Source organism: Acidovorax sp. CCYZU-2555, assembly GCF_018413525.1.
GTDB lineage: Bacteria > Pseudomonadota > Gammaproteobacteria > Burkholderiales > Burkholderiaceae_C > Comamonas.
In genome coordinates this window covers 1-52,726 of record NZ_JAHCDD010000038.1, presented here as the reverse complement: position 1 = coordinate 52,726, position 52,726 = coordinate 1, and the positions used below count along the sequence as shown (strand labels likewise).

At 65.7% G+C, this 52,726-nt stretch carries 53 protein-coding genes; 23 read left to right on the top strand and 30 right to left on the bottom strand.

What is annotated here, in order from left to right; translation table 11 throughout:
* The 3 genes from KHY18_RS27440 to KHY18_RS14620 form a co-directional block, all read left to right on the top strand.
* A partial coding sequence (locus KHY18_RS27440; RefSeq protein ID WP_213301131.1) for an AraC family transcriptional regulator occupies positions 1-85 on the top strand: 85 nt, incomplete at its 5' end.
* A 118-nt stretch (positions 86-203) separates the two neighbouring features.
* Positions 204-1,325, top strand: a complete 1,122-nt coding sequence (locus KHY18_RS14625) for a cupin domain-containing protein (protein WP_213301122.1) — start codon at positions 204-206, stop codon at positions 1,323-1,325.
* A 301-nt stretch (positions 1,326-1,626) separates the two neighbouring features.
* Entirely contained in the window at positions 1,627-1,920 is a 294-nt protein-coding gene (locus KHY18_RS14620) for a hypothetical protein (RefSeq protein ID WP_213301120.1), read from the top strand.
* Between the two features lie 166 nt (positions 1,921-2,086).
* On the opposite strand, the gene bamC is transcribed toward KHY18_RS14620, so the two are convergent.
* The 5 genes from bamC to KHY18_RS14595 form a co-directional block, all read right to left on the bottom strand.
* Entirely contained in the window at positions 2,087-3,184 is a 1,098-nt protein-coding gene (gene bamC / locus KHY18_RS14615) for an NlpB/DapX family lipoprotein (RefSeq protein ID WP_349630297.1), read from the bottom strand.
* A 40-nt stretch (positions 3,185-3,224) separates the two neighbouring features.
* Positions 3,225-4,121, bottom strand: a complete 897-nt coding sequence (dapA, locus tag KHY18_RS14610) for a 4-hydroxy-tetrahydrodipicolinate synthase (protein WP_213301118.1) — start codon at positions 4,119-4,121, stop codon at positions 3,225-3,227.
* Positions 4,122-4,242: 121 nt separating this feature from the next.
* The gene (locus tag KHY18_RS14605; protein WP_213301115.1) at positions 4,243-4,767 is read right to left on the bottom strand and encodes a class I SAM-dependent methyltransferase; all 525 of its coding nucleotides are present in this window, start codon (positions 4,765-4,767) and stop codon (positions 4,243-4,245) included.
* Between the two features lie 11 nt (positions 4,768-4,778).
* Positions 4,779-4,925 (bottom strand): hypothetical protein, encoded by a 147-nt coding sequence (locus KHY18_RS14600; RefSeq protein ID WP_213301112.1) that lies wholly within the window; start codon positions 4,923-4,925, stop codon positions 4,779-4,781.
* A gap of 3 nt (positions 4,926-4,928) precedes the next feature.
* The gene (locus KHY18_RS14595; RefSeq protein WP_213301109.1) at positions 4,929-6,122 is read right to left on the bottom strand and encodes an MFS transporter; all 1,194 of its coding nucleotides are present in this window, start codon (positions 6,120-6,122) and stop codon (positions 4,929-4,931) included.
* Between the two features lie 166 nt (positions 6,123-6,288).
* On the opposite strand from KHY18_RS14595, the gene KHY18_RS14590 reads away from it, so the two are divergent.
* The 3 genes from KHY18_RS14590 to parC are packed head-to-tail and all read left to right on the top strand — an operon-like array spanning position 6,289 to position 11,482.
* Entirely contained in the window at positions 6,289-8,274 is a 1,986-nt protein-coding gene (locus KHY18_RS14590) for a DNA topoisomerase IV subunit B (protein WP_213301107.1), read from the top strand.
* A gap of 14 nt (positions 8,275-8,288) precedes the next feature.
* Positions 8,289-9,143 (top strand): lytic transglycosylase domain-containing protein, encoded by an 855-nt coding sequence (locus KHY18_RS14585; protein WP_213301104.1) that lies wholly within the window; start codon positions 8,289-8,291, stop codon positions 9,141-9,143.
* Positions 9,140-11,482 (top strand): DNA topoisomerase IV subunit A, encoded by a 2,343-nt coding sequence (parC, locus tag KHY18_RS14580; RefSeq protein ID WP_213301098.1) that lies wholly within the window; start codon positions 9,140-9,142, stop codon positions 11,480-11,482. Before KHY18_RS14585 ends, parC begins: the two co-directional genes overlap by 4 nt.
* 67 nt (positions 11,483-11,549) lie before the next feature.
* On the opposite strand, the gene KHY18_RS14575 is transcribed toward parC, so the two are convergent.
* Entirely contained in the window at positions 11,550-12,008 is a 459-nt protein-coding gene (locus tag KHY18_RS14575) for a RidA family protein (protein ID WP_213301095.1), read from the bottom strand.
* Between the two features lie 124 nt (positions 12,009-12,132).
* On the opposite strand from KHY18_RS14575, the gene KHY18_RS14570 reads away from it, so the two are divergent.
* From KHY18_RS14570 to KHY18_RS14540, 7 genes are all read left to right on the top strand, one after another.
* On the top strand, positions 12,133-14,613 hold the full coding sequence (locus tag KHY18_RS14570) for a DNA internalization-related competence protein ComEC/Rec2 (protein WP_213301092.1): 2,481 nt from the start codon (positions 12,133-12,135) through the stop codon (positions 14,611-14,613).
* 112 nt (positions 14,614-14,725) lie between these two features.
* The gene (locus KHY18_RS14565) at positions 14,726-16,207 is read left to right on the top strand and encodes a circularly permuted type 2 ATP-grasp protein (protein ID WP_213301089.1); all 1,482 of its coding nucleotides are present in this window, start codon (positions 14,726-14,728) and stop codon (positions 16,205-16,207) included.
* Positions 16,201-17,157: an alpha-E domain-containing protein gene (locus KHY18_RS14560; protein ID WP_213301087.1), complete on the top strand. Its 957-nt coding sequence runs from the start codon at positions 16,201-16,203 to the stop codon at positions 17,155-17,157. Before KHY18_RS14565 ends, KHY18_RS14560 begins: the two co-directional genes overlap by 7 nt.
* A 66-nt stretch (positions 17,158-17,223) precedes the next feature.
* Entirely contained in the window at positions 17,224-18,327 is a 1,104-nt protein-coding gene (locus KHY18_RS14555) for a saccharopine dehydrogenase family protein (protein WP_213301084.1), read from the top strand.
* A gap of 2 nt (positions 18,328-18,329) precedes the next feature.
* Positions 18,330-18,830 carry an SRPBCC family protein gene (locus KHY18_RS14550; protein ID WP_213301081.1) on the top strand — a complete coding sequence of 167 codons (501 nt, stop codon included), beginning with the start codon at positions 18,330-18,332 and terminating at the stop codon, positions 18,828-18,830.
* The gene (locus tag KHY18_RS14545; RefSeq protein WP_213301079.1) at positions 18,827-19,204 is read left to right on the top strand and encodes a DoxX-like family protein; all 378 of its coding nucleotides are present in this window, start codon (positions 18,827-18,829) and stop codon (positions 19,202-19,204) included. Before KHY18_RS14550 ends, KHY18_RS14545 begins: the two co-directional genes overlap by 4 nt.
* Positions 19,201-19,671 (top strand): DUF2269 family protein, encoded by a 471-nt coding sequence (locus KHY18_RS14540; protein WP_213301076.1) that lies wholly within the window; start codon positions 19,201-19,203, stop codon positions 19,669-19,671. The genes KHY18_RS14545 and KHY18_RS14540 overlap by 4 nt, the downstream gene beginning before the upstream one ends.
* An 18-nt stretch (positions 19,672-19,689) precedes the next feature.
* On the opposite strand, the gene KHY18_RS14535 is transcribed toward KHY18_RS14540, so the two are convergent.
* Both KHY18_RS14535 and bfr read right to left on the bottom strand, forming a co-directional pair.
* The gene (locus KHY18_RS14535) at positions 19,690-19,956 is read right to left on the bottom strand and encodes a VF530 family protein (protein ID WP_213301074.1); all 267 of its coding nucleotides are present in this window, start codon (positions 19,954-19,956) and stop codon (positions 19,690-19,692) included.
* A gap of 101 nt (positions 19,957-20,057) precedes the next feature.
* Complete coding sequence (gene bfr / locus KHY18_RS14530; RefSeq protein ID WP_213301072.1) at positions 20,058-20,534, bottom strand: bacterioferritin; 477 nt, start codon at positions 20,532-20,534, stop codon at positions 20,058-20,060.
* Positions 20,535-20,795: 261 nt separating this feature from the next.
* On the opposite strand from bfr, the gene ahpC reads away from it, so the two are divergent.
* Both ahpC and ahpF read left to right on the top strand, forming a co-directional pair.
* A complete protein-coding gene (ahpC, locus tag KHY18_RS14525; protein ID WP_213301070.1) occupies positions 20,796-21,359 on the top strand; it encodes an alkyl hydroperoxide reductase subunit C in 564 nt (187 codons plus the stop codon).
* Positions 21,360-21,455: 96 nt separating this feature from the next.
* Positions 21,456-23,012 carry an alkyl hydroperoxide reductase subunit F gene (gene ahpF / locus KHY18_RS14520; RefSeq protein WP_213301068.1) on the top strand — a complete coding sequence of 519 codons (1,557 nt, stop codon included), beginning with the start codon at positions 21,456-21,458 and terminating at the stop codon, positions 23,010-23,012.
* 52 nt (positions 23,013-23,064) lie between these two features.
* Here ahpF and ppsR read toward each other — a convergent pair whose 3' ends face one another.
* Positions 23,065-23,886 (bottom strand): posphoenolpyruvate synthetase regulatory kinase/phosphorylase PpsR, encoded by an 822-nt coding sequence (gene ppsR / locus KHY18_RS14515; protein WP_213301066.1) that lies wholly within the window; start codon positions 23,884-23,886, stop codon positions 23,065-23,067.
* Between the two features lie 205 nt (positions 23,887-24,091).
* Between ppsR and ppsA the strand changes: the two genes are divergently transcribed.
* Positions 24,092-26,485: a phosphoenolpyruvate synthase gene (gene ppsA, locus KHY18_RS14510; RefSeq protein ID WP_213301064.1), complete on the top strand. Its 2,394-nt coding sequence runs from the start codon at positions 24,092-24,094 to the stop codon at positions 26,483-26,485.
* Positions 26,486-26,727: 242 nt separating this feature from the next.
* Here ppsA and KHY18_RS14505 read toward each other — a convergent pair whose 3' ends face one another.
* The 3 genes from KHY18_RS14505 to KHY18_RS14495 form a co-directional block, all read right to left on the bottom strand.
* On the bottom strand, positions 26,728-27,081 hold the full coding sequence (locus tag KHY18_RS14505; protein WP_213301062.1) for an FKBP-type peptidyl-prolyl cis-trans isomerase: 354 nt from the start codon (positions 27,079-27,081) through the stop codon (positions 26,728-26,730).
* A gap of 88 nt (positions 27,082-27,169) precedes the next feature.
* Positions 27,170-27,475 (bottom strand): winged helix-turn-helix transcriptional regulator, encoded by a 306-nt coding sequence (locus KHY18_RS14500; protein ID WP_159914011.1) that lies wholly within the window; start codon positions 27,473-27,475, stop codon positions 27,170-27,172.
* A 193-nt stretch (positions 27,476-27,668) separates the two neighbouring features.
* On the bottom strand, positions 27,669-28,586 hold the full coding sequence (locus KHY18_RS14495; RefSeq protein ID WP_213301060.1) for a LysR family transcriptional regulator: 918 nt from the start codon (positions 28,584-28,586) through the stop codon (positions 27,669-27,671).
* A 108-nt stretch (positions 28,587-28,694) separates the two neighbouring features.
* Here KHY18_RS14495 and KHY18_RS14490 point away from each other — a divergent pair, with 108 nt between their 5' ends.
* The 3 genes from KHY18_RS14490 to KHY18_RS14480 all read left to right on the top strand — a co-directional run bounded on the left by KHY18_RS14490 (position 28,695) and on the right by KHY18_RS14480 (position 31,927).
* Positions 28,695-29,654: a hydroxymethylglutaryl-CoA lyase gene (locus KHY18_RS14490; protein ID WP_213301057.1), complete on the top strand. Its 960-nt coding sequence runs from the start codon at positions 28,695-28,697 to the stop codon at positions 29,652-29,654.
* Between the two features lie 21 nt (positions 29,655-29,675).
* On the top strand, positions 29,676-30,887 hold the full coding sequence (locus KHY18_RS14485) for a CaiB/BaiF CoA transferase family protein (protein WP_213301054.1): 1,212 nt from the start codon (positions 29,676-29,678) through the stop codon (positions 30,885-30,887).
* 65 nt (positions 30,888-30,952) lie between these two features.
* Positions 30,953-31,927: a Bug family tripartite tricarboxylate transporter substrate binding protein gene (locus KHY18_RS14480; RefSeq protein WP_213301051.1), complete on the top strand. Its 975-nt coding sequence runs from the start codon at positions 30,953-30,955 to the stop codon at positions 31,925-31,927.
* Between the two features lie 12 nt (positions 31,928-31,939).
* Here the strand turns inward: KHY18_RS14480 and KHY18_RS14475 are convergent, their stop codons facing one another.
* From KHY18_RS14475 to KHY18_RS14425, 11 genes are all read right to left on the bottom strand, one after another.
* On the bottom strand, positions 31,940-33,307 hold the full coding sequence (locus KHY18_RS14475) for an FAD-binding oxidoreductase (RefSeq protein WP_213301048.1): 1,368 nt from the start codon (positions 33,305-33,307) through the stop codon (positions 31,940-31,942).
* 173 nt (positions 33,308-33,480) lie between these two features.
* Entirely contained in the window at positions 33,481-34,371 is an 891-nt protein-coding gene (locus tag KHY18_RS14470) for an ABC transporter permease (protein ID WP_249729136.1), read from the bottom strand.
* On the bottom strand, positions 34,368-35,183 hold the full coding sequence (locus KHY18_RS14465; protein WP_213301045.1) for an ABC transporter ATP-binding protein: 816 nt from the start codon (positions 35,181-35,183) through the stop codon (positions 34,368-34,370). Before KHY18_RS14465 ends, KHY18_RS14470 begins: the two co-directional genes overlap by 4 nt.
* A 53-nt stretch (positions 35,184-35,236) precedes the next feature.
* Entirely contained in the window at positions 35,237-36,229 is a 993-nt protein-coding gene (locus KHY18_RS14460) for an ABC transporter substrate-binding protein (protein ID WP_213301042.1), read from the bottom strand.
* 52 nt (positions 36,230-36,281) lie between these two features.
* Positions 36,282-37,145 carry a creatininase family protein gene (locus KHY18_RS14455; RefSeq protein WP_213301039.1) on the bottom strand — a complete coding sequence of 288 codons (864 nt, stop codon included), beginning with the start codon at positions 37,143-37,145 and terminating at the stop codon, positions 36,282-36,284.
* Positions 37,146-37,168: 23 nt separating this feature from the next.
* Positions 37,169-37,630 carry a RidA family protein gene (locus tag KHY18_RS14450; RefSeq protein WP_213301036.1) on the bottom strand — a complete coding sequence of 154 codons (462 nt, stop codon included), beginning with the start codon at positions 37,628-37,630 and terminating at the stop codon, positions 37,169-37,171.
* Complete coding sequence (locus KHY18_RS14445) at positions 37,627-38,949, bottom strand: amidohydrolase family protein (protein ID WP_213301034.1); 1,323 nt, start codon at positions 38,947-38,949, stop codon at positions 37,627-37,629. Before KHY18_RS14445 ends, KHY18_RS14450 begins: the two co-directional genes overlap by 4 nt.
* A 10-nt stretch (positions 38,950-38,959) precedes the next feature.
* Positions 38,960-39,547: an NAD(P)H-dependent oxidoreductase gene (locus KHY18_RS14440; RefSeq protein ID WP_213301032.1), complete on the bottom strand. Its 588-nt coding sequence runs from the start codon at positions 39,545-39,547 to the stop codon at positions 38,960-38,962.
* 9 nt (positions 39,548-39,556) lie between these two features.
* Positions 39,557-39,859 carry a 2Fe-2S iron-sulfur cluster-binding protein gene (locus tag KHY18_RS14435; protein ID WP_213301030.1) on the bottom strand — a complete coding sequence of 101 codons (303 nt, stop codon included), beginning with the start codon at positions 39,857-39,859 and terminating at the stop codon, positions 39,557-39,559.
* A gap of 117 nt (positions 39,860-39,976) precedes the next feature.
* Positions 39,977-40,633 (bottom strand): TetR/AcrR family transcriptional regulator, encoded by a 657-nt coding sequence (locus KHY18_RS14430; RefSeq protein ID WP_213301028.1) that lies wholly within the window; start codon positions 40,631-40,633, stop codon positions 39,977-39,979.
* A 41-nt stretch (positions 40,634-40,674) separates the two neighbouring features.
* On the bottom strand, positions 40,675-41,202 hold the full coding sequence (locus KHY18_RS14425) for a nucleoside deaminase (RefSeq protein ID WP_213301026.1): 528 nt from the start codon (positions 41,200-41,202) through the stop codon (positions 40,675-40,677).
* Positions 41,203-41,470: 268 nt separating this feature from the next.
* On the opposite strand from KHY18_RS14425, the gene KHY18_RS14420 reads away from it, so the two are divergent.
* Positions 41,471-42,463 (top strand): isopenicillin N synthase family dioxygenase, encoded by a 993-nt coding sequence (locus KHY18_RS14420; protein ID WP_213301023.1) that lies wholly within the window; start codon positions 41,471-41,473, stop codon positions 42,461-42,463.
* Positions 42,464-42,488: 25 nt separating this feature from the next.
* Here the strand turns inward: KHY18_RS14420 and KHY18_RS14415 are convergent, their stop codons facing one another.
* Both KHY18_RS14415 and KHY18_RS14410 read right to left on the bottom strand, forming a co-directional pair.
* Positions 42,489-43,583, bottom strand: coding sequence for an alkene reductase (locus KHY18_RS14415; RefSeq protein ID WP_213301019.1), 1,095 nt, complete (start codon positions 43,581-43,583; stop codon positions 42,489-42,491).
* A 79-nt stretch (positions 43,584-43,662) separates the two neighbouring features.
* Positions 43,663-44,109 carry a MarR family winged helix-turn-helix transcriptional regulator gene (locus tag KHY18_RS14410; RefSeq protein ID WP_213301016.1) on the bottom strand — a complete coding sequence of 149 codons (447 nt, stop codon included), beginning with the start codon at positions 44,107-44,109 and terminating at the stop codon, positions 43,663-43,665.
* Between the two features lie 62 nt (positions 44,110-44,171).
* On the opposite strand from KHY18_RS14410, the gene KHY18_RS14405 reads away from it, so the two are divergent.
* Both KHY18_RS14405 and KHY18_RS14400 read left to right on the top strand, forming a co-directional pair.
* On the top strand, positions 44,172-44,729 hold the full coding sequence (locus KHY18_RS14405) for a PaaI family thioesterase (RefSeq protein WP_213301124.1): 558 nt from the start codon (positions 44,172-44,174) through the stop codon (positions 44,727-44,729).
* Positions 44,716-45,183 (top strand): MaoC family dehydratase, encoded by a 468-nt coding sequence (locus KHY18_RS14400; protein WP_213301013.1) that lies wholly within the window; start codon positions 44,716-44,718, stop codon positions 45,181-45,183. Before KHY18_RS14405 ends, KHY18_RS14400 begins: the two co-directional genes overlap by 14 nt.
* Before the next feature lie 118 nt (positions 45,184-45,301).
* Here the strand turns inward: KHY18_RS14400 and rpoD are convergent, their stop codons facing one another.
* The 3 genes from rpoD to KHY18_RS14385 form a co-directional block, all read right to left on the bottom strand.
* Positions 45,302-47,710: an RNA polymerase sigma factor RpoD gene (rpoD, locus tag KHY18_RS14395; protein ID WP_213301011.1), complete on the bottom strand. Its 2,409-nt coding sequence runs from the start codon at positions 47,708-47,710 to the stop codon at positions 45,302-45,304.
* Positions 47,711-47,978: 268 nt separating this feature from the next.
* A complete protein-coding gene (gene dnaG / locus KHY18_RS14390; protein WP_213301009.1) occupies positions 47,979-50,006 on the bottom strand; it encodes a DNA primase in 2,028 nt (675 codons plus the stop codon).
* Positions 50,007-50,070: 64 nt separating this feature from the next.
* Positions 50,071-50,409: a winged helix-turn-helix transcriptional regulator gene (locus KHY18_RS14385; RefSeq protein WP_213301007.1), complete on the bottom strand. Its 339-nt coding sequence runs from the start codon at positions 50,407-50,409 to the stop codon at positions 50,071-50,073.
* A 100-nt stretch (positions 50,410-50,509) separates the two neighbouring features.
* Here KHY18_RS14385 and KHY18_RS14380 point away from each other — a divergent pair, with 100 nt between their 5' ends.
* The gene (locus KHY18_RS14380) at positions 50,510-51,259 is read left to right on the top strand and encodes an SDR family oxidoreductase (RefSeq protein WP_213301005.1); all 750 of its coding nucleotides are present in this window, start codon (positions 50,510-50,512) and stop codon (positions 51,257-51,259) included.
* A 778-nt stretch (positions 51,260-52,037) separates the two neighbouring features.
* On the opposite strand, the gene KHY18_RS14375 is transcribed toward KHY18_RS14380, so the two are convergent.
* Together KHY18_RS14375 and KHY18_RS14370 are read right to left on the bottom strand one after the other, a co-directional pair.
* Positions 52,038-52,373, bottom strand: coding sequence for an SMR family transporter (locus KHY18_RS14375; RefSeq protein WP_213301003.1), 336 nt, complete (start codon positions 52,371-52,373; stop codon positions 52,038-52,040).
* 3 nt (positions 52,374-52,376) lie between these two features.
* A partial coding sequence (locus KHY18_RS14370; RefSeq protein ID WP_213301001.1) for a M24 family metallopeptidase occupies positions 52,377-52,726 on the bottom strand: 350 nt, incomplete at its 5' end.

The following is a 52,726-nucleotide window of genomic DNA, read 5'->3' as shown; positions in this document are numbered from 1 at the left end:
CGGCTTCAGCAACAGCGCGCATTTCAGCCGCGCGTTCAAGGCGTATGCCGGCATGGCGCCCAGCGAGTTTCGGGCATTGCGCTGAGCCAGGGCATTCTGTGCTCAAGCCCTGGGCACGATCCCTTTGAGGACAAGCAAACAGCCCCGGCGGCATACATAGGACAATGCAGCCTGTTTCTTAGATCGCGACCCCGTTGACCACCATGGATATTGACCAACCCCTCGCCCTGCTCGGCGGAATGACCGCTTCCCAGTTCATGCGCCGCCACTGGCAGAAGAAGCCGCTGCTGGTGCGCCAGGCCGTGCCCGCGATGGTCGCGCCCGTGGGGCGCGACGCGCTGTTCGCGCTCGCCGGCCAGGACGGCGTCGAGTCGCGCCTGATCCGCCAGCAGAAGAAGGGCTGGACCATGGACCACGGCCCGTTCGGTGCCAAGGACCTGCCGGCGCTGAGCCAGAAGGCCTGGTCGCTGCTGGTGCAGGGCGTTGACCTGCACGACCAGGGCGTGCACGCGCTGCTGCAGCAGTTCCGTTTCGTTCCCGAAGCCCGGCTCGACGACCTGATGATCAGCTACGCCACCGACGGCGGCGGCGTGGGCCCGCACTTCGACAGCTACGACGTGTTCCTGCTGCAGGCGCATGGCACGCGCCGCTGGCGCATAGGCCAGCAAAAGGATTTGACGCTGCAGGAAGGCGTTCCGCTGAAGATCCTCGCCGATTTCGAACCCGAGCAGGAGTTCGTGCTCGAGGCCGGCGACATGCTGTATCTGCCGCCGCGCTACGCCCATGACGGCGTCGCCGAAGGCGAGTGCATGACGTATTCGATCGGTTTTCGCGCGCCTGCGCGTGAAGAACTGGCGCGCGAGCTGCTGCTGCGCATGTCGGACGAACCCGATGAGCCCGAAGCGCCCGTGCTGTACCGCGACCCCAAGCAGGAGGCCGTGGAAAATCCCGGTGAAATTCCCGCCAGCATGGCCGACTTCGCGCGCAAGGCGCTAGAACGCGCTCTGGCCGAGCCGCTGGCGCTGGAGCGCGCGCTGGGCGAATACCTGACGGACCCCAAGCCCAATGTCTGGTTCGAGGCGGGTGAAGAGGGCGTGATGCTCGAAGCCCTGGTGCTCGACCGCCGCACGCGCATGATGTACGACGCGCGCCATGTGTTCATCAACGGCGAAAGCTATCTGGCCGCGGGCCGCGACGCCAAGCTGATGCGCCGGCTCGCCGATGAGCGCGCGCTGTCGGCGCGCGATCTGGCCAAGGCCAGCGACGACGCGCTGGAACTGCTGGCTTCCTGGCATGAAGCCGGCTGGGTGCGCAGCGCCGAATGAGGCCGCGCAGGGCTGGGCACAGTTTTTTTACCGTGCCGGCCCTATTCCTGTCAGCGAAAACCGGGGCTCGCGCGTTAAGCACATAGGCCTGCACTGCGGCCAACGGGTAAACCCGAAAAAAAGTTTGTGGCCAATTGTAGAAGTGTCGTCAGGAATCGTCAGGATTCACGAAATCTCCCTATAATTGCCCGCTGTGTCGCAGTAATTATCTTGCGACTCTGCCGCAACGTTCCATGGCTGCAAGAGGCTGGCCGTTAATGGCATATCGAATTCTCACTGCTCCTCAATTAGGAAAACTGACATGAAGAACTCTCTCGTTCTGGCTACCGTGATCGCTGCTGCTGCCCTCGTCGCTTGCGGCAAGAAGGAAGAAGCTGCTCCCGTGGCCGCTCCCGCTGTGGAAGCTCCTGCTGCTGCTCCCGTGGAAGTCGCTCCTGCTGCTCCCGTTGAAGCAGCTCCTGCTGCCGCTGCTGATGCCGCCGCTGCTGGCGCATCCGCCACTGCTGCTGACGCTTCGGCTGACGCTGCCAAGGCTTCGGAAGAAGCTGCCAAGGCTGCTGCTGACGCTGCCGCTGCCGCTGCTGCTCCCAAGTAATGCATGCGCCGCTGGGGTCCGGTTCGCCGGCTCCCAGATTGGCACAAAAGCCCCGGTCCTGCGACCGGGGTTTTTTTTCGCCCGCGCCACATTTGGGCAATGAAAAAGCCACCGCATGCGGTGGCTTTTTCTTGGTCGGCCCACGAGGGACCGTCAGGCTTGGGCCTTATTTCATATCGTCGGTCAGCACGCGCACGATGCGCTGGGCGTTGGCCGAGGTTTCGGGCGCGCCGGCCGTGGTCAGCACCGACACCGTCGAGCGTTCGCCTTCCGAGCGCACCTGGACCTGGTACTTGACCGGGGCCGAAGCTTCGCCGCCCTGGCTGAAGATGCGGCTGAAGAAGCCCTTGGCCTTCTGCTCTTCGGGAGAGACGTAGCGCACATAGTAGATGCCGCGGCTGCGGTCGCGGTCTTCGACCGTGAAGCCGGTGCGGTCCAGCGCCAGGCCCACACGGCGCCAGGCGCGGTCGAAACCTTCTTCCAGCAACACCACGGGGGCGTTGTTGATGGTGTCCATGCGCGCGCTGGGCGCGGCCGATGCGGCCGGCGCCGAAGCCGCTGCGGCCTGCGACTGCTCCTGGGTCAGGCCCAGCTTGACCATCAGGCGGCGCAGGAATTCGGTTTCCAGTTCCGTATCAGCGGGACGCGGCTGCCAGGCCGTGGAGTCTTTCTGCTGCGTGGAATAGACCTCGATCATGCCGCGGTGGGTGATGTACACCTCGGTGCCGCCGTCGGGCTTGCGCTCCAGGCGCGTGCGGAACTTGTCGCGCTCGCCGGTGGAGTACAGCGAGTCGAACACCTTGCCCAGTGCCGAGCGGATCACGTCCTGCGGCAGCTTGGCGCGGTTTTCGGCCCAGTCGGTTTCCATGATGCCGAGCTTGGCGTCGTCCTGCACCAGCACGAAGCCGTTCTCGAGCCAGAACTCACGCACCGGGTCCCAGAGCTTGTCGGCGGGGCGCTGGATCACGAGCCAGCGCTGATTGCCCACGCGCTCGATGCGCACATCGCCCACGGCGTTGACCACGGTCTGTGCGCCGGTGGCTGCGGGTGCATTCTGGCCGGCCTGCAGCGCATTCGCCGAGACCACGCCGCCGGGCACGTTGTAGCGCGTGTCGCGCGTCAGCTGGCTCAGATCGGGTGGAACTTCGAGCGTGGGCGCCTTGACGGCGCTCTTGTAGTCGATCTTTTCCGAATTGAAAGTGGTGCAGGCAGAAAGCGCCATGGCAAGGCCCAGCAGGCCCAGACGTGCAGTAGTTGGTTTCACGCGAAAAATCCTCGGTGCTCTGATAAGGGGGAACGCAGGCTCAGATCAGCTCTGCGGAGCGCAGCGCGCTCTCGACTGCGTCCACATATTGGGGGCTCAGGTCGGTCATAGGCAGGCGCATGGTCGCGCCGCACAGGCCCAGGCGTGCGACAGCCCACTTCACCGGAATCGGGTTGGCTTCCACGAACAGGTTCTTGTGCACCGGCATCAGCTGGCGCTGGATCTGCATCGCGCGCTGCACGTCGCCGGCCAGCGCCGCCTTGCACAGTTCGCTCATCAGGCGCGGCGCCACGTTGGCGGTCACGCTGATGTTGCCGTGGCCGCCGCACAGCATCAAGGCGACGGCGGTCGGGTCATCGCCCGAGTACACGCCAAAGCCCGCGGGCACATCGCGGATCAGCCATTGGGCGCGCTCGATGTTGCCCGTGGCTTCCTTGATGCCGATGATGCCGGGAACCTGGGCCAGACGCAGCACGGTCTCGTGCTGCATGTCGGCGACCGATCGGCCCGGCACGTTGTAGAGAACCGTGGGCAGGTCGCCCACGGCTTCGGCAATCGCCTTGAAGTGCTGGTACTGGCCCTCTTGCGTGGGCTTGTTGTAGTAGGGCACGACTTGCAGCTGGCTGTCTGCGCCAACGGTCTTGGCGAACTGCGCCAGCTCGATCGCTTCGCGCGTCGAGTTGGCACCGCAGCCGGCCATGATGGGCACGCGCTTGGCGGCTTGCTCGACGGACACGCGAATGATCTCGCAGTGCTCTTCCACATTGACGGTGGGGGATTCGCCGGTGGTGCCCACCACGCCGATGCAGTCGGTACCTTCGGCGATATGCCAGTCGATCAGTTTACGCAAGCTCGGGTAGTCGACACTCCCGTCTTCGTGCATGGGTGTGACGAGGGCAACAATGCTGCCAGTGAGGGCGACGGTGGAAGAGGTCATGTCCGCAGTTGAAAACGGGAAAGAGACATTCTAACGAGTGCGCGCAACCTGCAGGGTGCTCGCAGTCGTACGAAGGGAATGGGGACTGTTTCTGGAGGAAAGAAATGCAGCCATTGGCGTCCTAAATCGCGGCCAGCGTTTCGCTGCCGGGCAGGTTTCGCACGGCGGCGATGCGCTGCACGCAGCGCGCCGGGTCGTCGAGCAAACCGTGTTCGTAGGCTACCACGCGCAGTTGGTCACCGCAGGCGCGCAGCAGTTCGCCGGGCTGCAGCAGAAAGTCGGGGCGCGAGGGCTTGCCAAAGCGCGCATTGCCATCGGCAAACGTTTCGTACAGCAGCACGCCGCCGGGCGCGACACTCGCCACCAGCGTGGGCAGCAGCGCGCGCCAGAGGTAGTTCGTGACGATCACGGCATCGAACTGCGCGCCCGGCAGCGGCCAGGCGCCTTGCTCGATGTCGGCGCACAGCCGCTGCGCCGACGCGGGCAGCGCCGCGAGCGCCTGCTCGCAGCGGTCAATGCCCAGGCAGGAATGGCCGCGCTGGGTGAACCAGTGCACATGCCGGCCCTGGCCGCAGGCCACGTCGAGCACGGTGCCGCCTTCGGGCACCAAGTGGCTGAAGCGTTGTATCCAGGGCGAGGCGGTCATCGGGGCTTCCATCAGAAACAGGCCCACACTTGATCGGCCATCAGCAGCATGAATTCGGGGTCGGTATAGAGCCCGAACACCGCGGCCAGCACCAGCGCGACCAGGGCCCAGCCCAGGCCCGTGAGCAGGCGTTGGCGCAAGAGGGGGTGCTGCGTCATGGCTCAGGCCGCGGCGGGCGTGGGCCGCTGCAGCGCGGCTTCGCGCACCGGCAGGTTGATCAGCGCGGCGAACACGCCCAGCGCGATCGACAGATACCAGACGATGTCATAGCTGCCGCTGCGGTCATAGAGATAGCCGCCGAGCCAGACGCCCAGGAAGCTGCCCACCTGGTGGCTGAAGAACACGAAGCCGCCGAGCATCGACAGATGCTGGATGCCGAAGATCTGCGCCACGGTGGCATTCGTCAGCGGCACGGTCGACAGCCACAGGAAGCCCATGGCCGCGGAAAACACATAGACCGACGCGGGCGACAGCGGCACCAGCAGGAATACCACCGTGACCACCGAGCGCGCGATGTAGATGCCCGCGAGCAGATAGCGCTTGGGGAAATGCTGGCCCAGATTGCCGGCGATGTAAGTGCCGAAGATGTTGAACAGCCCGACCAGCGCCAGCGAATAGCTGGCCACATGCGGCGCGAGACCGTAGTCCTTGAGGTAGCTGGGCATGTGCACGCCGATGAACATCACCTGGAAGCCGCAGACGAAATAGCCCGCGGTCAGCAGCAGGAAGCTGGGCGTGCGGAACGCTTCGGCCATGGCTTGGCGCACGGTCTGCTCGCGCTGCGGCCGCGGAGTGCTCGAAGAAAAACCGGGTTCGCGCAGGCCGAACGCCAGCGGCACGATGATCAGCACCAGCATGGCCAGCACGATCAGCGCATTCGACCAGCCGATCTGGGCAATCAGCGCGCCTTCGACCGGCACCATGAAGAACTGGCCGAACGAGCCCGTGGCGGCGATCACGCCCATCGCCCAGGAGCGTTTCGCCGCCGGAATCTGCCGGCCCAGCACGCCGAACACCACTGCATAGGTGGTGCCGGCCTGGGCCGCGCCTATCAGCAGGCCTGCCGTGAGCGCGAACCAGGTCGGTGTGGTCGACAGCGCCATGCCGGTCAGCCCCAGCGCATAGGCCGCGGCGCCGGCCAGCAGCACGCGGAAGGCGCCGAAGCGGTCGGCGACGATGCCGACGAAAATCCCCATGATTCCCCAGGCAATGTTCTGGATGGCGATGGCCATGGCGAAGGACTCGCGCGTCCAGCCCATTTCCTGTGTGATGGGCTGCAGCCACAGGCCGAAGCCGTGGCGAATCCCCATGGACAAGGTAACGACTGCGCCCCCGCACAGCAGCACCTGCATCATGGACAGTGGTGTTGGTAATGTTTTTTGCATGATGATGCGACTGTAGCCAAATTGGCCACGCGCCGCTGCCGCACAGGCGGCTTTGCGGGGGGCAGCACAGAGGTCGCAAGGCCATGCTGTTTGCCCATACAGCTTTTTGCATTGCGCAGCACTACAATCCCAGCCCATGGCAGCTAAACCTTCATCCTCCTCCACGAGCGCTTACTCCGAAGGCTCTATCCGCGTGCTCAAGGGCCTAGAGCCCGTCAAGCAGCGGCCGGGCATGTACACGCGTACCGACAACCCACTGCATATCCTGCAGGAAGTGGTGGACAACGCGGCCGACGAAGCCTTGGCCGGTTACGGCAAGAAAATCAAGGTCATCCTGCATGCCGACCATTCGGTCAGCGTGGAGGACGACGGTCGCGGCATTCCCTACGGCCTGCATCCCGAAGAAAACGCGCCAGTGATCGAACTGGTGTTCACGCGCCTGCATGCGGGCGGCAAGTTCGACAAGGGCCAGGGCGGCGCCTACAGCTTCTCCGGCGGCCTGCACGGCGTCGGCGTGTCGGTGACCAATGCGCTGTCGACGCGCATGGAGGTCACGAGCTTTCGCGACGGCCACAGCGCACGCCTGGTGTTTTCCGCGGGCGACGTGATCGAGCCGCTGCAGATCGTGCCGCTGGCCAGCGGCGAGCGCAAGCGCGGCACCACGGTGCGCGTCTGGCCCGACGCCAAGTATTTCGAGACCGCGCAGCTGCCCATGGGCGAGCTGGTCCACCTGCTGCGCAGCAAGGCCGTGCTGATGCCCGGCGTCACCGTGACCCTGGTCAACGAGAAGACGCGCGACGCGCCCCAGGTCTGGCAGTACAAGGGCGGACTGCGCGACTATCTGCAGCAGAACCTGCACGGCGAGCCCGCGATTCCGCTGTTCGAAGGCGAAGGCTTTGCCGACCGCAACCACGACAGCTTTGCCGAAGGCGAAGGCGCGGCCTGGTGCGTGGCGTTCACCGAAGACGGTGCGCCGGTGCGCGAAAGCTATGTCAACCTGATTCCCACCACGGCCGGCGGCACGCATGAAAGCGGCCTGCGCGACGGTCTGTTCCAGGCCGTCAAGAGCTTCATCGAACTGCATTCGCTGCTGCCCAAGGGCGTCAAGCTGATGCCCGACGACGTGTTCGCGCGCGCCAGCTATGTGCTCAACGCCAAGGTGCTCGATCCCCAGTTCCAGGGCCAGATCAAGGAACGGCTGAACTCGCGCGACGCCGTGCGCCTGGTCTCGGGCTTTGTGCGTCCGGCGCTCGAGCTGTGGCTCAATCAGCATGTCGAGTGGGGCAAGAAGCTCGCCGAACTCGCGATCAAGGCCGCGCAAAGCCGCCAGAAGGCCGGCCAGAAAGTCGAGAAGCGCAAGGGCTCGGGCGTGGCCGTGCTGCCCGGCAAGCTGACCGACTGCGAAAGCCGCGACCTGCTGCACAACGAAGTCTTCCTGGTCGAGGGCGATTCCGCCGGCGGCAGCGCGAAGATGGGCCGCGACAAGGAAACCCAGGCCGTGCTGCCGCTGCGCGGCAAGGTGCTCAACACCTGGGAAGTCGACCGCGACCGGCTGTTCGCCAACAACGAAATCCACGACATTTCGGTGGCCATCGGTGTCGATCCGCACGGCCCCAACGATTCGCCAGACCTGTCGGGCCTGCGCTACGGCAAGGTCTGCATCCTGTCGGACGCCGACGTCGACGGCTCGCACATCCAGGTGCTGCTGCTGACGCTGTTCTTCCGCCACTTCCCCAAGCTCGTCGAGGCCGGCCATATCCATGTGGCGCTGCCGCCGCTGTTCCGTGTCGACGTGCCCGCGCGCGGCAAGAAGCCCGCGGTCAAGGTCTATGCGCTCGACGAAAGCGAACTCGCCGCCATTTTCGAGAAGTGCGCCAAGGACGGCGTGCCGCGCGAGAAATGCCAGGTCAGCCGCTTCAAGGGTCTGGGCGAAATGAACGCCGAGCAGCTCTGGGACACCACGCTCAACCCCGACACCCGTCGTCTGCTGCCCGTGCAGCTGCTGAACATGGACTTCGCGGCTTCCGAAGGCGTGATCACCAAGCTCATGGGCAAGGGCGAGGCCGCCGCGCGGCGCGAGCTGATGGAACTGCACGGCGACGCCGTGGAAGTCGACATCTGAGGCCCGGGTAACGCATGCCCGACAGCGCCCGCCTTCCATCGCTGGACCGCAGTCTCGGCCACCGCCTGCTGGCGGCAGGCCTGCTGTGCCTGGCGCTGGTGACGGGCGCGGCGCATGCCGATCTGTGGGCGTTTGTCGATGCGCGCGGCGTCACGCATTTCGCGGCAGAGAAGCTCGACGAGCGCTATGCGCTGTTCTTTCGCGGGCCGAGCTTCGATTCTGAACGTGACATAGGCGCGCAGCAGGCTGGCGCCGTGGACGCGGACCCGCGCACCACGCTGGCCGCGCGCTCGCGCGTGCAGTCGTATTTCGACATCCTGCCGGCCTACAAGAGCGTGCGGCCGCACCTCAAGCGCGCGGCCGAGCGCAGCGGCGTCGACTACGCGCTGCTCAAGGCCGTGATCGCCACCGAGTCGGGCTTCGACGTGCACGCGGTCTCGGCCAAGGGCGCGCTGGGCCTGATGCAGCTGATGCCCGCGACGGCCGAACGCTTCGGCGTCACGGCCGTTGGCACGCGCACGCTGGCCCAGCAACTGCATGATCCGGCCGTGAACGTGCCTGCGGGCGCGCGCTACCTGCGCCATCTGCTGGACCTGTTCGACGGCCGGCTCGATCTGGCCCTCGCGGCCTACAACGCGGGTGAAGGCGCGGTGCGCCGCGCGGGTCAGCAGATTCCGCCGTTCAAGGAAACCCAAAACTATGTGAAGACCGTGCTGGCGCTGTACCGCCAGCTCCAGCCGCTGGCGCCCGTCGCCGCGGCCTGGGTCGCAGGCGCCGATCAGGCGCCGGCCGAACGCTCTTCGCGCATACGCATGACGCTGCCCGCGGGCAGCGCGCGCGAGTCTATTGACGAGAAACGAGAACAATGAGCGATCAAGATACTTTGGATCTGGCGGCGCAAGCCAATGGCGATGCGCTGGACCTCGGAACCTATGCGCAACGCGCCTACCTCGAATATGCGCTGTCGGTGGTCAAGGGCCGGGCCCTGCCCGATGTCTGCGACGGCCTGAAGCCCGTGCAGCGGCGCATTCTCTATGCGATGGACCGCATGGGCCTGAGCTATTCGGGCAATACCGCGCCGCGTCCCGTCAAGAGCGCGCGCGTGGTCGGCGATGTGCTGGGCCGCTTCCACCCGCATGGCGACCAGTCGGCCTATGACGCGCTGGTGCGCATGGCCCAGGACTTCGCCCAGCGCTATCCGCTGGTCGACGGCCAGGGCAACTTCGGCAGCCGCGACGGCGACGGCGCCGCGGCGATGCGCTACACCGAAGCGCGGCTGTCGAAGATCACCGGCCTGCTGCTCGACGAGATCGACGAGGGCACGGTCGACTTCGTGCCCAACTACGACGGCTCCACGCAGGAGCCGCGCCAGCTGCCCGCGCGCCTGCCGTTCAGCCTGCTCAACGGCGCCAGCGGCATCGCCGTGGGCCTGGCGACCGAGATTCCCAGCCACAACCTGCGCGAGATCGCCGACGCCTGCGTCGCGCTGATCAAGAAGCCGCAGCTGACCCAGGCCGACCTCGCGCTGCTCGTTCCCGGCCCCGACTATCCCGGCGGCGGCCAGATCATCAGCAGCCCGTCCGACATCGCCGACGCCTACCGCACGGGCCGCGGCAGCCTCAAGGTGCGCGCGCGCTGGAAGATCGAGGAACTCGCGCGCGGCCAGTGGCAGATGGTGGTCACCGAACTGCCGCCCGGCGTCTCCACGCAGAAGGTGCTCGAAGAGATCGAGGAGCTGTCCAACCCCAAGATCAAGACCGGCAAGAAGGCGCTGACCCAGGACCAGCAGCTGCTCAAGGCCAACCTGCTGGCCGTGCTCGACGGCGTGCGCGACGAGTCGAGCAAGGATGCGCCGGTGCGCATCGTCATCGAGCCCAAGAGCGGCAAGGTGCGCCAGTCCGATCTGTCGCACATGCTGCTGGCCCACACCAGCCTCGAAACGTCGAGCTCGATCAATCTGACGATGATCGGCCTCGACGGACGGCCCGTGCAGAAGTCGCTGCTGCAGATGCTGCAGGAGTGGATCGAATTCCGCCAGAGCACCATCACCCGCCGCTCGCAGCACCGCCTGGCCAAGGTGCTGGACCGCGCCCACATCCTCGAAGGGCGGCAGATCGTGCTGCTCAACATCGACGAAGTGATCGCCATCATCCGCGAGAGCGACGAACCCAAGGCCGCGCTGATCGAACGCTTCGCGCTGTCGGACCGCCAGGCCGAAGACATTCTTGAAATCCGGCTGCGCCAGCTCGCGCGGCTCGAAGCCATCAAGATCGAGCAGGAGCTCGCCGCGCTGCGCGAAAGCCAGGGCAAGCTCGAAGACATCCTGGGCAATCCCGGCACCCTGCGCAAGCTGATGATCAAGGAGATCGAAGCCGACGCCAAGCAGTTCGCCGACGCGCGCCGCACGCTGATCCAGGAAGAGAAGAAATCGGTCGCCGAAGTGAAGGTGGCCGACGAACCCGTCACGGTGGTGGTCTCGGAAAAAGGCTGGGTGCGCGCGCGCCAGGGCCATGGACACGAAGCCGCGAGCTTCACCTTCAAGGCCGGCGATGCGCTCTACGGCACGTTCGAATGCCGCACCGTCGACCAGTTGCTGGCCTTCGGCAGCAACGGCCGGGTGTATTCCGTTCCGGTCGCGCAATTGCCCGGCGGGCGCGGTGACGGCCAGCCCGTGACCACGCTGATCGAACTCGAAAGCGGCACGCAGCTGCAGTACTATTTCGCGGGCCCGGCCCAGGCCTGCCTGCTGCTGGCCTGCTCGGGCGGCTACGGCTTCCTGGCGAGCGTCGACAGCCTGGTCTCGCGCAACAAGAGCGGCAAGGCCTTCGTCAATCTGGCCGAAGGCGAGACGCTGTGTGCGCCTTCTCTGGTGAGCGGTGGTTCGGGCAGCGTCGTTCAACCCGCCGCGACCCATGTGGCCGTGGGCTCGGTCGGCGGTCGCATCCTGACCTTCGAGATCAGCGAGCTCAAGACCATGACCAGCGCCGCGCGCGGCCTGATGCTGCTGGCGCTCGAAGACGGCGACCAACTGGCGGGCGCCGCTGCCTACACGCGCAGCATTCGCCTCGAAGGCACGGGCCGCGGCGGCAAGGCACGCGACGAAACGCTGGAAATCCGCAGCCTCAACAACGCGCGCGGCAAGCGCGGCGCCAAGGGCAAGGCGGCCGACCTGGGCTTCAAGCCGGCGCGCATTACGCGCGTGGAATGAGCACGGGTCTGGTGACGGGCCGGTTCATGAAAAAAGCCCCGCAAGGGGCTTTTTCTCGTTCTGCTTTTTAAGCCAGTTCTGCAATCAGCTCGATTTCCACGCACGCACCCATGGGAATCTGCGCCACGCCGAACGCGCTGCGTGCATGCTGGCCCTTGGTGCCGAAGACTTCGCCCAGCAGTTCGCTGCAGCCATTGGTGACCAGGTGCTGTTCGGTGAATTCGCCGGTGGAGTTGACCAGGCTCATCACCTTGACGATGCGCTGCACGCGGTTGAGGTCGCCGCCGGCCGCATGTTGCAGCGTGCCCAGCAGGTCGATCGCCACGGCGCGCGCCGCGGCCTTGCCTTCCTCGGTGCTGATGTCGCGGCCCAGCTGGCCGGCCCAGACCTTGCCGTCCTTCTTGGCGATATGGCCGCTGAGGAACACCAGCGAGCCGGTCTGCACATAGGGCAGGTAGGCGGCGGCGGGCACGGCCAGCGCGGGCAGTTCGATCTGCAGTTCATTCAGCTTGTTGTAAACGCTCATCACGGTTTCCTTTGGCAAAAAATCAGGGAAAAGGGGTCGTCCGAGAGTGTGACATAGGCAGTGCCAACGCTGGGCGCATGGGCGGCGTTGGCATTGTCGGATGGCGCTGGCTAGCATCTGCGCCATGCGCGCCGCGCTTCGCTCTTCATCGAATTCGGCAGCCGTCTTCCGGCCGCTGCGGCCCTGGTCTGGCTTTCAGGCGGCGCTCCTGGGCCTGGTCGCTGGCGCAGCCTGGCAGGTCACGCAGCCAGCGCTGTGGCGTTCGCAGGACTATGCAGCCCTGCTGTTCGCGGGCCTGGCGCTGGTCGGCGCGGCATGCATTGCCCAGCGGCGCGCGCACCGCGGCGTCGTCTGGCTGCTGTGCGTGCTGGCCGCAGCCTGCGCCATGGCCGCGGGCTGCGGCGCACGCGCGCTCGCTTACCAGTCGCAGGCGCTCGATGCCGCGCTCGAAGGCCGGGATTTGCGCCTGACCGGAATCGTCGCCGCCATGCCCGAGCCCGCGCCCTGGGGAATGCGCTTTCGCTTTGCGGTCGAACATGCCGAAGTGGCGGCCAAAGGGCAGGGCGCAGCGGTGCGCGCGCCTGCGCTGATCGAGTTGAGCTGGCAGGGGCCGCGCGCTGGCGAACGGGCCGGGGCGCAGGCCGGCCCCATGCCGCTCACGCCGGGCGAGCGTTGGTCCCTGACCGTGCGCCTCAAGGCGCCGCACGGCCTGCGCAACCCCCATGGTTTCGACCAGGAGCTGTGGCTCTGGGAGCAGGGCGTGCAGGCCACGGGCTATGTGCGCCTGGGCAAGGCACAGGCGCGGCCGCAGCGGCTGGCGCAGACCGGGCGCTACCCCGTCGCGCGCCTGCGCCAGCAACTGCGCGATGCCATCGTCGCGCCGCACGATGCCGACCCGGCCTGGCAGCGCGCGCGCGGCGTGGTCGCGGCGCTGGTGGTCGGCGACCAGGGCGCGATCGATCACCGCGACTGGGAGCTGTTTCGCGCGACCGGCGTGGCCCATCTGATGAGCATTTCGGGCCTGCACATCACGCTGTTTGCCTGGATCGCGGCGGCGCTGCTGGGCTGGGCCTGGCGGCGATCGGCGCGCTGCTGTCTGTGGCTGCCCGCGCCCACGGTCGCGCTGGTCGGCGGCGTTTTGCTGGCGCTGGCCTATGCGCTGCTCAGCGGCTGGGGCCTGCCCGCGCAGCGCACGGTGGCGATGCTGGCCGTGGTCGCGGGCCTGCGCCTGGCGGGCGCGCGCTGGCCCTGGCACCAGGTCTGGCTGCTGGCGCTCGCGGCGGTGGTGCTGGCCGACCCCTGGGCGCTGTGGCAGGCGGGCTTCTGGCTGAGCTTTGTCGCTGTCGGCGTATTGTTTGCTGCGTCGGCGCGTGACGAAGGCGCGGCGCAGGGCCTGCGCGCCCGCGCGCTCGCGCTGCTGCGCACCCAGGCGGTGGTCACGCTGGCGCTCACGCCGCTGAGCGTGCTGCTGTTCGGCCAGGTCTCGCTGGTCGGCGTTGTGGCCAATCTGCTGGCGATTCCCTGGGTCACGCTGGTGGCCACGCCGCTGGCCTTGCTGGGCATGGTCTGGCCCTCGCTGTGGCAGCTGGCCGCGGCCAGCGTGCTGCCTTTAATGGCGGGTCTGGCCTGGCTTGCGCAGGCGCCCGCGGCCCAGCTGTTCCTGCCCGCGGCGCCGGCCTGGGCCGGGCTTGCGGCGGTCGCGGGCGGCATCTGGCTGGTGCTGCGCCTGCCTTGGCCGTTGCGGCTCATGGGCCTGCCGCTGCTGCTGCCCGCGCTGTGGTGGCAGCCCGCGCGCCCCGCATCCGGCAGCTTCACGCTGCTCGCGGCCGATGTCGGCCAGGGCAATGCCGTGCTGGTGCGCACGCAGTCGCACAGCCTGCTGTACGACACCGGCCCGCGCTACGGCCCGCAAAGCGACGCGGGCCAGCGCGTGCTGGTGCCGCTGCTGCGCGCGCTGGGCGAGCGCCTCGACGTGCTGATGCTGAGCCATGGCGACAACGACCATATCGGCGGCGCCGCGGCCGTGCTGCGCGCCCAGCCGCAGACCGCGTTGCGCGGAGCGCTGGATCCGCAGTGGCCGCAGTCCGTGCAGCGTTCGGTCACGGCCTGCGTCGCGGGCCAGCGCTGGGCCTGGGACGGCGTGGCTTTCGAAGTGCTCCATCCCTTGCCGGGCGCGTCTGCGAGCGCCGCCGCGACCGCTCCCAATACGCTCAGCTGCGTGCTGCGCATCGTCGGCGCCAATGGCGCCACTGCGCTGCTCGCGGGCGATATCGAACGCGCGCAGGAAGCCGAGTTGCTCGCCGGGCGCGCGCCCCTGCGCGCCGACTGGCTGCTGGTGCCGCACCATGGCAGCAAGACCTCGTCGAGCGCCGAATGGATTGCGGCCGTCGCGCCGCGCCATGCGGTGGTGCAGGCCGGTTACCGCAACCGCTACGGCCACCCGGCCGCGCCCGTGATGCAGCGCTACCGTGCGCAGGGCGTGAATGTGGTGACCAGCGCACGCTGCGGCGCCGCCCTGTGGTCGTCGGCGCAGCCGCTGCAGCTGGCCTGCGAACGTAGGTCAAAGCCGCGTTATTGGCAGTCAGGTAGTGTCTCCGTCAATTGAAGTGCAACGAGCGTAACAATCCTCTTGCGCGCTGGGTACACTGAAGCGTCAGGCAAGCGCACAGCCGTATCAGGCACTAAGCTTGCTTGTTGGGCTCCAGGAGGCTCCGCTGATGCAAAGATTCGACGAAATGTATGCAACCACGCCCTTTGAGGGCAGTGATGTTCGACCGCATTACAAAGATTACCGGCAATGGCTTTCACGCCAGCCGGGTGCGGCCATGGAGGCGCGGCGCGCCGAGGCGGAAATGATTTTCCGCCGGGTCGGTATCACTTTCGCCGTCTACGGCGCAAAGGATGAGGGCGGGGCCGGCCGGGAGCGGCTGATTCCGTTCGATCTGATACCGCGCATCATTCCCGCGCAGGAGTGGTCGCACATGCAGCGCGGCCTGGTGCAGCGCGCGACCGCGCTCAATCGCTTCATTCACGACGTCTACCACGGCCAGGAGATCCTGCGCGCGGGCATCGTGCCTTCCGATCTGGTGCTGCAAAACGCCCAGTACCGCCCGGAAATGGTGGGCGTCAAGGTGCCCGGCGACATCTATGCGCAGATTGCGGGCATCGACATCGTGCGCGCCGCGAATGCCGATGGTGTGGGCGAATATTTTGTGCTCGAGGACAATTTGCGCGTGCCTTCGGGCGTGTCGTACATGCTCGAAAACCGCCGCATGATGATGCGGCTGTTCCCCGAACTGTTTGCCCAGCATTCGGTGGCGCCGGTCGCGCATTACCCCGACCTGCTGCTCGACACGCTGCGCGCCGTCGCGCCCGCGGGCGCGCCCGAACCCACGGTGGTGGTGCTCACGCCGGGCATGCACAACAGCGCCTATTTCGAACACGCGTTCCTGGCCCAGCAAATGGGCGTGGAGCTGGTCGAAGGCCAGGATCTGGTGGTCGAGCACGACACGGTGTTCATGCGCACCACGCGCGGCCGGCGCCGCGTCGATGTGATCTATCGGCGCCTCGACGACGACTTTCTCGATCCGGAAGTGTTCCGCGAAAGCTCCACGCTGGGCTGCCCTGGCCTGATGCGCGCCTACCGCGCGGGCAATGTGGCGATCTGCAATGCGGTCGGCACGGGCGTGGCCGACGACAAGTCGGTCTACCCCTATGTGCCCGACATGATTCGCTTTTACCTCGGCGAGCAACCGCTGCTGTCCAACGTGCCGACCTGGATGTGCCGCAAGCCCGACGATCTGCGCTATGTGCTCGACCATCTGCACGAGCTGGTGGTGAAGGAAGTGCATGGCGCGGGCGGCTACGGCATGCTGATCGGCCCGGCCGCGACGCGCGCCGAGATCGAGGATTTCCGCCGCGCGCTGCTCGCCAACCCCGCGGGCTACATCGCCCAGCCCACGCTGAGCCTGTCGAGCTGCCCGACCTATGTCGAAAGCGGCATCGCGCCGCGCCACATCGATCTGCGGCCGTTCGTGCTCAGCGGCAAGACCGTGAAGATGGTCGCGGGCGGATTGACGCGCGTGGCCTTGAAGGAAGGCTCGCTGGTGGTCAATTCATCACAGGGGGGCGGGACCAAGGATACCTGGGTGCTCGAAGGCGCGGATGACGCCGGCCTTGAAGGGAGTGTTGCATGCTGAGCCGTACCGCCGACCATTTGTTCTGGATGTCGCGCTATGTCGAGCGCGCAGAAAACACCGCGCGCCTGCTGAGCGTGGCCTACGACACCTCGATGCTGCCCCAGGCCCAGGGCCAGGCGCGCAAGGCCTGGCAGGGCGTGCTGTCGATCAGCGAGCTGGTGCCTGCGTACCAGGAGTCGCACGCCGAAGTGACGCGCGACAAGGTGCTGCATTTCCTGGTGCATGACGAGAGCAACAGCGCTTCCATCGTGTCGTGCCTGCGTTCGGCGCGCGAGAACGCGCGCGCGGTGCGCGGCGCGCTGACCACCGAAGTCTGGGAAACGCACAACCAGACCTGGCTCGAAGTCGGCAAGCAGCTCGACGATGGCGCTTTCGAGCGCGATCCCGCGCAGTTCTTCGAGTGGGTCAAGGACCGCTCGCACCTGTCGCGCGGCGTCACGCAAGGCACCATGCTCAAGGACGAGGCCTACCGCTTCCTGCGCCTGGGCACTTTTCTCGAACGCGCCGACAACACCGCGCGCCTGCTCGATGTGAAATTCCACGCGATCGAGCGCGACTACCACGGCAGCGTGCGCGGCAAGGGCGTGGTGCAGTTCGACTTCTACCACTGGAGCGCGCTGCTGCGCAGCGTCTCGGCCTTCGAGGTCTACCGCAAGGTCTACCGCGACGTGATCACGCCCGAGCGCGTGGCCGAACTGCTGATGCTGCGCGCCGACATGCCGCGTTCGTTGCTGGCGAGCATGCAGGAAGTGGTCGACAACCTGGCGCTGGTGGCGAACGAGCAATCGGGCGAAACCCAGCGCAAGGCCGGCCGGCTGTTGGCAGACCTGCGCTATGCGCGCATAGACGAAATCCTGGCCACAGGGCTGCACGCCTATCTCACGCAGTTTCTCGAACGCGTCAATGCGCTGGGCGCGGACATCAGCCGGGATTTCCTGGTGCCGAGCTGAGGTGCAGCCCCTGAGCGCTGCACCTCGCTCGGGGCGCTGCGTGCGGTTTACTTACAATTCAGGATCATGAAAATTCTGATCCTGGGTGGTTACGGCAATTTTGGCGCGCGCATCGGCAAGGCATTGGCTTCGGACCCGAGGTTGGAAATTCTGGTTGGTGGCCGCAGCCTGGCGCCTGCCCAGGCGCTTGCGAGTTCATTGGGCGCCACGGCGCGCGGTGTCTGCATCGACGTCGATGCGAGCGATTTTCTCGGCCGCCTGAACGAACTCGCACCCGGGCTGGTGATCCACACGGCCGGCCCTTTCCAGGGGCAGGATTACCGGGTGCCGCTGCAGATCGCCCAGGCCGGCGCGCATTACATCGATCTGGCCGACGGCCGGCGCTTCGTCTGCGACTTCGCGGCCCAGGTCGATGCGGCGTTTCGCCGCGCGGGGCGCAGCGCCATTTCGGGCGCGAGCACGGTGCCGGCACTTTCTGCCGCCGTGGTCGACCACCTCGCGGCGGGCTGGCAGTGCCTGCACAGCATAGACACCTGCATCGCCCCGGCGCAGAGCGCGCCGCGCGGCAAGGCCACGCTGGCCGGCGTGCTCGCGTACTGCGGCGAACCGATACGGATACTGGAGAACGGCCAATGGGTGCAGCGCCCGGGCTGGGCCAGTCCCACGCCCGTGCGTTTCGCGCGCCTGAAGCCGCGCCGCGGCGCGCTGTGCGACATCCCCGATCTGGAGCTGTTTCCCGCGCGCTATCCCGGCGTGGAAACGGTGATGTTCCGCGCGGCGCTCGAAGTGGGGCTGGCGCAGCAGGCGTTCGCGGCGCTGTCGTTCCTGCGACAAAAAAGGCTGCTGGCGGCGCCGCGCAAACTCGCGCCGCTGCTGCATTCGCTGGGCCGGGCTTTCGATCCGCTGGGCAGCGCGCTGGGCGGCATGGTGGTGCGCGTCGCGGGCCTGGACGCCCGGGGCCAGCCCGCGCGGCGCGCATGGCATATCGCGGCGGACCATGACCATGGTCCCGAAATTCCCTGCATGGCGGCCATCCTGCTGGCGCGGCGGCTGGCGCGCGGCGAGCAGCTGCCTGTTGGTGCGCAGGCCTGCACCGGCCTGCTGGCGCTGGCGGAGTTCGCGCCCGAGTTCGCGCGCTGGCGCATGGCAACCGACATCGTGGAGGAATGACCATGGCGCATCGCCGCTTCGAGTTCGAAATGCCCGCGGCCGCCGACGTGGTCTTCGACACGTTCCACTACCACGCCTGGCGCGCGCGCTGGGATTCGCTGGTCGGCCAGGCGCATGTGGTCGGTGGCGCGCCTTGTGCGTTCGTAGGCGCTGAAACCGAGAACACCGGCGGGCGCTGGTTGAAATTCCTCTCCATGCGCACGCGCTTTGTCACGTTCGACCGGCCCCGGCTGGCGGCGGCGACGATGGTCGGCAAGTCGTTTCCGTTCACCCGCTGGGCGGCGTCGATGAAGCATGCAGACCTGGGGCCGGAGCGGTCCCTGCTGACCTACATCTACACGATCGAATCGGGGCCGGCGCCGGTGGACTGGCTGATCGGGCCGGTGGTCGACTGGGTGTTCGCGCGCCAGACCCGTCAGCGCTTCGAGCGCATGCGGGTATTCCTCGAAAGCCATGCGCACGAGGTCGTGGCCTGGCAGCGCGCTCAAGGTCTGGTCGGATGAGCCGCATGGGCGCCGACCCGGATCGGCTGCTGCGCATGAGCCTGGTGCTGGTCTGGCTGGTCACAGGCGTGGTCAGCCTGGTCGAGCTGAACGGACAAAGCCGCACCGTGCTCGCCCAGGCCGGTCTGGCGTCGCCGCAATGGCTGGTGCTGGCACTGATCTGGGGCGGGGCCCTTGCGGATCTGGCCATGGGCCTGGCGCTGTGGCTGCGGCCCGGCCGTGCGGTCTTTGTCGCGGCGCTGGCGCTGATGGTCGTCATGACGATCACCGCGACCGTGCTGCAAGCTTCGCTGTGGCTGCACCCGTTGGGGCCGCTTCTCAAGAATCTGCCCATTGCCGCCGTGCTGTGGCATCTCGCGCGGCGCACCGCATGAACACTTACCTGCTGCTCAAGTGGATCCACATTGTCTCCAGCGTCGTGCTCGTGGGCACGGGCCTGGGTTCGGCTTTCTACATGTTCTTCACGAACCGCAGCGGCAGCGTCGCGGCCCAGGCCGTCGTGAGCCGGCTCGTGGTGCGCGCCGACTGGTGGTTCACCAGCCCGGCGGTGGTGGTCCAGCCGATCACGGGGCTGGCGCTGGCGCACATGGCGGGCTGGCCGTTGTCCACGCCCTGGCTTGCGCTGTCGATCGTGCTCTATCTGTTCGCCGGCCTGTGCTGGCTGCCCGTGGTCTGGCTGCAGATCAGGATGTCTCGCCTGGCCAGCCAGGCTTTCGCCGCGGGCCAGCCTTTGCCGGCCCTGCATGCGCACTACCAGCGTTGGTGGGAGCGCCTGGGCTACCCGGCCTTCGCGGCGATGGGCATCGTGTTCTACCTGATGGTCAACAAGCCGGCGCTCTGAGCGCCCTGTTCGATGCGCTCAGCGGCCGCCTCTGCGTTTTTCGCGCAGCATGAACAGGTACAGGCCTTCGACCTTCTCGCGCGCCCAGGGCGTCTGGCGCAGGAACTTGAGGCTCGAGTTGACGCTGGGCTGGCTCTGGAAGCAGCGAATGGGCACCAGCCGCGCAAGCTCTTCCCAGCCATAGTGCGCCTGCAAGGCTTCGACGATGGCGGCCAGCGTCAGGCCGTGCAAGGGGTTGTTGGCTTGCTTCGGGGGAGCGGGGGGCGTCTCGGGCGGATTCTGCATGGGGGCGAGCATAGCGATATTGGCGCTCTGCGTTGCGTTCAGGGGCAAGCAGGCGAAAAAAAAGCGGGCCAGGCCCGCTTTCAATTTTCATCGTGGAAGTTTTATTCCAGCTCACCCATCTGCGATTGCAGATAGTTTTGCACGCCGACCTTGTCGATCAGGTCGATCTGGGTTTCGAGGAAGTCGATGTGCTCTTCCGTGTCGTCGAGGATCTTCTGCAGCAGGTCGCGCGAAACGTAGTCGCGCACCGATTCGCAGTGGGCAATGCCGTCCTTGATGGTCTGCTGCGCGCCCAACTCCAGGCGCAGATCGCAGGCCAGGCACTCGGGCACGTCTTCGCCGATCTGCAGCTTGCCCAGATCCTGCAGGTTGGGCAGGCCGTCGAGCGTGAAGATGCGGTCCATCAGCCAGTCGGCGTGCTTCATTTCGCCGATCGACTCTGCGTATTCCTTCTTTGCCAGCTTGTCGAAGCCCCAGTGCTTGTACATGCGGTAGTGCAGGAAGTACTGATTGATGGCCGTCAGCTCATTCTTCAGTTGTGCCTGCAGGTGGGCAATGGCTTGTAAATCGCCTTTCATGGGGAACTCCTTCGCTTTATGTGAATGCGCCAATTGTCGCTGTTCACAGGATGGTTGTAAGGGCTTGTCCCTGCAAATCCGGTCTGTCTGCGTTTGATGATGACTCGCGTTCTCGTTATCCGGCTGCAGGTCGAGGGGCTATGAATCATGGTATTTGATAGCCAAATTCAATTGACATAATAAAGTCAATTGATTGGATATATCCTGTAGAAGCTCTAAACTTCATACCTGTGTTCAGTCGCATTACCTAAGGAAGCAACCATGTCCGTTATCAATACCGAAATCAAACCTTTCAAGGCCAGCGCTTTCAAGGCCGGCAAGTTCATCGACATCACTGAAAAGGACGTGCTGGGCAAGTGGGCTGTGTTCGTTTTCTACCCCGCCGACTTCACCTTCGTCTGCCCCACCGAGCTGGGCGACGTCGCTGACCACCACGCAGAATTCCAGAAGATGGGCGTGGAGATCTTCTCCGTGTCCACCGACACCCACTTCGTGCACAAGGCCTGGCACGATGCATCGGAAACCATCGCCAAGATCCAGTACACCATGATCGGCGACCCGACCATGGCCATCTCGAACAACTTCGAAATCCTGCGCGCCGACCAGGGCCTGGCCAACCGCGGTACCTTCATCATCGACCCCCAAGGCGTGATCCAGGCTGTGGAAATCACCGCCGAAGGCATTGGCCGTGACGCCACCGAACTGCTGCGCAAGGTCAAGGCTGCTCAGTACGTCGCCGCTCACCCCGGTGAAGTCTGCCCCGCCAAGTGGCACGAAGGCGAAGCCACGCTGGCTCCTTCGCTGGATCTGGTCGGCAAGATCTAAGCAATTGCCCCTTGAAAAGCCCGGGGCGACCTGGGCTTTTTTTGAAGCACTTGAACTTTAGCTATCAATAATAAATTTTAGTAGGATTTGACTATTATGCTCGACGCCACCCTCAAGACCCAACTCAAGGCATACCTGGAACGGGTGCAAAAGCCCATCGAAATCGTCGCCACGCTCGACGACGGCAAGGCGTCTGGCGAAGTCAAGTCCCTGCTCGCCGATCTGGTCGCGCTGAGCGACAAGATCACCGTGGTCGAGAACAATGCGGCCGATGTGCGCAAGCCTTCGTTCCTGATCACCAACCCCGGCGTGGACACCGGCCTGCGCTTTGCGGGCGTGCCCCTGGGCCATGAATTCACTTCGCTGGTGCTCGCGCTGCTGCAGGTCGGCGGCCACCCTTCGAAGGAATCGGCGGAACTGCTGGAGCAGATCCGCGGCATCGACACGCCGCTGAACTTCGAGACCTATTACTCGCTGTCGTGCCATAACTGCCCCGATGTGGTGCAGGCGCTCAACCTGATGAGCGTGCTCAACCCCAACATCACCCATACGGCGATCGACGGCGGCCTGTTCCAGAGCGAAGTCGAGTCGCGCGAAATCATGGGCGTGCCCACGGTGTTCGTCAACGGCGAGCGCTTCGGCCAGGGCCGCATGGAACTCGCCGAGATCGTCGCCAAGGTCGACAGCGGCGCCGCGGCGCGCGAAGCCGCGAAGATCAGCGCCAAGGACGCGTTCGACGTGCTGATCGTCGGCGGCGGCCCGGCCGGCGCGGCGGCGGCGGTCTACGCGGCGCGCAAGGGCATTCGCACCGGCATTGCGGCCGAACGTCTGGGTGGCCAGGTGCTCGACACCGTCGACATCGAGAACTTCATCTCGGTGCAGAAGACCGAAGGCCCGCAGTTCGCCGCGGCGCTCGAACGCCATGTGCGCGACTATGAAGTCGACATCATGAACCTGCAGCGCGCCAAGGCGCTGGTGCCGGCCAAGGAAGAGGGCGGCCTGATCACCGTGGAACTCGAGTCGGGTGCGACGCTGCAATCGAAGACCGTGATCCTGTCGACGGGCGCGCGCTGGCGCAACATGAACGTGCCCGGCGAAGAGCAGTACCGTACCAAGGGCGTGACGTATTGCCCGCACTGCGACGGTCCGCTGTTCAAGGGCAAGCCCGTGGCCGTGATCGGCGGCGGCAACTCGGGCGTCGAAGCCGCGATCGATCTGGCCGGCCTGGTCAAGCATGTGACGCTGCTCGAGTTCGGCGCAGAACTGCGCGCCGATGCCGTGCTGCAAAAGAAGCTGCGCAGCCTGCCCAACGTGACCATCATCGTCAACGCCGAGACCACGCAGGTCAACGGCGACGGCAAGAAGGTCACGGGACTGACCTACAAGGACCGTGTGTCCGGTGAAGTCAAGGACGTGGCGCTCGAAGGCATCTTCGTGCAGATCGGCCTGCTGCCCAACACCGACTGGCTCAAGGGCACGGTCGAGCTGACACGCTTCGGTGAAGTGATCATCGACGCCAAGGGCCACACCAACGTGCCCGGCGTATTCGCCGCGGGCGACTGCACCGATGTGCCGTACAAGCAGATCATCATCGCGGCCGGCGCTGGCGCGACCGCGGCGCTGTCGGCCTTCGATCACTTGATCCGCCACTGACACCCGCGGGTGAAAAAAAGGACTGCCGCGGCAGTCCTTTTTTCGTTGGGCTTCAGTAGCCCAAGCGTTCCGGCTTCACATCCTGCAGGATGGTCGTGGCGATTTCCTCGATCGACTTGTTGGTGCTCGACAGCCAGCGAATGCCCGTGCGGCGCATCATGGCTTCGGCTTCGGCGACTTCGTGGCGGCAGTTTTCGAGGCTGGCGTAGCGCGAGTTGGGCCGGCGCTCGTTGCGGATGTCGGACAGGCGCTGCGGGTCTATCGACAGGCCGAACAGCTTCTTGCGCAGCGGCAGCAGCGCGGGCGGCAGCTGGCGCCGGTCGAAATCTTCGGGAATCAGCGGGTAGTTGCCGACCTTCATGCCGAACTGCATGGCCAGGTAGAGGCTGGTCGGCGTCTTGCCGCTGCGGCTCACGCCGACCAGGATCACGTCGGCGCCCGCGAGGTCGTGGTGGGTCTGGCCGTCGTCATGGGCCAGGCTGAAGTTGATGGCCTCCATGCGGTCCAGATATTCCTTGCTCTGGCTGATGTCGGAAAAACGCCCCACGCGGTGGTGGGACTTGAGGCCCAGCTCTTCCTCCAGCGGATTGACGAAGGTGCCGAACATGTCGAGCAGCATGCCCTTGCAGTTGTCGCGGATGACGTCGACCACTTCCATGTCGACCAGCGTGGTGAAGACGATGGGCTTCTTGCCTTCCACTTCGCCAGTGTGGTTGATTTGGCGCACGGTCTGGTGCGCCTTGTCCACCGTGTCGACGAAAGGAATGCGTACGAAGCGCGCACTCACGTCGAATTGCGTCATCAGGGCTTTGCCGAACGTCTCGGCGGTGATGCCGGTGCCGTCGGAGATCAGGAATACGGTGCGCGTGTGCATGGTGCTCTGGGTATGAAGTGAATAACGAGCCAGACGCGCGGAAACCGGACGCGGGCCTACAATGGCGCCCATTATTCCCAATTTCACGTTCATGCTCATCGGCGGCCCACAACCAGAAGAGCAAAGCCTGCGCAGTGCAGCATGGACCAGACCCGCGCCACCGGATGGCGCGGATCGCAGCGGTTTTTAACTTTGGAGCTTTCCCATGTCTGCACTGTTTGAAGCGACCGCCCTGGTCGTTCCGTTCGAGAAACTGAGAATGAGCGACGTCGAGTCGGTCGGCGGCAAGAACGCCTCGCTCGGCGAAATGATCTCCCAATTGCCCGAAGGCGTGAAGGTCCCCACGGGCTTCGCGACCACGGCCCACGCGTTCCGCGAATTCCTGGCTTTCGAAGGCCTGGCCGATCGCATCAACGCCCGACTTGCCGCGCTCGACATCGAAGACGTGCGCGCGCTGGCCGTGGCCGGTGCGGAAATCCGCGCCATGGTCGAGAACCAGCCTTTCCCCGCCGACCTGCAAAAAGCCATTGGCGAAGCTTTCGCCACGCTGAGCGCGGGCAATAGCCAGGCGTCGTTCGCCGTGCGTTCCTCGGCCACGGCCGAAGATCTGCCCGACGCATCGTTCGCGGGCCAGCAGGAAACCTTCCTGAACGTGGTCGGCATCGACGACGTGCTGCACAAGATGAAGGAAGTGTTCGCCTCGTTGTACAACGACCGCGCGATTTCCTACCGCGTGCACAAGGGCTTCGCGCATGACGTCGTGGCCCTGTCGGCCGGCGTGCAGCGCATGGTGCGCTCCGACACCGGTGCGGCCGGCGTGATGTTCACCATCGACACCGAATCAGGCTTCGAAGACGTGGTGTTCATCACCTCGAGCTACGGCCTGGGCGAGACCGTGGTGCAGGGCGCCGTGAACCCCGACGAGTTCTATGTGCACAAGCCCATGCTCAAGGCCGGCAAGAAGGCGCTGATCCGCCGCAACCTCGGCTCCAAGCTGGTGCAGATGGTGTTCGCTTCGGCCGAAGAGAAGGCCGCGAGCGGCAAGCTGGTCAAGACCACCGATGTCGCTCCCGAGCTGCGCAACCGCTACTCGCTGACCGACGCCGACGTCGAGCAACTGGCGCGCTACGCGCTGGTGATCGAAGACCACTACGGCCGTCCCATGGACATCGAGTGGGGCAAGGACGGCACCGACGGCCAGATCTACATCCTGCAGGCACGTCCTGAAACCGTGAAGAGCCAGTCCAAGGGCCAGGCCGAACTGCGCTACAAGCTCATGGGCACGGGCTCCGTGCTGGCCGAAGGCCGCGCCATCGGTCAGAAGATCGGTACCGGTCCCGTGCGTCTGGTCAGCGACATCTCGCAGATGGACCAGGTCCAGGCCGGCGACGTGCTGGTCACCGACATGACCGATCCCAACTGGGAGCCGGTGATGAAGCGTGCTTCGGCCATCGTCACCAACCGCGGCGGCCGTACCTGCCACGCGGCCATCATCGCGCGTGAACTGGGCATTCCGGCCGTGGTCGGCTGCGGCAATGCGACCGACCTGCTCAAGGCCGGCATGCTCGTGACCGTGTCCTGCGCCGAAGGCGACACCGGCAAGATCTACGACGGCCTGATCGAAACCGAAGTCACCGAAGTGCAGCGCGGCGCGATGCCCGAGATCTCGACCAAGATCATGATGAACGTCGGCAACCCCCAGCTGGCCTTCGACTTCGCCCAGCTGCCCAACGAAGGCGTGGGTCTGGCGCGTGTCGAATTCATCATCAACAACAACATCGGCGTGCACCCCAAGGCCATCCTTGACTACCCCGCTGTTGATGCCGACCTGAAGAAGGCCGTCGAATCCGTGGCCCGCGGCCATGCTTCTCCGCGCGCTTTCTATGTCGACAAGGTCGCCGAAGGCGTGGCAACCATTGCCGCGGCGTTCTACCCCAAGCCCGTCATCGTGCGCATGTCGGACTTCAAGTCCAACGAGTACCGCAAGCTGATCGGCGGCAGCCGCTACGAGCCCGAGGAAGAGAACCCGATGCTGGGCTTCCGCGGCGCGGCGCGCTACATCAGCGCCGACTTCGGCGAAGCGTTCAAGATGGAATGCGAAGCCCTGCGCCGTGTGCGCGAAGACATGGGTCTGACGAACGTGCAGATCATGATCCCCTTCGTGCGCACCTTGAAGCAAGCCGAGCGCGTCAACCAGCTGCTGGCCGACAACGGTCTCAAGCGCGGTGACAACGGCCTGAAGCTGATCATGATGTGCGAAGTGCCCTCGAACGCCATCCTGGCCGACGAGTTCCTCGAGCATTTCGACGGCTTCTCCATCGGCTCCAACGACCTGACCCAGCTGACGCTGGGCCTGGACCGCGATTCCGGCCTGGAACTGCTGGCCGCCGACTTCGACGAACGCGATCCCGCGGTCAAGAAGCTGCTCGAGCGCGTGATCGCGGCCTGCCTGGCCAAGGGCAAGTACGTGGGCATCTGCGGTCAGGGCCCATCGGACCACCCCGACTTCGCGCTGTGGCTCGCCGACCTGAACATCTCGTCGATCTCGCTGAACCCTGACAGCGTCGTTGCCACCTGGCAGCAGTTGGCTGACCGTTAAAAAGCGGTTGCCCCATGAAAAAAGCGGCCTGGGCCGCTTTTTTCATTTCTGCGCTGAGCTGGTGGCCCTTTAACCGGGCCGCGTAGGCAGGCTCAGGGCGTACGGCTTTGAAACTGGCGTGCCCCAGCATGGGGGCAGCGAGCAAGGGCCGCCCCGCAGCGAGGCTGCCGTCCCCCTCCACCGAAGGTTGAGAGGGGGAAGACGGGGCCGGCCGTCCGGCGTAGCGTCTCAGGGGGTGCTTTTTATACCGCCAGCAACTCGACGTCGAACTTGAGCGTGGCGTTCGGGGGGATCACGCCGCCGGCGCCGCGTGCGCCATAGCCCAGGGCTGCGGGGATGATCAGCGTGCGTGCGCCGCCGACCTTCATGCCCTGCACGCCTTCGTCCCAGCCCTTGATGACCATGCCTGCGCCCAGGGCGAAGACGAAGGGGTCCTTGCGGTCCTTGCTCGAGTCGAACTTGGCGCCTTGCACGCCTTCGTTGTAAAGCCAGCCGGTGTAGTGCACCGTGACGTTGCCGCCGCGCTTGGCTTCAGCGCCGTCGCCCACAACGGTGTCTTCGAATTGCAGGCCGGATGCGGTGGTGGTGAAAGCCATGAGAAATCCTTGAAATATGCGTCTGTAAAAGTGCCCGGAACAGGCACATGACCGCGGACGGGAAGTCCGCGCGTCGCCATGCCGTACTTTACTTCTTGGCGCGCGCCGCGACCCAGCGGTTGGCAAAAGCCTGTACATCGCTGAGTCGTTTGAGCAGATCCTGGCCCGACAGCGTCACGATGTAGCCATCGCTGCCGTGCTCGAGCAAACCGCATTCGCGCAACTCCTTGATGCGGGTGTTCAGCGTGTTGGGCGTGATGCCTCCCACGCTGTCCTGCAGCAGGCGAAACGTCTGGGGGTGGCCATCCCGGAGCGCCCACAGCACCCGCAGTGCGTAACGGCATTCGAGCCGCTCGAACAGCTGGTTGATGGCGACATTTTCCTTGGGGCTCATGGACGCTTCTCCTTGCGCGATGGGGGTTGAGCGAGGCGTTGGCCAGCTTCGCCAAGTCGTGATTGACTATAGCGTGGAAAGTATCTTGCTACAAGTTTAATAGCTCCAAAGCCACGCCCATCAGGCGCAGAGGTTCCAAAATGCGCAAATTCCAGCCAATTGTTGCTGCCAAGCCACGATGGCGCGCAAGCCCTCATTGCGCGGTTTCTGCGCCTGGCCCGCAGGCATGCAGATGCGCGACCAGCAGCCGCGCGGCCGGGCTCAATTGGTCCTGGCTGCGGTAGCAGATCGCGAAGCGCCGCTGCGCCCAGTCGTCGGCCAGCGGTACCAGCCTCAGGCCGTAGGCCTGGGCGAAAGGTTCGGCGATTTCAGCCGGCATCACGCTGATCGCGAGGTTGGCGCGCACCACGCGCAGCGCGGCATCGAAGTGCGACACCTGCATGCGGTGCTGCAATACCTTGCCTTCGACGGCCGCGGTGCGCGTGAGCAACTGCTGCACGGCGCTGAGCGCGGGCATGCTCACGTATTCATAGTCGAGCACTTCGGCGAAATGCACTTGCGCGCGCGCCGCGATGGGGTGGCTCGCATGCGCGCAGATGGCCAGGTGGTCGCCGCGGTACGACTGGGTCTGCAGGCCTTCGAGGTCGGCCGCGTCCCAGCAGATGCCCACCGACGCGCTGCCGTCGCGCACGCCGCGCGCGACTTCGGGGCTTACGCGTTCCTCGAGGCTGACCTGGATCTGGCCGTGGTCGGGGTGCTTGAGAAAGGCCGCGACATCGTCGGCCAGCGACTCGGCCATGACCGACGCCGTGACCAGCAGCCGCACATGTCCGCGCGTGCCCTGGGCATAGCCCGCCATGTCGCGCGCTATCAGTTCGCTGCGCGCCAGCAGCGCGCGCGCATGTTCGAGCAGGGTTTCGCCCGCGGGCGTGGGGGCGACGCCGCGGCGCTTGCGCACCAGCAGCTGCGTGCCGACCTGGTGCTCGAGCTGGGCCAGGCGCTTGCTGATCGCCGAGCCGACCATGGCCTGGCGCAGGCCCGCGGCGGTGATGCTGCGCTGCTCGCAGACGGCGATGAACAGCCGCAGGGTCGTCAAGTCGAGGTCGCGCATCCGAGGTATTCCATTTGGGAAGGCTAGAAGTTCCAAAATTGATTATCCGTTCCGATCAGGAATTCCTAGAATCCTCGCATTCCCTAACGTTAACGATTTGGAGACCGCATGCCGTCGACTGCTTCCTTGGCTCCTGGCCCGCGCCGCGCCGTCGTGCGCGAAGTCGGTCTGCGCGACGGCCTGCAAAGCCTCGCGCCCACCATGCCCACGGCGCACAAGATCGCCTGGATAGACGCCGCCTACGCCGCGGGCCAGCGCGAGATCGAAGTCGGCTCGTTCGTGCCCGCGCGCCTGCTGCCGCAGCTCGCCGATACCGCCGAGGTCTTGGCGCATGCGAAGACGCTGCCCGGCCTGTTCGCCTCGGTGCTGGTGCCCAATCTCAAGGGCGCGCAGCGCGCGCTCGAATGCGGTGCCGATCTGCTGGTGGTGCCGCTGTCGGCCAGCCATGCGCACAGCCTCGCGAATCTGCGCAAGACGCCCGATGAAGTGGTCGCCGAAGTCGCGCGCATCCGCGCCGAGCGCGACGCGGGCGGCCATGCGACGCTGATCGAAGGCGGTGTGGGTACCGCATTTGGCTGTACGCTGCAGGGCGAAGTCGCTCCCGGCGAAGTGCTGCGGCTCATGGTCGCGCTGCTCGATGCGGGCGCGGACCGCGTGAGCCTGGCCGATACCGTGGGTTTTGCCGACCCCGAGAGCGTGCGCCGGCTGTTTGAAAGCGCGCGCCGCGAAGTGGGCGACAAGCTGGCCTGCGCGCATTTTCACGATACGCGCGGCATGGGCCTGGCCAATGCCTATGCGGCCTGGCAGACGGGAATCGATCGTTTCGATGCCTGCCTGGCCGGCATTGGCGGCTGTCCGCACGCGCCTGGCGCCAGCGGCAATGTGACGACCGAAGACCTGGCGTTCATGCTCGAACGCATGGGCGTGGTCACGGGATTGGATGTCCAGGCCTTGTTGGCATTGCGCCGGCGACTCGAGGCCTGGTTGCCGGGGGAAACCCTGCATGGTGTGCTGTGGCAGGCAGGTCTGCCGCAGGTGCTCAATGGCGTGGCGGCAGTGGCTGCCTGAGCCGGTTTTGGATGGAATGCGATGACTGAGAATTCGAAGGCTGGCGCGGCTGCGCTGCCGCTGGCAGGACTGCGGGTGGTGGAGTTTTCCCATATGGTGATGGGACCGACCTGCGGCATGGTATTGGCCGATCTGGGCGCCGAAGTGATCAAGGTCGAGCCCGTCGAAGGCGACCGCACGCGCCACCTGCTGGGCGCGGGCGCGGGCTTCTTCCCGATGTTCAACCGCAACAAGAAAAGCATTGCGCTCGACCTGCGCCACCCCGACGGCCTGCAGGCCGCGATACGCCTGGCCTCGTCGGCCGACGTGGTGGTGCAGAACTTCAAGCCCGGCGTGATGACCAAGTACGGGCTTGATTACCGCGCGCTGTCACGCCTCAACGAACGCCTCATCTATGTGAACCACGCGGGCTTTCTGCCCGGTCCCTACGAAAAGCGCACGGCGCTCGACGAAGTGGTGCAGATGATGGGCGGGCTGGCCTATATGACGGGCCGCCCCGGCGACCCGCTGCGCGCGGGCGCGAGCGTCAACGACATCATGGGCGGCATGTTCGGGGCGATCGGCGCCATGGCCGCGCTGATGCAGCGCGGCATCACGGGCCGGGGCCAGGAAGTCGATTCGGCGCTGTTCGAGAACAATGTGTTCCTGGTCGGCCAGCACATGATGCAGTACGCCGTCACGGGCGAGGCCGCCGCGCCCATGCCCGAGCGCATTTCGGCCTGGGCGGTCTATGACGTGTTCAGCGTCAAGGATGAGGGCCAGATCTTCCTCGCGGCCGTGAGCGACGCGCAGTGGAACACGCTGTGTACGGCCATGGGTTTTGCCGATCTGCAGGCCAACCCCGCCTACGCGAGCAACAACGAGCGCGTGCGCGCGCGCCCCACGCTGCTGCCCGAGCTGCGCCGCCGCCTGGCGGCTTTCAGCACGCAGCAGCTGTCGGAAATCTTCGAGCGCAACGGCCTGCCCTATGCGCCCATCGTGCGGCCCGAGGAGTTGTTTGACGACCCGCATCTCAATGCCACGGGCGGCCTGGCCGAGATCACGCTCACCGATGGCGAGCGCGCGGGCCAGACGGCGCGCACCACGCTGCTGCCGATACGCATGGACGGCCAGCGCCCGGGCATTCGCCACAACCCGCCGACGCTGGGTGAGCACACGCGCCAGCTGCTGGAGTCGCTGGGCTACGGTCCGCACGAGGTCACGGCCATGGAAGCTGCGGGCGCCGTGGTGTAGCGTCCCTCAAGCCTGCGCGGTGCGCAGGCTTTTTTGTATTCATAACAAAGAGCTGGAGACAAAAAATGCAATTTCCCACGAATTCCCGCCGCGGCATTCTTGCGCTGGCTGCCGCCGGTCTGCTGGCCCCCTTGGGCGCCCTGGCCCAGTCCGACAAGCCGCTGCGCGTGATCCTGCCGCTGTCGGCGGGCTCGGGCGCCGACGGCGCGATCCGCGCGATCAGCACCCAGCTGGCCAAGGCCGCAGGCCATCCCGTGGTGATAGAGAACCTGCCGGGCGCGGGCGGCATCACGGGCACGGCGCAGATCGTGCGCGGGCCCAAGGACGGCTCGATGATCGGCGTGGTCTCGAACAATCATGTGGTCAATCCCAGCGTCTATCCCTCGATTCCGTTTGACGCCATCCAGGACATCGCGCCCATCACCATCATTGGCGCGACGCCGTTTGTGCTGGTCGCCAATCCGTCCGTGCCGGCGCGCAATATCCAGGAACTCGTGGCGCTGGCGCGGGCCAAGCCGGGAACGCTCAATTACGGCTCGTCGGGCAACGGCACCATCTTGCATCTGGGCGCGGCCATGCTGGTCGATCAGGCCAGGCTGGACATCAAGCACATACCCTACAAGGGCATGGGCATGCTGATGAACGACCTGCTCAGCGGCCAGGTCCAGTGGGGCGTGGTGGCGCTTGCGCCCGCGGCGCCGCACATCAAGAGCGGCATGCTGCGCGCCCTGGGCGTGACCACGGCGCAGCGCGTGCCTTCCATGCCCGATCTGCCGACGATTGCCGAGCAGGGCCTGCCCGAATACGCGCTCGAGGGCTGGATCGCGGCCATAGGCCCCAAGGACCTGCCCATGGCCGAACGCAACCGCCTGCACCATGCGTTCCAGCAGGCGCTGGCCCAGCCCGAGGCGCGCAATGCGCTGGTTGCCCAGGGCTATGAAATCAAGCTCACCCCGCCCGAGGCCACCGCCGCCTTCATGCGCTCGGAGCTGCAGCGCATGGCCGACGTCGTGAAGAACGCCAAGGTGAAGGTGGACTGAAACCGCGCGTTTCTATGCCGTCTGGCGCAGCGGCTGCACGGCTTGCCAGCTGCGCAGCTTGCCCGGATTGAGCAGGCCCAGCGGATCGAAGCGCTGCTTGGTGGCGACCACGGCCGGGTCGAGGTTGTTTTGCTTGCCGTCCTCGACAATGTAGACATGCGGGTTGTTGATCTGCACGCCGTGCTCGCGGTAGATCTGCATGATCTGGTTGAGCCGCTCCTCGGTGGTGTAGCGGATGATCTGCAGCCCGCTGCAGTTGAACGCGCCTTCCTTGGTGCGCAGGAACTCAAGGTGCATCATCACTTCGCCGCCCAGCGCGGCTTCCAGCGCCTTGACCTGTTCGATGCGCCGCGCGGGGTTGAAGCCGCTCTGGATATAGGTCAGGCCCTTGTCGACTTTCAAGGCGTGCAGCGTCGTGTGGTTCCAGGTGAATTCGATCAGCGTCTTGTTGCCGGCCTTCACTTCATCGGCGGTCTTGCGGTAGGTGACCTGGCCGCCGTGCTTGGCCACCATGTCGCGCATGCCGGCCTCGGAATGCGGTGCGACCACCAGCAGCACCGCATGGCAGCCCGCGGGCAGGTGTTCGGCCAGGCTGGTGAAGTATTCGGGAATCGGCGCGGCCAGAAAGCAGACTTCCTTCTTCTCGAGGCCGGGCGCGCTGCCGAAGCGGTCGGCGAATTCGAGCGCCGCATCAAAGTCGTCGAAAGTGGCAATGCATTCGGTCCAGGCGACGGTGGGCGTGAGCGCGACTTCGAGTTCGAGCACGATGCCGTTGGTGCCGTACGTGTGGTGCAGCAGCATGGCTTCGGCGCCGCGCAGCTCGATGATCTGCGGCTCGGCCTCGACGGTCATGGCGCGCACGGCCAGCACATTGCCCGGCGCGGCCAGCGGGCCGTGGTTGATCGAGCCCGCGCCGCCAAAGCCCCCGCCGAACAACCCGCCCAGCGTCGCGCTGCGGTAGGTCGATGGCAGCCAGCGCAGTTCCTGTCCCAGCGGCTTGGCCCGGGCGTCGAAGTCGGCCAGGCGTATGCCGGCCTGGGCCCGGCCCACGCCGGCGCGCACCCAGCCGAACGCGTTGTAGCCCGACAGGTCGAGGATCACGCCGCCCTGCAGCGGCGTGCACTGGCCGTAGTTGCCCGTGCCGCTGCCGCGCACGGTGAGCGGAATGCCCGCGCTGGCGCAGGCCGCGACGACCTGGCGGATTTCCTCTTCGCTGCGCGGGCGCACGGCGATGTCGGCGCGCTTGCCGGCCAGCTCGCGCTTGAGCACCGGGCTGAACCAGGCGAAGTCCTGCGACAGCCGGCCCACGCGCAGCGGGTCGGCGATCCAGTCGAGTTCGGGCAGTTGTTCGGGGAGTTGGTGGGCGGCGGTTGTGGTCATGGTGAAATCAGGCTATTTATTTGTGGAGTTCCGTTCGTCCTGAGCTTGTCGAAGGATGAACGGCCGGCTTACAAATGAGGGCAGGCCGTTCATGGTTCGACGCGCCCGGCGAGGGAGGCTCACCACGAACGGATCGCTTGCTTTTAGTGAGAGCAGGCAGGCACTGGGCGCGTCTAGTTCTCGGACGCGTGCCAGCTACCGAGCGCCAGCCGGCTGAGCCAGGCCATCGCGACAAACATGCCCACGCCGGTCAGCGAAATCAGCAGCAGCGCGGCGAACATGCGCGGGATGTTGAGCTGAAAGCCCGCCTGCAGGATCTGGTAGGCCAGGCCCGCGCCCGAGCCGCCCGTGCCGGCGACGAACTCGGCGACGACGGCGCCGATCAGTGCCAGGCCGCTCGAGATGCGCAGCCCGCCGAAGAAGTAGGGCAGGGCGCTGGGAATGCGCAGTCGCGTCAGCGTCTGCAGCCGCGTCGCGCGGTTGAGCTGGAAGTAGCTTTGCAGGTCGGGCTCGACGCTGCGCAGGCCCAGCGTGGTGTTGCTGATGATGGGGAATAGCGCCACCAGGGCCGCGCAGATCACCATTGAGGCCGTCGGGTCCTTGACCCAGATGATGATCAGCGGCGCGACGGCGACGATGGGTGTCACCTGCAGCAGCACGGCATACGGAAACAGCGCCATCTCGATGAGCTTGCTCTGCACGAACAGGAACGAGATCAGCACGCCGGCCACGGTGGCGACCAGGAAAGCCAGCACCGTGATCTTCACCGTGACCCACAGCGACGCGCCCAGCGCGGCCCAGTCGGTGATCAGCGTCTCGAGCATCAGCAGCGGCGAAGGCACGAGGTAGGGCGGCAGCTCCAGCCCCGTGACCAGGCCTTGCCAGGCCGCGATCAGCACCAGGCCCACGAGCAGCGGATAGAGAATGCGCTGCACGCGCGGCTGGGCCAGCAATGGCAGGCGCGCGGGCCTGGGCGCGGCGGCGGTCTTCTTCGCCGCTGGCGCTGCGGGCGCAGGGGCGGCGTTGAGCGGCACGGCGGCAACGGAGGGAAAGGGCGTGCTCATGCGTGGGTCTCCGTGGAGTCTGCGCTGGCGCGCAGCAGGCTGTCTTGCAGCTGCTTGGCGTAGCGGCTGAATTCGGGTGAGACCATGAAGTCGGCGGTGCGCGGATAGGGCGCGTCGATGCGGAATTCCTCGACGACCCGCCCCGGGCGCGCGGCCATCATGACCACGCGGCTCGAAAGAAACACGGCTTCGTGGATCGAGTGCGTGACGAAGATCACGGTGAGCTTTTTCTTGCGCCACAGATCGAGCAGGTCGGCGTCGAGCTTGTGGCGGGTGATTTCATCGAGCGCGCCGAACGGCTCGTCCATCAGCAGCAGATCGGGCTGGGTCACGAGACCGCGCGCGATAGAGACGCGCATCTGCATGCCGCCCGACAGCGCGCGCGGCAGCGCCTTGGCGAACTTTGCCAGGCCCACCAGGGCCAGGGCTTCGCTCACGCGCGCATCGGCTTGCGCGCGCGGCACGCCCGCGAGGTCCAGCGGCAGACGCACATTGGTCTGCACGCTGGCCCAGGGCATGAGCGTGGGCGACTGGAACACGAAGGCCATCTTCTTGCCGCTTTCCTCCAACTGCGCCACGGGCTTGCGCCACAGGTGCAGCCGGCCGTCGGTGGGCTCGAGCAGACCGGCCACCATCTTCAGCAGCGTGCTCTTTCCGCAGCCCGAGGGGCCCAGCAAGGTGACGAATTCGCCTTCCTCTATGCACAGGTCCACGGGCAGCAGCGCCTGCGTGCCGTTGGGGTAGGTCTTCTCGGCCGACAGCACCTCTACGGCGGGCGCGGCGGCGGGGGGCGGGGATTCAGCGGTGTTCATGGTCGCCTTTCGATGAATGAGGCCGCAGCCTCTGTTTCAGGGCTGTTGGAAACTCAGGGAAGAACCTTGAGGTCCTTGACGAAGCTGGTGGTGTAGGTGTCGGCGAGCTTGACCTTGGCCGGATCGATGAGCTTGGTTTCGACCAGGAAGTCGTAGCTGGCCTTGGCGCGCGCGTCGGTCAGCACGCCGATTCCCATGCTCGCCGCGTCGCCGCCCGTGACCATGCCCAGTTCCTTGAGCTTGGCGACGCTGTAGGCCAGCTGTTCGTCGGTCATGTTGGGGTTGTCCTTCTTGATCAGCGCATTGCCCGGCGCCGGATCGGCGAGGTAGCTCTTCCAGCCTTCCATCGAGGCCTTGACGAAGGCCGTGACGGCGGCGCTGCGCGCCTTGAGCGTCTTGTCCATGCACGACACCGTCGTCGCATACGCGGGATAGCCCTGGTCGCTGAACATCAGCGTCGTGGTCTTGACGCCGGCCTTGGCGATGGCGAACGGCTCGGACGTCAGATAGCCCTGCTGGGCGGTGTTCTTGTCGGCGACGAAAGGCTGGATGTTGAAGGTGTAGGGACGGGTCTGCGAATCGCTGAAACCGTACTTGGCCTTGAGCCAGGGCCAGTAGCCGCGCTGGGCCGAGGAACCGATCAGAATTGTTTTGCCCTTGAGGTCCTCGAACTTCTTCACGTCGTCATGCGCGATCAGCACCTGCAAGTCTTTCTGGAACACCGCGGCGACATTGGTCACGGGCACGCCGCCTTCGCGCATCTGGATCATCTGCAGATCGCTGGACCCCATCACGCAGTCGGCCTGGCCCGCGGCCATCATCTGCACGATGTTGACCTGGGGGCCGCCCATCTTGATCGTCGCGTCCAGGCCGTACTTCTTGTACAGGCCCGTGGCCACGGCCTGGTAGAAGCCGCCGTGCTCGGCCTGGGCGTACCAGTTGGTCATGTAGGTGAACTTTTCCTGCGCCTGCGCGGTGCCGAGGGCACCAAGAGCGAGCAGGGCGGCTGCACCAAGTTGGGAAAGGCGGGAGGCAGTCTTCATCATGGCAATACTCCGGAAGGGGGGCAGGGCGGGGGCGGGAAAGGAATCGCAGGTTTCAGGCCAGCGTCGATGAATGCTCGACATGGCCCGTGTGGTTGGCGCGGCCCCAGGTGGGCTCGGGGCGCGCGGCCCATTGCAGGTGGTGCAGTTCGGTGATCGCCGCGGCCCAGCTCACGGCCAGCGATTCGAGAATCGCCAGGCCCTGCTCGGCCGTCGCGGGCAGGGGGTCGCCGATGATTCCGCTGGGGCCGAAGTCGCGTGCGCTCCAGGCGCAGGCGGGCCGGCCGTCGGGCGACAGCAGCGGCGAATCAAAGACCGGCGGGTAATTGGTCACGGCGCGCTCCATGTGCACGGTGTCGGGCGCGAGCGCGAGCATCAGCGCGGTCTCGGCATGGCCGGCGTGCATGGCGAGCTTTTTCTCGGTGTCCGACAGGTACTTGCCGGCCACATGCGGAACGCGCCAGGTGAAGCTGGGCACGACGATGAAGTCGCCGTGGCGCAGGCGCAGTTCGCGCGCGCACATTTCCATCACCTGGGGCTGGCCGCCATGGCCGTTGACGAACAGCAGCTTGCGAAAGCCCGCGCGGTAGATCGACTCGCCGATCTCGTTCATCGTCGCCAGCAGCGTCTCGCCGCTGAGCGTCACGGTGCCCGGAAAGTGCAGGTGCTCTTCCGACTTGCCGTAGGTGATGGGCGCCATCGCGAACGCCGGAATATCGGCGGGCAGGCGCGCCATCGCATGGCCCACCACGCCCGCGCTGATCACCGTATCGACCGCGCAGGGCAGGTGCGGGCCGTGCTGTTCCGTCGCGCCCGTGGCGAGCACGATCACGGTGTTTTCCTTGTCGGGCAAATCGGCGATTTCAGTCCAGCTCAGGTAGGGCAGATAGCGGTGGGCAGGGGTGTAGCCGTGCAGCATGGGATGGGTCTTTCGTTGGGGGTTCAGCGCTGGGGCAGCCAGGCCGTGGCTTCGACTTCGATCAGGATTTCGGGCGTGGGCAGCATGGCGCTGACTTCGACCACCGTGGAGGCCGGCGGCTCGCCCGGGAAGAACAGCTTGCGCACGCGGCTGTACTGCGGAAAGTGGTCCAGGTTCCTGAAGTACTGCACCAGCTTGATCACGTCCGACATCTGTCCGCCCGCGGCCTCGATGGTCTGGCGTATGGCGTCGAGCACATACCAGCTCTGCGCCAGGATCGGGCCTTCCTTGATGTCGCTGCTGAACTCGCCCGTGCGGCCGATCAGCGTCGCCGCGGCATCGGGAATGTCGGCGTAGCCGCGCACGATGCGGCCGGCCGCGGGATCGACGGCGATGACTCCGGAGAGAAACACCATGTCGCCCGCGCGCCGCCAGGCGGCGTAGCGCGCCAGGGGTTGGGCAATTCCGGGTGGGGTGGCGCTCATGCGAGGCTCCTTGCGAGGGTGGAAATGGAAGAAGACGAAGTGAGCCAGGCGGCATTCGCCTGGCCGCTCGCGACCCGGCCCTGGCGCAGCACCAGGCGCGACTGCGTGCGCGAGGGAAAGCCCCAGCCGTCGGCCTGGTGGAAGACGATCAGATCGGCGCTGCTGCCGGGCTGCAGCGGCAGTGCGCGCGGCCCGCGGCCCAGCCAGTCGGCGCGGCACAGCGCTTCGGACCAGCGGTCGAACGGCGCATCGAGCTGCGCGGCGAGCACGCCCGTGGCCAGGGCTTCGAGCGGATCGAAACTGCCCACGGGGCAGAACGGGTCCTGCACGTTGTCGCTGGCCACCAGCACCGGAATGCCGCGCGCATGCGCTTCCTTGACCAGGGTGAGCCCGCGCTGGCGCGGCGTGCGCCCGGTCACTGCGTCCTGCAGCAGCAGGTTGGTGATGGGCAGCGTGACCAGCGTGATCGGGGCTTGCGCGACGGCGTCGAGCGTGGCCAGCGCCGTGGCCTCGTCCTGCGCGGCCAGCGCGCAGGTGTGGCCGCAGACCACATGGCCCTCGAAAGACAGTTCCTGCAGCAGCGCGGCCGTGGTCGCCAGGCCTTGGGCGCCCGGGTGCAGTTCCTCGTCGACATGCAGATCGACATTCAGTCCATGCAGCTGCGCGGCTTCGAACAGATTGCGCAGCGCCTGCGGGTTCCAGTTGGTCGAGTGCACGAAGCCGCCCAGCAATGCGCCCGGGCCGCTCGCCGCCACGGTGCGCGCCAGGCGCAGCGCGGTTTCGCGCTCGGCGTACAGGTGCAGCGGAATCAGCGCCACGCGTTCCAGCGTGAGGCGGCCGGCCCACTCCTGCGCGAGTTCGCGCAGCACGTTCCAGGCCAGCGGCTGGGCTTGGGGCTCCCACCAGTCGCAATGCGTGCGCAGATGCACCGTGCCGGCCTCGCAGGCCCATTGCAGCGCGCGGCCGGCGCGCGCCCGCACATCGGCTTCGGTCCAGCTTTGGCGGTCGACCATCATCGCGTCGATCGCGCCCAGCAGGCCGGGCTTCACCGTGCCCATGCGCGGCAGCGTGAAGGCCTTGTCGAGATGCGTGTGGGCGTCGACCAGGCCGGGCAGCACCAGCGCGCCCGCGAGGTTCCAGGCCGTGCCCGCGGGCGGCGTGAACGCGCTGTCGTGCGGCGCCATGCCCAGCACCCGGCCCTGGGCCAGGTGCAGATCGGCGAGCGCGGGCTGGCCGCCATGGTGGGGCCATTGATCAGGCAGCAGCCAGCGCGGCAGGCGCGCGGCCAGCAGATGTTCGGGAGCGTGGGGAGCGTGCATGTCGAATCCTTCAGGCAAAGCGCGCCATGGCCTCGCCCACGCGCGCCTTGAAGGCCGTGAGGCGCTGCGGCGTGGCGACGTTCATGTGGTAGTAGGCGTGGTAGTCGACGCGCGCCTTGCCGCCCGTGAGCAGGCGCAGATAACGCGTCACCGATTTGCGCGGCGGATCGCCCATCAGCAGAGCGGTCCAGCGCGGCCGGCCGTAGGTCACGACGGCCGAAATGCGCTTGATGTGGGTCAGCGCGGGCTTGACGTTGTGCGGGTCGCTGATGTCGAAGGCCACGCCGGGCATCAGCACGCGGTCGAAGAAGCCCTTGAGCATCGCCGGCATGCCGAAGCACCAGGTGGGAAAGCAGAACACCACGGCCTCGGCGCGCAGCAGCCGGTCCACATAGCCTTGCACCGGCAGGCGGTTGCTCGGCACCTCGTGGTAGCCCAGGCGCTCCTCGCGGCTGAGCACCGGGTTGAAGTCTTCGGCGTACAGATCGCAGTCATCGACTTCGTGGCCCGCGCTGCGCAGGTTGAGAACGACTTCGGTGTGCAGCGCCGCGTGGTAGCTGGTCTCGACCGGGTGGCAATAGATCACAAGAACGCGCATGGCAGTCCCTCAGAGATCGAGCGTGAGGCTGGGGCCGTGGCTGCGCGCGCAGCAGACCGCGACATGGGTGCGCTGCTCTTCGGCGCTCAGGCAGCTGTCGCGGTGTTCGGGCGCGCCGGCTAGCCAGCGCGTGACGCAGGTGCCGCACACGCCTTGCTCGCACAGCGTGTCGATCGCGATGCCGGCGAGCTGCAGCACGTCGGCGATGCTTTCGCCGGGCTCCACGGGCAGGCGCATCTGGCTGCGCGCCAGCACCAGTTCAAAAGCGTGTTCGGTGGCGGAGGAAGAGGCGGTGGGGGCGGTGAGTTGCATGTTTGACCATTTGATTTGATCGATCGGTCAAACTATTGCAAATGCTGTGCCAGCCTGCTCCCGTCTCGGAGCGGGTCGGCGGCGCCGCCCTGGTGCGCGCGAAGGCGCAGGCCGTGCTTATTCTGGTGCGAGCCCGCAGCCCAGCAGCACAAAAGTGGTGAGCTCGCGCATGATGGGTTCGCGGTCCATGGCTTCATCGGGCGCCAGGCCCAGCATGATGTGCACCTGCACGCCGTAGTCGGCGTAGTGCTGGGTCATGCCCCAGATCTGCATCAGCAGCACCGTGGGATTGAGCGCGCGCATCCGGCCCTCGGCGATCCAGCGGTTGATCAGGTCGACCTTCTGCTGCGTCGACTTCACGGCCACGGGCCAGTACCTGCCCAGGTTGCGTCCACCGCCCAGCACTTCGGTGGTGAAGATGCGCGACAGCCCCGGGTTGTCGAGCGCGTAGTCGAGCTTCTTGCGCACATAGCCGCCGAGCACGGTCCTGGGGTCGTCGCTGTCGACATCGAACACGAAGGCGCTGGACCAGCCGTTGAGCACCGAGTACAGCAGCTCCTCGTAGAGCTCTTCCTTGCTGCTGATGTAATAGTGCAGCTGGGGCTTGGTCAGACCCGCGCGCTCGGCGATCGCCTTGGTCGACGCGCCCTTGAAGCCGTGGCGGCTGAACTCGGCGATCGCGGCGTCGCGTATCGCGCCCATGATGCGTTCACGCCCCTGTTTGGCGCGGCTGGTGAGGGCGGCGGACGGGGCGTGGTCTTCGGGTTCGGTCATGGGCGGGACAATGGAAAGCGACGCCGCCGATTCTGCCTGCATCAGGCTTTCCAGAAGCCGACATGGGGAAGGCTGGCCTCGTCGATCATGGTCGGGCCTATGCATTCGATCTCGTGCGGCGAGGCCGCGAACACATCGCGGCACGACAGTTCGGCGTCGCGCTGATCGGCATGCTCGCCGCGAAACACGCGCAGGCGCTGGGCATCGATGCCGAACACCACGCGGCCTATGCCCGACCAGAAGATCGCGCCCGCGCACATCACGCAGGGCTCGGCCGACGAATACAGCGTGGCCTGGGCCAGCACTTCGCGCGCCACGCGCGGGCTCAGTTGGCGCACGGCATTGGTTTCGGCATGGCCCGTGCAGTCGCCGGTTTCGGTGGTGTTGCAATAAGCCTCGGCGAGCAGCTTTCCTTCGGCATCGACGACCACCGCGCCGAACGGCCGGTTGCCGCGCGCGCGCGCCGTGTTCGACAGCGCAATCGCCTGGCGCAGATAGCGGCCGTCGGTATCGCCTAGGGGCGTGGGGTCGTCAAGAAAATCGGGGGTGGCAAACATCAGGGCGGGCATGGCGGTCTCCGGGAGGGGGAAAAGCAGGGGGTCGCTGCGACGGTCTGCGCCATGCACTTTGCATGCCAGGCGGGCACCGTTCTTGCTTGGTTTGTGCCAGGAGTAGAAGCGTTCACTGTGCAGTCCTTGCGACCTGGCCAGCCGGAAATTGCTCTTGAAGCCCGCATGCCCAGGTTTCAGGAACGGCCGGACCGCGCCTGCGAACGACCGGATTGCTCAAGCCTGGAGTGGGAAGACTTTTGTTTCACGCCACCTTCTGGAGAACCGCATGACTACCGCCACCTACGACCTGACCGAACTGCAGAAAGAAACGCGCATGGGCGCGCTGGGCTCGGAAAGCAGCCGCCGCGAAATCCGCCGCATCGATCTTTCCGACTTCGCCGCGCGCAAGGTCGAAATCGCCGAACAGCTCTGGGACGCGGCCGTCGATGTCGGCTTCTTCCAGGTCGTGAACCACGGCATCGCGCTCGACGACGTGCACCGCGCATTCGCCATGACCGAGCGCTTCTTCGCGCTGCCCGACGCCGTCAAGGCCCAATACCCGTTGAAGAAAGCGCTCAACGTCGGCTGGGAAAGCCGCGCCCAGGTGCGCCCTTCGACGGGAACGCCCGACCAGAAGGAGTCGTACCAGATCACGCGCCCGCACATGGAAAACCTGTGGCCCAGCGAAGAGGAGCTCGCGGGCTTCCAGGCGACGATGCTGGCCTTCGAAGGCCAATGCTGGCAGGTGGCGATGCAGGTGCTGTCGTGCTTTGCGTGGAAGCTGGGCTTCGACGACGGCTTCTTCCTGCGCGCCCACGACCCCGCCCAGGGTAGCTACCAGAGCACCTTGCGTCTGCTGCATTACTTCGCGACGCCGCCCGAGCAGCAAGCCAATCTGGGCCTGTGGCGCGCGGGTGCGCACACCGACTTCGACTGCCTGAGCCTGCTGTTCCAGCGCCAGGGCCAGGGCGGGCTGCAGGTTTGCCCGGGCAAGGAAATGGACAGCCAGGAATGGACGTCGGTGGAGCCCGATGAAAAGGCGATCACCTGCAATATCGGCGACATGCTGATGCGCTGGAGCGACGACCAACTGCCGTCGAACTTCCACCGCGTCAAGAACCCGCTGCCCGGCGAGTACATGGGCCCGCGCTACAGCATGGCGTTCTTCGCCCAGGCCAACCGCGATGCGATCATCGAAGGTCCGGGCCGCAAGTACCCGCCGATTGCCGCGGGCGAGTACCTGAACCAGCGCGTGGCCGCGAACTTCAAGGCCTATTGAGCCGGGAAGACGCGGCCTGCACGGCTTACGCGGCGCTGGTTTCGGCCAGTGCCGGGTAGTCGGTGTAGCCGGCCGCGCCGCCGCCGTACAGCGTCTTGGGATCGAGCGCCGCGAGCGGTGCGTCGGTCTTCAGCCGTTCGACCAGATCGGGGTTGGCGATGAACGGCCGGCCGAACGCGAACAGGTCGGCCTTGTCTTCGGCCAGACGTGCCGAAGCGAGTTCGCGGTCATAGCCGTTGTTGGCGATGTAGGTGTTGCGAAAGCGCTTGCGCAGGCTTGCGTAGTCGAACGGCGCGACATCGCGCGGCCCGCCGGTCGCGCCTTCGACCACATGCAGATAGACCAGATTCAGCGCGTCGAGGCCGTCGACGATGTAGTCGAACTGCGCCTGGGCGTCGCTGCCCGTGATGCCGTTGGCGGGCGAGACCGGCGAGATGCGAATGCCCGTGCGCTTGGCGCCGATTTCACCGACCACGGCTGCCGCGACTTCGAGCATCAGGCGCGCGCGGTTCTCGATCGAGCCGCCATAGGCGTCGGTGCGCTGGTTGGCGCCGTCCTTGGCGAACTGGTCGAGCAGATAGCCGTTGGCGGCATGAATCTCCACGCCGTCGAAGCCCGCGGCGATCGCATTGGCCGCGGCATGGCGGAAGTCGTTGACGATGCCCGGCAGCTCATTGAGTTCGAGTGCGCGCGGCTCGGAGACTTCCTCGAAGCGGTTGTTGACGAAAGTCTTGCCCTTGGCGCGAATCGCCGAGGGGGCCACGGGCGCGGCGCCGCCGGCCTGCAGGTCGACATGCGAAATGCGCCCCACATGCCACAGCTGCAGGAAGATATGGCCGCCCTTGGCGTGCACCGCATCGGTCACCTTGCGCCAGCCCGCGATCTGCGCGGGCGTGTAGATGCCGGGCGTGTCCTGGTAGCCCTGGCCCTGCTGCGAAATCTGCGCGGCTTCGGAAATCTGCAGGCCCGCGGATGCGCGCTGGCTGTAGTAAGTGGCCGCCAGATCGCCGGGAACAAAGCCCGCTTCGGCGCGGTTGCGCGTCAGCGGCGCGAGCACGATGCGGTTGGCGAGCGTCAGGGCGCCGAGGGAATAGGGCTGGAACAAACGGCTGTCGGTCATGGCTTTTCCTGGGGTTGGGTAACGGGCAAGAACGCGGCGCGCGGCCCGGGCCGGCGCCGGAGAAAATGATTCGCGGGCTTTACTCCGCGGCGGCGTCGTCGTCGAAACACGCGACGCTGGCGTCCAGCAGTTCATGCAGCGCGGCGACGCGCTCCACGCCCAGGCGTTCATTGAGCGCCAGCTGGGCCTTCTTCCAGGCGCGCTGGCCTTCTATGCGCTTGGCGCGTCCGTCGTCGGTGATTTCCACCAGACGGCTGCGCGCATCTTCGCCGGCACCGATGCGCAGCCAGCCCTGGGCGACCAGCGGCTGCATGTTGCGCGTGAGCGTCGAGGCGTCCATCTGCATGCGCTTGGCCAGATCGCTGGGGCGTATGGGGCCGAACTTTTCCACATGGGACAGCAGCGAGTACTGCGTGGTCTTGAGCCCGGCCGCTGCGGTGTAGTGGTCGTAGTGGCGCGTCACCAGCCGGGTCAGCTGGCGCAGCTTCAGATTCGTGCAACCTTGGGGTGGGTTGTAAGTGTTCATCTGCTATATTGTACTTGCAATGGTTGTATATACAATAATCTGACAAGGAGCATGTGATGGAGATGGTAATGGACCCCGTTGTTGCGCGCTGGACCGCGCAGGAAATCGAAGTGCGTTCGCGCCTGAACGTCGACGCCAGCCCGCCCGCGTCGCTGGCCGGCTTCACGGGCATGGAGCTGTTCGCGGCGATCTTCGCGGGCGAGATCCCGCCCGCGCCCATAGGCCTCACGCTCGATTTCATTCCCATCCACATGGAGCCCGGCGTCGCGGTCTTCCAGGGCCGGCCGCAGCGCAAGCATTACAACCCGCTGGGCAGCGTGCATGGCGGCTGGTTCGCCACGCTGCTCGACTCCGCCGTGGGCTGCGCCGTGCACACGCTGCTGCCCGCGGGCAAGGGCTTCACCACGCTCGAACTCAAGGTCAACATGGTGCGCGCCCTGAGCGACCGCGTGCCGCTGGTGCGCGCCGAAGGCAAGGTGATACACCAGGGCCGCCAGGTCGCGACCGCCGAAGGCCGCATCGTGGGCCCCGACGGCAAGCTCTACGCGCATGCGACCACGACCTGCCTGATCTTCGATGTGCCCGCCAACGCCCAGGAGTCTTCCCATGTCCGCCAATGACCGTTCGCTCTCCTATCTCGACGACCTCGTTCCCGGCCAGCGCTTTGTCGGCAGCACGCGCCTGCGCGTGGACGCCGAGCGCATCAAGAGCTTTGCCGCCGAGTTCGATCCCCAGCCGTTTCACCTCGACGACGAGGCCGCCCGCGCCACGCTGTTTCGCGGCCTGGCCGCAAGCGGCTGGCACACGGCGGCCGTGACCATGCGGCTGCTCGTGGACAACGAATTCCAGCTTGCTGGCGGCATCATTGGCGCAGGCTTCGACGAACTGCGCTGGCCGCTGCCCGTGCGCCCCGGCGACACGCTGCGCGTGGAATGCGAAGTGCTCGAAGTGCGGCCCTCGAAGTCGCGCCCCGAGCAAGGCCTGGTGAAGCTGCGCACGACCACGTTCAACCAGGACGACCAGGCGGTGCAGATTTCGGTGGGGCACCTGGTGGTGCCGCGGCGCGCGGCCTGAGCTTGTCTGGCTGGCCGCGTCGAAGGGCGGTTCTGGGCCGGCGACATGCCGGTGCCCTGACCCCATGAAAAAAGCCATCCCGAAGGATGGCTTTCTGTAATGCCCAAAGGCGCGTCGCTTAGAGCGAGTCGATGAAGCTGCGCAGCTTGTCCGAACGCGAAGGGTGCTTGAGCTTGCGCAAGGCCTTGGCTTCGATCTGGCGAATGCGTTCACGCGTCACGTCGAACTGCTTGCCGACTTCTTCCAGCGTGTGGTCGGTGGACATTTCGATGCCGAAGCGCATGCGCAGCACCTTGGCTTCGCGCGGCGTCAGGCCGTCGAGGATGTCCTTGACCACGTCGCGCAGACCGGCCTGCATCGCTGCATCGATGGGGGCGGTGTTCGCGCCGTCTTCGATGAAGTCGCCCAGGTGGCTGTCGTCGTCGTCGCCGATCGGCGTTTCCATGGAGATCGGCTCCTTGGCGATCTTCATGATCTTGCGGATCTTGTCCTCGGGGATTTCCATCTTCGCAGCCAGGATGGACGCATCGGGTTCGAAGCCGAACTCCTGCAGATGCTGGCGGCTGATGCGGTTCATCTTGTTGATGGTTTCGATCATGTGCACCGGAATCCGGATGGTGCGTGCCTGGTCGGCGATCGAGCGCGTGATGGCCTGGCGGATCCACCACGTGGCATAGGTCGAGAACTTGTAGCCGCGGCGGTATTCGAACTTGTCGACGGCCTTCATCAGACCGATGTTGCCTTCCTGGATCAAGTCAAGGAACTGCAGGCCGCGGTTGGTGTACTTCTTCGCGATCGAAATCACCAGGCGCAGGTTGGCCTCGATCATTTCCTTCTTGGCATCGCGCGACGCACGTTCGCCGTCGTTCATGCGCTTGTTGATGTCCTTCAGGCCTGGCAGGGGCACGACAACGCGCGTCTGCAGGTCGATCAGGTTCTGCTGCAGCTCTTGCACCGGGGGAATGTTGCGCTCGAGGATGATGCTCCACGACTTGTTCGAATTGGCCTGCTTGACCACCCATTCGAGGTTCAGCAGGTTGGCCGGGAATTCCTTGATGAAGGTTTCCTGGGGCATGCCGCACTTGTCGACGATGATGCGGCGCAGTTCGCGTTCCTTCTTGCGCACGTCATCCACCTGGGCACGCACCAGGTCGCACAGCTTCTCGATGGTCTTGGCCGTGAAGCGGATGGTCATCAGCTCTTCGGTCAGCGAGGCCTGCACCTTCATGTACGCAGGAGTGCCGTAGCCTTCCTTGTCGTAGATCTTGTGCATCTTCTCGAACAGCTCGCGCATCTTGTCGAAGCGCGACAGTGCGTCGTTCTTGAGTTCTTCGAGCTTCTTGGTCAGCGCCTTGGAGCCGCCCTTGCCGTCGTCGTCGTCTTCTTCGTCGAATTCGTCGAAGTCTTCTTCGGCCACGTAATCGTCGGCTTCGTTGGGGTTGGAGAAACCGTCAACGATGGTCGAGATGACGACCTTGCCGCTGCGGATTTCCTCGGACATGTTGAGGATTTCGGCAATGGTCGCGGGCGAGGCGCTGATGGCTTGCATCATGTCCTGCAGACCGCCTTCGATGCGCTTGGCGATTTCGATTTCGCCTTCGCGCGTCAGCAACTCGACGGTGCCCATTTCACGCATGTACATGCGCACCGGGTCGGTCGTGCGGCCGAATTCGGAGTCGACGGTCGACAGCGCGGCTTCGGCTTCTTCTTCGGCTTCTTCTTCGGTCGTTGCCGACTGGCCGGTGTTGTTCAGCAGCAGCGTCTCGGCGTCAGGCGTCTGTTCATAGACGGCCACACCCATGTCGTTGAGCATGGAGATGACGACTTCGAGGGTTTCGGCATCGACCAGCTTGTCGGGCAGGTGATCGTTGATTTCGCCGTGCGTGAGGTAGCCGCGGGTCTTGCCCAGCTTGATCAGCGCCTTCAGGCGCTGGCGGCGGGTCAGCATTTCTTCTTCGGTCAGGACGGTTTCGTCCAGGCCGAATTCCTTCATCAAGGCGCGTTCCTTGGCCTTGCTGATCTTCATGCGCAGCGGCTTGACCTTTTCGGTCGTCGTCGTGGTCGTGGTTTCGACCGCTTCGACTTCGCCTTCCAGGTCGGACTCGATATCGGACAGGTCGGTGTCGTCCATGTCGTCGCCGTCTTCCTTGGACTTGGGCTTGCGGCCGCGCTTGGCCGGCGTCTTGTCGACGGCAGCAACCGCCTTCTTGGCCGCAGGGGCCTTCTTCACGGCGGGTTCGGCGCCGTCTTCGGCAGCCTTGGGCTTGCGGCCGCGCTTGGCGGGAGCGGCGGCCGCGAGCAGGGCGTCAGCGGCGGCGATGAGTTCAGCAGAGGTCTTGGTGGCCACGGATTTGACTTTCTTGGCAGCAGCTGGGGGCTCAGCCGCTGTTGGGGTCGCAGATGTTACGGTCTTGGCCGGTGCTTGGGACACGGCCTTGGCAGCTGCGGTTGCAGGCACGGATTTTTCAATTTTTGCAACGGGGCCAACGGCAGACTTGGGCAACTTCGGGGACTTTGGAGCGGGCATGAACACCTCTGATGCAAAATCGAACACACAAAGAAAACACAAGCGCCTAAGATTCCGGCGCAATGGATGCGAGCCCGCCATAGGCAGGTTTAGCATCCGGAGAAAGATCTCCTGGGCAAGATGTCTGGGCGAACATTTGGGGTGCAGTCCTTGCGGTAATTTGGGTCCATGCAGTTGCTGCAATGACGTGTTTTTCACGTTGACCCGGCCCGGAGGTGCTGCTGTCGCTCTTGCCGCTAGCCTTTAATTATATCTTTGTCCAGCGATTTCAAGAGGGATTGCGCGTTTCATTTTCTAAAAATTGTAACCGAGTGTATAAGTCGCGCAATTGCTGTGCCGCATGGGGATTGGTGGAAATCGCCATGGCAACCGTATGGGTCTGCTGCTTGATGTGGTCGATCAGCACGCGGTTGAGCACGCCGCGCAGTTCACGGCGCAATTCGGGCAGTTCGCCTTCGGGCTGGGCATGCGGTCCGGTCATCAGGCGTTCGGCCAAGGGTGCCACGCCCGCATCTATGCATTCCTGCAAGCGCTCGCGCAGCACCGCCCAGGGTTGGGCGCCATATTCCTGAAATTGGGCCTCCAGCCACGAAAACAAGCCGCCATGCGGCGCGCCGCAGCGCGCCAGCGCGTCGAAATCCTCGTGCGTGAGTTCTTCCATGAACTCCATATGCGCCATCAGCAGGCGCGCGGCCTGGTCGGTCTTGGTCGCAGGCGCGCTGCGCGGCCCGCGTGAGCCGGCTTCGAAGCGGTTCGCGGGCTGGCGATCACGGCCCCAGCTGCCTTTTTCCCATTTTTTGCCCTTGCCCTGGCCCGGGCTCCAGGCGCCGTTCTGGCTGCCGGCGTTGGCCGGGCTGTAGCCGCCGCCCTGACCGCCGCTGTAGCCGCCCGCGCCGGGCGGCATGTCCTGGCCCCAATCCATATCGGGCGGGCCGCCCGCGCTGTAGCCGCCTGCGTCGTGGCCGGGCGCGGGGGCACTGCGCATGCCGGGGCGTGCGGGCTCCTTGCTCCACAGCTCGCTCAGGTCCTGCAACTGCAGCTGGGCCAGTTCGGCGATTTCGGCGATCAGCTGGCGCTTGAGCACGCCATCGGGCAGCAGGGTCCACAGCGGCCGCGCATTGCTGGCCATGTGCGCCCGGCCTTCGGCCAGGCCCAGATCGCAGCCTTCGCTGGCCGCGTCGATCAGGAAGCGGCTCAGCGGCTTGGCGTCGCCCACCTGGCGTGCGAACGCATCGGTGCCGAATTCGCGGATGAAGCTGTCGGGGTCGTGCTCGGTCGGCAGGAACAGGAATTTGAGGCTGCGCGTATCGGTCGCGTAGGGCAGGGCGGCTTCGAGCGCCTTGTGCGCGGCGCGCCGGCCTGCGCTGTCGCCGTCGAAGCTGAACACCACGGCATCGGTGAAGCGGAAGAGCTTTTGCACATGGTCGGGCGTGCAGGCCGTGCCCAGTGTGGCGACCGCGTTCGCAAAGCCCAGCTGGGACAGCGCGACCACGTCCATGTAGCCTTCGGTCACCAGCGCATAGCCCATTTCGCGCAGCGCGTTGCGCGCCTCGAACAGGCCGTAGAGCTCGCGCCCCTTGTGGAACACCGGCGTTTCGGGCGAGTTCAGGTACTTGGGCTTTTCATCGCCGAACACCCGTCCGCCAAAGCCTATGCATTCGCCCTTGACGTTGCGGATGGGGAACATCAGCCGGTCGCGGAAACGGTCGTAGCGCTTGTTGTCTTCCTCATTGACGATCACCATGCCGCTTTCGTGCAGCAATGGGTCGTCATATTGGGCGAACACGCTCGCCAGGCTGCGCCAGCCCTCGGGCGCGTAGCCCAGACCGAAGCGCGCCGCCGTGGCGCCCGAGACGCCGCGGCCCTTGAGGTAGGCGATGGCGTGCGGCGAGTCCTTGAGGTGGCGGCGGTAGGCGTCGCCAGCCTTCTCGAGCACATCGGTGATCGTGGCCTGCTTTTCCTTTTGTGCGGCCTGGCGCTGGCGCTCCTGGGGACTGATGTCGTCCTGAGGCACGACCAGGCCGACCTGGCCGGCCAGGTCTTGCACGGCTTCTATGAAGCCCATGCCGGCATGCTCCATCAGGAAGCCTATGGCATTGCCATTCTTGCCACAGCCGAAGCAGTGATAGAACTGTTTGGAGGGGCTGACGCTGAACGACGGCGACTTCTCGCCATGGAAGGGGCACAGCCCCATGAAGTTCGCGCCGCCTTTGCGCAGCTGCACATAGCGGCCGACGATGTCGACCACGTCCACGCGGGACAGCAGCTCTTGGATAAACGATTGGGGGATGGACACCGGGCGTATTTTGAACTATCCGGCGCTAACTTGGCCGTTCAGGGGCAAGACGCGGCTTCCTATCTCATGCGCGCAGCAGCTGATCCGCGTTGCCGCGCATCCAGCCGGCGAGCGAGTCCAGCGTGGGCCGCAAGGTCTTGCCCAGCGCGGTGACTTCGTATTCCACGCGCGGCGGCACTTCGGCATAGACCGTGCGGCGCACCAGGCCGCGCTGCTCGAACAGGCGCAGCTGTTTGGTCAGCTCCTTTTGCGTGATCGGCGCAATGGCGCGCTGCAGCGCGCTGAAGCGCACCGGCGCGTCAATGACGATCAGCCGGTACAGGATGGGAATCGCCCATTTGCCCGAAATCAGGTTCACGAAATCCACCATGGGGCAGCGCTGCGCGGTGTCGAAAGTTTCCATGGCTATTCATTCGCCTGTTTAGTATCCAAAGGGTGCCTACTATGCAAAGGATACTATTGATTGAACAATGCAGTCTTGCTTTTCTTCAGGATTCAAGGACATGGCACGACTTCAAGGCAAATACGCGCTCATTACGGGCGGTACAGGGGGCATAGGGCTGGAAACCGCACGCCAGTTCCTGGCCGAGGGCGCGACGGTGGCGATCACCGGGCGCAACGAACAGGCGCTGTCGGCCGCGGGCCGCGAGCTCGGTGACGCCGCACTGCTGCTGCCAAGCGATGCGGGCGATATCGCCGGCCAGCGCGCGCTGGCGCAGCAGCTTGCACGGCATTGGCCGCGCCTGGATGTGCTGTATGCGAATGCGGGCGACGTGACGCACCGCCCCCTGCAGGATTGGGACGAAGCCGCTTACGACCAGCTCATGGGCGTCAACCTCAAGGGCCCGTTCTTTCTGATCCAGGCGCTGCTGCCGCTGCTGGCGAATCCCGCGTCGGTGATCCTGTGCGGCTCGGTCAGCGCGCATATCGGCCTGCCGCAAAGCAGCGCCTATGCCGCGAGCAAGGCCGGCCTGCTGTCGCTGGCGCGCACGCTGTCGGGCGAGTTGTGGGAGCGCGGCATACGCGTCAACGGCCTGAGCCCGGGCCCGACCGAAACCGCGGCACTGGGCAAGCTGGGCCTGCCGCCCGAAGAGGAAGCGGCGCTGCGCGCGCAGATCAGAAAGCTCGTGCCGATAGGCCGCCTGGGCACGCCGCTGGAACTGGCCAAGGCCGCGGTGTTCCTGGCATCCGACGAATCGAGTTATGTGGTGGGCACCGAACTGCAGGTCGACGGCGGCGTGGGCAATCTCTGAGCCGCGGGAAATAAAAATGGCCCGCACCTTGCGATGCGGGCCGGTCTCCTCCGCCCCGGTACATGCCGGGGTGGTCCTCTGTTGTCTGTTGATTCCTGGCAGATTTGCTCGCCACGGCCCGGGCCGGCGAAAAGCTGCGGGGCAGGGCGTCCTGCGGGAACGGATGCAATTGTAGGAAGCTCGCGCGCCTGTTTCCACCGTTTTATTTTAATAAATGATGTTTTATATAAGACATGAGACTTGGATAGTCAGGGTTTGCGCATGCCTTGGATTTTTATTCTCTTAAGTAATTGTTTTATCAGCTGATTTTCTGATTTCAGAAACTGCAGAAACACCTGGATTGAATGAATCATTCCAATTCTTGAGAGATTCAAGGGGGCAATGGTGTGTGAAAAAGGGGTATTAATTGCGCTTGGCCTGGTTCAGGATGAATGGTTTTTCGCTTGGGCCGTGAATTGCGCCATGGGGGCCGGCCGTCGATGCTGCGATGGGCGCGCCTGGCGAAATGTTCACCCTGAGCCGGCCGCGTCGAAGGATGAACGCCCTGCGCTCAAGTCATGATGATGGGCCGTTCATGGTTCGACAGGCTCACCACGAACGGGGGGCGTATGAGGCTCACCACGAACGGGGGGCGTATGAGGCTCACCACGAACGGGGGGCGTATGAGGCCCACGAACGGGGGGGCGTATGAGGCTCGCCACGAATGATTTCCCGTTCGTCCGAGCCTGCCTCGCCGGCCGCGTCGAAGTATGAGCAGCCCGGCCTCATGGCCCAGGCCTCAATGCCCCGCCGACGAAGAAAACAGCTGAATCACCAGCACGCCCGCGACGATCAGCCCCATGCCGATCAGCGCCGCGGCGTCCAGCGACTGGCCCTGCCAGAACCAGGCGATGGCCGAGACCAGCACGATGCCCGCGCCGGACCAGATCGCATAGGCCACGCCCGTGGGCACGGTGCGCAGCGTCAGCGACAGGAAGAAGAAGGCCAGCGCATAGCCCGTGGCCGTGATCAGCGAAGGCCCTAGCCGCGTGAAGCCTTCGGCGCTCTTGAGGAAAGAGGTCGCGATGACTTCACAGACGATGGCCAGCGCCAGATACAGATAGCTGATCGCCATTGCTCAGACGGGGGCGTAATCGCCCGTGCCTTCGGGCCAGGGGGTCAGCACCTCGTAGCCGGTCTCGGTCACGCAGACCATGTGTTCCCATTGGGCCGACAGCGACTTGTCGTTGGTGATCACGGTCCAGCCGTCGCTGAGTTCGCGCGTCGCGGCCTTGCCGGCGTTGAGCATGGGCTCGATGGTGAAGATCATTCCCGCCTCGAGCTTGAGGCCCTGGCCCGGCACGCCGTAGTTGAGCACGTCGGGCGTGTCGTGGTAGATCTGGCCTATGCCGTGGCCGCAATATTCCTGCACCACGGTAAAGCGTTCGCGCTTGGCGATGCTTTCGATCGCATGGCCGATATCGCCCA

Excerpts from the sequence above, each read along its gene's own strand:
- KHY18_RS14405 (WP_213301124.1), top strand. The coding sequence starts at position 44,172 with ATGGTAATGGACCCCGTTGTTGCGCGCTGGACCGCGCAGGAAATCGAA.
- parC (WP_213301098.1), top strand. The coding sequence starts at position 9,140 with ATGAGCGATCAAGATACTTTGGATCTGGCGGCGCAAGCCAATGGCGAT.
- KHY18_RS14470 (WP_249729136.1), bottom strand. The coding sequence starts at position 34,371 with ATGAGCACGCCCTTTCCCTCCGTTGCCGCCGTGCCGCTCAACGCCGCC.
- KHY18_RS14595 (WP_213301109.1), bottom strand. The coding sequence starts at position 6,122 with ATGATGCAGGTGCTGCTGTGCGGGGGCGCAGTCGTTACCTTGTCCATG.
- KHY18_RS14565 (WP_213301089.1), top strand. The coding sequence starts at position 14,726 with ATGCAAAGATTCGACGAAATGTATGCAACCACGCCCTTTGAGGGCAGT.
- KHY18_RS14460 (WP_213301042.1), bottom strand. The coding sequence starts at position 36,229 with ATGATGAAGACTGCCTCCCGCCTTTCCCAACTTGGTGCAGCCGCCCTG.
- KHY18_RS14420 (WP_213301023.1), top strand. The coding sequence starts at position 41,471 with ATGACTACCGCCACCTACGACCTGACCGAACTGCAGAAAGAAACGCGC.
- KHY18_RS14535 (WP_213301074.1), bottom strand. The coding sequence starts at position 19,956 with ATGCAGAATCCGCCCGAGACGCCCCCCGCTCCCCCGAAGCAAGCCAAC.
- KHY18_RS14450 (WP_213301036.1), bottom strand. The coding sequence starts at position 37,630 with ATGAGCGCCACCCCACCCGGAATTGCCCAACCCCTGGCGCGCTACGCC.
- KHY18_RS14560 (WP_213301087.1), top strand. The coding sequence starts at position 16,201 with ATGCTGAGCCGTACCGCCGACCATTTGTTCTGGATGTCGCGCTATGTC.
- KHY18_RS14620 (WP_213301120.1), top strand. The coding sequence starts at position 1,627 with ATGAAGAACTCTCTCGTTCTGGCTACCGTGATCGCTGCTGCTGCCCTC.
- KHY18_RS14465 (WP_213301045.1), bottom strand. The coding sequence starts at position 35,183 with ATGAACACCGCTGAATCCCCGCCCCCCGCCGCCGCGCCCGCCGTAGAG.
- KHY18_RS14440 (WP_213301032.1), bottom strand. The coding sequence starts at position 39,547 with ATGCGCGTTCTTGTGATCTATTGCCACCCGGTCGAGACCAGCTACCAC.
- KHY18_RS14575 (WP_213301095.1), bottom strand. The coding sequence starts at position 12,008 with ATGAGCGTTTACAACAAGCTGAATGAACTGCAGATCGAACTGCCCGCG.
- ahpF (WP_213301068.1), top strand. The coding sequence starts at position 21,456 with ATGCTCGACGCCACCCTCAAGACCCAACTCAAGGCATACCTGGAACGG.
- KHY18_RS14625 (WP_213301122.1), top strand. The coding sequence starts at position 204 with ATGGATATTGACCAACCCCTCGCCCTGCTCGGCGGAATGACCGCTTCC.
- KHY18_RS14425 (WP_213301026.1), bottom strand. The coding sequence starts at position 41,202 with ATGCCCGCCCTGATGTTTGCCACCCCCGATTTTCTTGACGACCCCACG.
- KHY18_RS14545 (WP_213301079.1), top strand. The coding sequence starts at position 18,827 with ATGAGCCGCATGGGCGCCGACCCGGATCGGCTGCTGCGCATGAGCCTG.
- KHY18_RS14605 (WP_213301115.1), bottom strand. The coding sequence starts at position 4,767 with ATGACCGCCTCGCCCTGGATACAACGCTTCAGCCACTTGGTGCCCGAA.
- KHY18_RS14415 (WP_213301019.1), bottom strand. The coding sequence starts at position 43,583 with ATGACCGACAGCCGTTTGTTCCAGCCCTATTCCCTCGGCGCCCTGACG.
- ahpC (WP_213301070.1), top strand. The coding sequence starts at position 20,796 with ATGTCCGTTATCAATACCGAAATCAAACCTTTCAAGGCCAGCGCTTTC.
- KHY18_RS14435 (WP_213301030.1), bottom strand. The coding sequence starts at position 39,859 with ATGCAACTCACCGCCCCCACCGCCTCTTCCTCCGCCACCGAACACGCT.
- KHY18_RS14400 (WP_213301013.1), top strand. The coding sequence starts at position 44,716 with ATGTCCGCCAATGACCGTTCGCTCTCCTATCTCGACGACCTCGTTCCC.
- KHY18_RS14570 (WP_213301092.1), top strand. The coding sequence starts at position 12,133 with ATGCGCGCCGCGCTTCGCTCTTCATCGAATTCGGCAGCCGTCTTCCGG.
- KHY18_RS14485 (WP_213301054.1), top strand. The coding sequence starts at position 29,676 with ATGACTGAGAATTCGAAGGCTGGCGCGGCTGCGCTGCCGCTGGCAGGA.
- KHY18_RS14445 (WP_213301034.1), bottom strand. The coding sequence starts at position 38,949 with ATGCACGCTCCCCACGCTCCCGAACATCTGCTGGCCGCGCGCCTGCCG.
- KHY18_RS14590 (WP_213301107.1), top strand. The coding sequence starts at position 6,289 with ATGGCAGCTAAACCTTCATCCTCCTCCACGAGCGCTTACTCCGAAGGC.
- bfr (WP_213301072.1), bottom strand. The coding sequence starts at position 20,534 with ATGAAAGGCGATTTACAAGCCATTGCCCACCTGCAGGCACAACTGAAG.
- KHY18_RS14375 (WP_213301003.1), bottom strand. The coding sequence starts at position 52,373 with ATGGCGATCAGCTATCTGTATCTGGCGCTGGCCATCGTCTGTGAAGTC.
- ppsR (WP_213301066.1), bottom strand. The coding sequence starts at position 23,886 with ATGCACACGCGCACCGTATTCCTGATCTCCGACGGCACCGGCATCACC.
- ppsA (WP_213301064.1), top strand. The coding sequence starts at position 24,092 with ATGTCTGCACTGTTTGAAGCGACCGCCCTGGTCGTTCCGTTCGAGAAA.
- KHY18_RS14410 (WP_213301016.1), bottom strand. The coding sequence starts at position 44,109 with ATGAACACTTACAACCCACCCCAAGGTTGCACGAATCTGAAGCTGCGC.
- KHY18_RS14550 (WP_213301081.1), top strand. The coding sequence starts at position 18,330 with ATGGCGCATCGCCGCTTCGAGTTCGAAATGCCCGCGGCCGCCGACGTG.
- KHY18_RS14540 (WP_213301076.1), top strand. The coding sequence starts at position 19,201 with ATGAACACTTACCTGCTGCTCAAGTGGATCCACATTGTCTCCAGCGTC.
- KHY18_RS14555 (WP_213301084.1), top strand. The coding sequence starts at position 17,224 with ATGAAAATTCTGATCCTGGGTGGTTACGGCAATTTTGGCGCGCGCATC.
- KHY18_RS14500 (WP_159914011.1), bottom strand. The coding sequence starts at position 27,475 with ATGAGCCCCAAGGAAAATGTCGCCATCAACCAGCTGTTCGAGCGGCTC.
- KHY18_RS14505 (WP_213301062.1), bottom strand. The coding sequence starts at position 27,081 with ATGGCTTTCACCACCACCGCATCCGGCCTGCAATTCGAAGACACCGTT.
- rpoD (WP_213301011.1), bottom strand. The coding sequence starts at position 47,710 with ATGCCCGCTCCAAAGTCCCCGAAGTTGCCCAAGTCTGCCGTTGGCCCC.
- KHY18_RS14600 (WP_213301112.1), bottom strand. The coding sequence starts at position 4,925 with ATGACGCAGCACCCCCTCTTGCGCCAACGCCTGCTCACGGGCCTGGGC.
- KHY18_RS14430 (WP_213301028.1), bottom strand. The coding sequence starts at position 40,633 with ATGACCGAACCCGAAGACCACGCCCCGTCCGCCGCCCTCACCAGCCGC.
- KHY18_RS14385 (WP_213301007.1), bottom strand. The coding sequence starts at position 50,409 with ATGGAAACTTTCGACACCGCGCAGCGCTGCCCCATGGTGGATTTCGTG.
- dapA (WP_213301118.1), bottom strand. The coding sequence starts at position 4,121 with ATGACCTCTTCCACCGTCGCCCTCACTGGCAGCATTGTTGCCCTCGTC.
- KHY18_RS14490 (WP_213301057.1), top strand. The coding sequence starts at position 28,695 with ATGCCGTCGACTGCTTCCTTGGCTCCTGGCCCGCGCCGCGCCGTCGTG.
- KHY18_RS14585 (WP_213301104.1), top strand. The coding sequence starts at position 8,289 with ATGCCCGACAGCGCCCGCCTTCCATCGCTGGACCGCAGTCTCGGCCAC.
- KHY18_RS14475 (WP_213301048.1), bottom strand. The coding sequence starts at position 33,307 with ATGACCACAACCGCCGCCCACCAACTCCCCGAACAACTGCCCGAACTC.
- KHY18_RS14480 (WP_213301051.1), top strand. The coding sequence starts at position 30,953 with ATGCAATTTCCCACGAATTCCCGCCGCGGCATTCTTGCGCTGGCTGCC.
- KHY18_RS14495 (WP_213301060.1), bottom strand. The coding sequence starts at position 28,586 with ATGCGCGACCTCGACTTGACGACCCTGCGGCTGTTCATCGCCGTCTGC.
- KHY18_RS14455 (WP_213301039.1), bottom strand. The coding sequence starts at position 37,145 with ATGCTGCACGGCTACACCCCTGCCCACCGCTATCTGCCCTACCTGAGC.
- KHY18_RS14380 (WP_213301005.1), top strand. The coding sequence starts at position 50,510 with ATGGCACGACTTCAAGGCAAATACGCGCTCATTACGGGCGGTACAGGG.